General features: G+C 39.5%; 47 protein-coding genes and 2 pseudogenes (1 of these 49 running past the window's edge). 37 read left to right on the top strand and 12 right to left on the bottom strand.

Translation table 11 applies throughout. The annotated features are described in order from the left end of the window. The first annotated feature begins 195 nt into the window (after positions 1-195). Complete coding sequence (locus EC604_RS23180) at positions 196-1,032, top strand: class I SAM-dependent methyltransferase (protein ID WP_123066404.1); 837 nt, start codon at positions 196-198, stop codon at positions 1,030-1,032. 599 nt (positions 1,033-1,631) lie between these two features. After that, positions 1,632-2,258, top strand: coding sequence for a histidine phosphatase family protein (locus EC604_RS23185; protein ID WP_123066405.1), 627 nt, complete (start codon positions 1,632-1,634; stop codon positions 2,256-2,258). 575 nt (positions 2,259-2,833) lie between these two features. Here EC604_RS23185 and EC604_RS30625 read toward each other — a convergent pair. Beyond that, positions 2,834-3,145: a hypothetical protein gene (locus EC604_RS30625; RefSeq protein WP_240037135.1), complete on the bottom strand. Its 312-nt coding sequence runs from the start codon at positions 3,143-3,145 to the stop codon at positions 2,834-2,836. Positions 3,146-3,568: 423 nt separating this feature from the next. On the opposite strand from EC604_RS30625, the gene EC604_RS23195 reads away from it, so the two are divergent. From EC604_RS23195 to EC604_RS23210, 4 genes are all read left to right on the top strand, one after another. Beyond that, entirely contained in the window at positions 3,569-4,906 is a 1,338-nt protein-coding gene (locus EC604_RS23195) for an ABC transporter substrate-binding protein (RefSeq protein WP_123066406.1), read from the top strand. Between the two features lie 84 nt (positions 4,907-4,990). Then, positions 4,991-5,887, top strand: coding sequence for a carbohydrate ABC transporter permease (locus tag EC604_RS23200; protein WP_123066407.1), 897 nt, complete (start codon positions 4,991-4,993; stop codon positions 5,885-5,887). Positions 5,888-5,918: 31 nt separating this feature from the next. Next, on the top strand, positions 5,919-6,737 hold the full coding sequence (locus EC604_RS23205; protein WP_430538878.1) for a carbohydrate ABC transporter permease: 819 nt from the start codon (positions 5,919-5,921) through the stop codon (positions 6,735-6,737). A gap of 28 nt (positions 6,738-6,765) precedes the next feature. After that, positions 6,766-7,749 (top strand): glycoside hydrolase family 43 protein, encoded by a 984-nt coding sequence (locus EC604_RS23210; protein WP_123066409.1) that lies wholly within the window; start codon positions 6,766-6,768, stop codon positions 7,747-7,749. 760 nt (positions 7,750-8,509) lie between these two features. Here the strand turns inward: EC604_RS23210 and EC604_RS23215 are convergent. Then, positions 8,510-9,003, bottom strand: a pseudogene (locus EC604_RS23215) (arsinothricin resistance N-acetyltransferase ArsN1 family A). Positions 9,004-9,158: 155 nt separating this feature from the next. On the opposite strand from EC604_RS23215, the gene EC604_RS23220 reads away from it, so the two are divergent. The 10 genes and pseudogenes from EC604_RS23220 to EC604_RS31080 form a co-directional block, all read left to right on the top strand. Then, positions 9,159-9,587 carry a MarR family winged helix-turn-helix transcriptional regulator gene (locus tag EC604_RS23220; protein ID WP_029881702.1) on the top strand — a complete coding sequence of 143 codons (429 nt, stop codon included), beginning with the start codon at positions 9,159-9,161 and terminating at the stop codon, positions 9,585-9,587. A 64-nt stretch (positions 9,588-9,651) separates the two neighbouring features. Beyond that, positions 9,652-11,064: an NAD(P)-binding domain-containing protein gene (locus EC604_RS23225; protein ID WP_240037137.1), complete on the top strand. Its 1,413-nt coding sequence runs from the start codon at positions 9,652-9,654 to the stop codon at positions 11,062-11,064. Between the two features lie 75 nt (positions 11,065-11,139). After that, a complete protein-coding gene (locus tag EC604_RS23230; RefSeq protein WP_240037148.1) occupies positions 11,140-12,168 on the top strand; it encodes a flavin-containing monooxygenase in 1,029 nt (342 codons plus the stop codon). A gap of 50 nt (positions 12,169-12,218) precedes the next feature. Next, positions 12,219-12,410 carry a hypothetical protein gene (locus EC604_RS23235; protein WP_161557019.1) on the top strand — a complete coding sequence of 64 codons (192 nt, stop codon included), beginning with the start codon at positions 12,219-12,221 and terminating at the stop codon, positions 12,408-12,410. Positions 12,411-12,544: 134 nt separating this feature from the next. Next, positions 12,545-12,874: an ArsR/SmtB family transcription factor gene (locus EC604_RS23240; protein ID WP_123066413.1), complete on the top strand. Its 330-nt coding sequence runs from the start codon at positions 12,545-12,547 to the stop codon at positions 12,872-12,874. After that, complete coding sequence (locus EC604_RS23245) at positions 12,871-14,307, top strand: arsenic transporter (protein ID WP_123066414.1); 1,437 nt, start codon at positions 12,871-12,873, stop codon at positions 14,305-14,307. The genes EC604_RS23240 and EC604_RS23245 overlap by 4 nt, the downstream gene beginning before the upstream one ends. Positions 14,308-14,309: 2 nt before the next feature. Then, entirely contained in the window at positions 14,310-14,735 is a 426-nt protein-coding gene (gene arsC, locus EC604_RS23250) for an arsenate reductase (thioredoxin) (protein ID WP_192895148.1), read from the top strand. 1 nt (position 14,736) lies between these two features. Continuing rightward, positions 14,737-15,213, top strand: a complete 477-nt coding sequence (locus EC604_RS23255; protein WP_123066416.1) for a protein-tyrosine phosphatase family protein — start codon at positions 14,737-14,739, stop codon at positions 15,211-15,213. 528 nt (positions 15,214-15,741) lie between these two features. Next, positions 15,742-16,266, top strand: a complete 525-nt coding sequence (locus EC604_RS23265; protein WP_205127947.1) for a hypothetical protein — start codon at positions 15,742-15,744, stop codon at positions 16,264-16,266. 999 nt (positions 16,267-17,265) lie between these two features. After that, positions 17,266-17,388 (top strand): annotated as a pseudogene (locus EC604_RS31080) (IS3 family transposase); the annotation flags it as partial. Positions 17,389-17,512: 124 nt separating this feature from the next. Here EC604_RS31080 and EC604_RS23275 read toward each other — a convergent pair. From EC604_RS23275 to EC604_RS23290, 4 genes are all read right to left on the bottom strand, one after another. Then, the gene (locus tag EC604_RS23275) at positions 17,513-19,003 is read right to left on the bottom strand and encodes a PIN-like domain-containing protein (RefSeq protein ID WP_123066418.1); all 1,491 of its coding nucleotides are present in this window, start codon (positions 19,001-19,003) and stop codon (positions 17,513-17,515) included. Positions 19,004-20,266: 1,263 nt separating this feature from the next. Next, positions 20,267-24,094, bottom strand: coding sequence for a hypothetical protein (locus tag EC604_RS23280; RefSeq protein ID WP_123066419.1), 3,828 nt, complete (start codon positions 24,092-24,094; stop codon positions 20,267-20,269). A 16-nt stretch (positions 24,095-24,110) separates the two neighbouring features. Next, complete coding sequence (locus EC604_RS23285; RefSeq protein ID WP_123066420.1) at positions 24,111-28,283, bottom strand: hypothetical protein; 4,173 nt, start codon at positions 28,281-28,283, stop codon at positions 24,111-24,113. A 279-nt stretch (positions 28,284-28,562) separates the two neighbouring features. Continuing rightward, positions 28,563-29,132 carry a peptidoglycan-binding protein gene (locus EC604_RS23290; RefSeq protein ID WP_161557020.1) on the bottom strand — a complete coding sequence of 190 codons (570 nt, stop codon included), beginning with the start codon at positions 29,130-29,132 and terminating at the stop codon, positions 28,563-28,565. A gap of 623 nt (positions 29,133-29,755) precedes the next feature. Between EC604_RS23290 and EC604_RS23295 the strand changes: the two genes are divergently transcribed. The 7 genes from EC604_RS23295 (at position 29,756) to EC604_RS23325 (ending at position 33,917) form a co-directional block, all read left to right on the top strand. Further along, the gene (locus EC604_RS23295) at positions 29,756-29,995 is read left to right on the top strand and encodes a hypothetical protein (protein ID WP_123066422.1); all 240 of its coding nucleotides are present in this window, start codon (positions 29,756-29,758) and stop codon (positions 29,993-29,995) included. 465 nt (positions 29,996-30,460) lie between these two features. Continuing rightward, positions 30,461-31,135, top strand: coding sequence for a hypothetical protein (locus EC604_RS23300; protein WP_123066423.1), 675 nt, complete (start codon positions 30,461-30,463; stop codon positions 31,133-31,135). Between the two features lie 523 nt (positions 31,136-31,658). Then, on the top strand, positions 31,659-31,982 hold the full coding sequence (locus tag EC604_RS31085) for an abortive infection system antitoxin AbiGi family protein (RefSeq protein WP_123066424.1): 324 nt from the start codon (positions 31,659-31,661) through the stop codon (positions 31,980-31,982). Between the two features lie 17 nt (positions 31,983-31,999). After that, on the top strand, positions 32,000-32,236 hold the full coding sequence (locus tag EC604_RS23310) for an abortive infection system antitoxin AbiGi family protein (RefSeq protein WP_123066425.1): 237 nt from the start codon (positions 32,000-32,002) through the stop codon (positions 32,234-32,236). Between the two features lie 151 nt (positions 32,237-32,387). Further along, positions 32,388-32,606, top strand: coding sequence for an abortive infection system toxin AbiGii family protein (locus EC604_RS31090; protein WP_151458113.1), 219 nt, complete (start codon positions 32,388-32,390; stop codon positions 32,604-32,606). After that, positions 32,600-32,743: a hypothetical protein gene (locus EC604_RS31095; protein WP_123066427.1), complete on the top strand. Its 144-nt coding sequence runs from the start codon at positions 32,600-32,602 to the stop codon at positions 32,741-32,743. Before EC604_RS31090 ends, EC604_RS31095 begins: the two co-directional genes overlap by 7 nt. Positions 32,744-33,443: 700 nt before the next feature. Then, on the top strand, positions 33,444-33,917 hold the full coding sequence (locus tag EC604_RS23325) for a hypothetical protein (protein ID WP_151458114.1): 474 nt from the start codon (positions 33,444-33,446) through the stop codon (positions 33,915-33,917). Between the two features lie 352 nt (positions 33,918-34,269). On the opposite strand, the gene EC604_RS23330 is transcribed toward EC604_RS23325, so the two are convergent. Beyond that, positions 34,270-35,874 carry a protein-arginine deiminase family protein gene (locus tag EC604_RS23330; protein WP_275670051.1) on the bottom strand — a complete coding sequence of 535 codons (1,605 nt, stop codon included), beginning with the start codon at positions 35,872-35,874 and terminating at the stop codon, positions 34,270-34,272. Between the two features lie 101 nt (positions 35,875-35,975). On the opposite strand from EC604_RS23330, the gene EC604_RS23340 reads away from it, so the two are divergent. From EC604_RS23340 to EC604_RS23350, 4 genes are all read left to right on the top strand, one after another. After that, positions 35,976-36,581 (top strand): hypothetical protein, encoded by a 606-nt coding sequence (locus tag EC604_RS23340; RefSeq protein WP_123066431.1) that lies wholly within the window; start codon positions 35,976-35,978, stop codon positions 36,579-36,581. 50 nt (positions 36,582-36,631) lie between these two features. Beyond that, positions 36,632-36,826, top strand: a complete 195-nt coding sequence (locus tag EC604_RS31100; RefSeq protein ID WP_430538862.1) for a hypothetical protein — start codon at positions 36,632-36,634, stop codon at positions 36,824-36,826. Beyond that, a complete protein-coding gene (locus tag EC604_RS31105) occupies positions 36,771-36,977 on the top strand; it encodes a hypothetical protein (RefSeq protein ID WP_430538863.1) in 207 nt (68 codons plus the stop codon). Before EC604_RS31100 ends, EC604_RS31105 begins: the two co-directional genes overlap by 56 nt. A gap of 207 nt (positions 36,978-37,184) precedes the next feature. Continuing rightward, a complete protein-coding gene (locus EC604_RS23350) occupies positions 37,185-39,023 on the top strand; it encodes a DUF4209 domain-containing protein (RefSeq protein ID WP_161557023.1) in 1,839 nt (612 codons plus the stop codon). 678 nt (positions 39,024-39,701) lie between these two features. On the opposite strand, the gene EC604_RS23355 is transcribed toward EC604_RS23350, so the two are convergent. Further along, positions 39,702-44,678, bottom strand: coding sequence for a hypothetical protein (locus EC604_RS23355; RefSeq protein WP_123066433.1), 4,977 nt, complete (start codon positions 44,676-44,678; stop codon positions 39,702-39,704). A 404-nt stretch (positions 44,679-45,082) separates the two neighbouring features. On the opposite strand from EC604_RS23355, the gene EC604_RS23360 reads away from it, so the two are divergent. The 6 genes from EC604_RS23360 to EC604_RS29760 all read left to right on the top strand — a co-directional run bounded on the left by EC604_RS23360 (position 45,083) and on the right by EC604_RS29760 (position 51,754). Further along, on the top strand, positions 45,083-46,162 hold the full coding sequence (locus EC604_RS23360; RefSeq protein WP_123066434.1) for a PIN domain-containing protein: 1,080 nt from the start codon (positions 45,083-45,085) through the stop codon (positions 46,160-46,162). A gap of 701 nt (positions 46,163-46,863) precedes the next feature. Further along, positions 46,864-48,132: a hypothetical protein gene (locus tag EC604_RS23365; protein ID WP_123066435.1), complete on the top strand. Its 1,269-nt coding sequence runs from the start codon at positions 46,864-46,866 to the stop codon at positions 48,130-48,132. A gap of 714 nt (positions 48,133-48,846) precedes the next feature. Beyond that, positions 48,847-49,569 (top strand): hypothetical protein, encoded by a 723-nt coding sequence (locus EC604_RS23370; protein ID WP_123066436.1) that lies wholly within the window; start codon positions 48,847-48,849, stop codon positions 49,567-49,569. A 482-nt stretch (positions 49,570-50,051) separates the two neighbouring features. Then, positions 50,052-50,588 carry a hypothetical protein gene (locus tag EC604_RS23375; protein WP_123066437.1) on the top strand — a complete coding sequence of 179 codons (537 nt, stop codon included), beginning with the start codon at positions 50,052-50,054 and terminating at the stop codon, positions 50,586-50,588. 73 nt (positions 50,589-50,661) lie between these two features. Then, complete coding sequence (locus EC604_RS23380; protein ID WP_151458115.1) at positions 50,662-51,024, top strand: hypothetical protein; 363 nt, start codon at positions 50,662-50,664, stop codon at positions 51,022-51,024. 451 nt (positions 51,025-51,475) lie between these two features. Beyond that, complete coding sequence (locus EC604_RS29760) at positions 51,476-51,754, top strand: hypothetical protein (RefSeq protein ID WP_151458116.1); 279 nt, start codon at positions 51,476-51,478, stop codon at positions 51,752-51,754. A 138-nt stretch (positions 51,755-51,892) separates the two neighbouring features. Here the strand turns inward: EC604_RS29760 and EC604_RS23385 are convergent, their stop codons facing one another. After that, positions 51,893-53,014 carry an IS4 family transposase gene (locus EC604_RS23385; protein WP_123066439.1) on the bottom strand — a complete coding sequence of 374 codons (1,122 nt, stop codon included), beginning with the start codon at positions 53,012-53,014 and terminating at the stop codon, positions 51,893-51,895. A 352-nt stretch (positions 53,015-53,366) separates the two neighbouring features. Here EC604_RS23385 and EC604_RS23390 point away from each other — a divergent pair, with 352 nt between their 5' ends. After that, the gene (locus EC604_RS23390) at positions 53,367-54,206 is read left to right on the top strand and encodes a hypothetical protein (protein ID WP_123066440.1); all 840 of its coding nucleotides are present in this window, start codon (positions 53,367-53,369) and stop codon (positions 54,204-54,206) included. Positions 54,207-54,253: 47 nt separating this feature from the next. Here EC604_RS23390 and EC604_RS23395 read toward each other — a convergent pair whose 3' ends face one another. After that, positions 54,254-54,595 carry a helix-turn-helix domain-containing protein gene (locus tag EC604_RS23395; protein WP_123066441.1) on the bottom strand — a complete coding sequence of 114 codons (342 nt, stop codon included), beginning with the start codon at positions 54,593-54,595 and terminating at the stop codon, positions 54,254-54,256. A gap of 128 nt (positions 54,596-54,723) precedes the next feature. Here EC604_RS23395 and EC604_RS23400 point away from each other — a divergent pair, with 128 nt between their 5' ends. Next, positions 54,724-55,050 carry a hypothetical protein gene (locus EC604_RS23400; protein WP_123066442.1) on the top strand — a complete coding sequence of 109 codons (327 nt, stop codon included), beginning with the start codon at positions 54,724-54,726 and terminating at the stop codon, positions 55,048-55,050. Between the two features lie 49 nt (positions 55,051-55,099). Here the strand turns inward: EC604_RS23400 and EC604_RS23405 are convergent, their stop codons facing one another. Both EC604_RS23405 and EC604_RS23410 read right to left on the bottom strand, forming a co-directional pair. Continuing rightward, complete coding sequence (locus EC604_RS23405; protein ID WP_123066443.1) at positions 55,100-56,137, bottom strand: tyrosine-type recombinase/integrase; 1,038 nt, start codon at positions 56,135-56,137, stop codon at positions 55,100-55,102. A 63-nt stretch (positions 56,138-56,200) separates the two neighbouring features. Then, positions 56,201-56,458 (bottom strand): helix-turn-helix domain-containing protein, encoded by a 258-nt coding sequence (locus EC604_RS23410; RefSeq protein ID WP_123066444.1) that lies wholly within the window; start codon positions 56,456-56,458, stop codon positions 56,201-56,203. A gap of 128 nt (positions 56,459-56,586) precedes the next feature. Between EC604_RS23410 and EC604_RS23415 the strand changes: the two genes are divergently transcribed. Beyond that, the gene (locus EC604_RS23415; RefSeq protein WP_123066445.1) at positions 56,587-57,264 is read left to right on the top strand and encodes a TnsA endonuclease N-terminal domain-containing protein; all 678 of its coding nucleotides are present in this window, start codon (positions 56,587-56,589) and stop codon (positions 57,262-57,264) included. After that, positions 57,261-57,671, top strand: partial view of a hypothetical protein gene (locus EC604_RS23420; RefSeq protein ID WP_123066446.1) — the beginning only. 1,566 nt of this gene lie beyond the right edge of the window; only the first 411 of its 1,977 coding nucleotides appear in the window; it begins with the start codon at positions 57,261-57,263; its stop codon lies beyond the right edge, outside the window. Before EC604_RS23415 ends, EC604_RS23420 begins: the two co-directional genes overlap by 4 nt.

Consider the following 57,671-nt stretch of genomic DNA (forward strand, 5'->3'; position numbering starts at 1 on the left):
CAAAAAATCTTCTCTAAATACGATTGAATTGTGCATGATCAGATTCCCTCCGCTTCGTAAGTCATTTGGTAGGAAGCATTGCTTACGGACAGTATGTCTGTATTTTTTGGCGCATTCAACCATATATTGGATTCGTTTGTTATGATAGAACAGGTTCTACACCATTTATAGCCTTGTGAGAGGGGAGTGATCATTTTGAATACTTCTAAACAAATGATGCCTCAACATTCCAATGATGGCTTTAGTAAACTTGGAATTTATGGCGTCCAAGGAGTCTTTATTATTCTGTTCTTGTTATTAACCCCTATCTACTATTTGAACAAATGGGACTTTAAACGTCACAAAAAGCGGAAGCCTTTCTACACCAGTAAATTGGTTCGATTGCAAGAGCGTTATCCGATTCTCTACGAATTAGCCATGTATGTTCAAAACTTCCCTATTCCTCGTAATGTCTACAAAGTTTTACCCCCTTTAAAGGGCGATGTTCTTCAGGTGGGCTGTGGTACAGGTTTACTGAACAAGTATCTTCGCAAGCAGAAGGATATTCGTTTTCTCAATATGGATCCGAATTTAAATGCTCTGAAACTTGGAAAGAAGTGGGGAAGGTTTAATTCCTATATCCATGCCTTCATTGATAAGCCGACTTCTTTACCTGAACATTGCTGCGATATAATTTTGTTTGCACGAAGCTTTCATCACATTCGTTATCACAAAAAAGCCTTCATTGAGAGCTGCAGATTGTTACGTGACGGTGGATCTATCATTATTGCGGACCCGGTTATTCTCAAGTCTCTTTCAGGTTCTGTAACGGACGGTGGTTATATGGCGAACTCTTCGATTGATGGTGTAATTTGGAGATTTACCAAAGAAACATTAATTACTCACATAGAGCGCTGTCTTCCTCCTGAATTAAAGATTGAATCCGTAACGGAAACGAGACAAGTGCATGTAACGAATTATAATTTATTTGTACCTCAGACAGATATCGTAGTAGTACTGAGAAAAAGGGAGGCTGTATGCAATGACAACTAAATTTATTTATGGTGTTTGAAATCTGCAGCATTATTCAATGTTTATCCGTTGCTCAGCCAGAAACATGTCTTGCGGATAATATAACTAAAGGTACCTCTCCACAGAGGTGCCTTTTTTTGTTTATGATAACGTTCAGCCACTAAAAGTTTTCTACTCACAGATAAATTGATAATGAAGAGGGGAACGTAGAAGGGATCGGTACAAGTTTCCATAGTTTGCTTCAGTGGGGCCATTTTAAATGTTTTATGCCATGTATTAGAACGATGATAGAAGCATTGAGTTCAACCGAGCCAGGAAGTAATGAGGTCGATGGAAACCATTCCGTTTAGAATACATCGTGTACATAAGACTGCCTTTTATCTAATCTTTTCTCGTAATGTCTAAAAGTTAAAATACCAATTAGAGCTTTAACTAAAATGCTACACTACCAACCAAGACATAATTATTCTCGATGTAGTTGATTATGGGGTGCTAACATTGATGAATCATCTCGTCATTCTCATTAGAAGTAACTAAGTATCCCTTCCTAAAAAGGATAATGAAAATTGTATAGAAAATCGTCATGAGGGGACAGTAGAGAGAAAAAAGGTGGTAAAGAAATGAACCGTTTATTCATTATCGTACCCTATCTATTTCTTTTGCTTGGAACAATTTGTAATGCCAGCCAATCAGAAGTTCCCAGTTCTTCTCTCATAAATGAACTTCAAAAAGGTGGGTATACACTTTATATCCGACATGGGGATGCATCGGTAGGTGAGGATCAACAAAATATTAATCTGAGTGATTGCACTACACAAAGGAATTTAAGCACTATGGGAAAGGAGCAGGCTGAGAAATATGGCAATGCTATTCGAAAGCTAAATATTCCTGTCTATTTACCCGTTGAAGCTAGTCCCTTATGTAGAACCGTCCAAACGGCTCAAACTGCTTTTGGTATACAAAATGTAAAAGTTAATGATTTCTGGATAAATATATATAAACTCAGTCAAAATCCGAGCACTGAAACCATAAGCACTACACTACAAGTTTTTACCAAAGAAGTTGAACAAAAAACTCCAAGTAATTTCAACAGGGTAATTGTAGCTCATTCCTTTCCTCCAGGTTTAGGATTGGGAGAGCTCTCAAGTATGGAAACTGTTATTATACAACCTCTGGGAGATCAGAGAGGGTATAAGGTTCTTGGGAAACTGAAATTAGAAGACGTTTTGCGGCTAGCAGGAATGTAACTATAGTAGCAGTGAGGTCGAGGGACAAAAACCTGGTCAATTCTCATTAAACTAAGGCAGGATAATTCGTTTTAGTCATGGAGAATCATTTCCATAAACAGCGTGGGAAATTTTACATGAATAATGGGGCAAGAATGTCGCGAGACAAGAACCTTGTTCCATTCAAAGTCGCTATTATAGCGGCTTTTTTGTTTTAAGGAACCAAGTTCTTGTCCCAAGCTGAGGACAAGAACATTGTGTCATTTCGGATTAGGTAATTATCTAAATAGCATTATGATGGAATCCTGTGGTGAGATAAAAGTTAAATGAGTTGAATATTTTGCTTGAGTAAGTTTTTTTGTATCATGAACTAACTTTTCTGGGCAGACAATCATCAACAACATCGCCGGTAAAACCAATCAATATGCCCAGTTCATCTATCGCCTGGCTGCAACGTTTGTCGTGTCAAGGGAAGATGAGTTGCACGGGAATGACGGCGTTCTTAGGAGAATGAATACTTCCATTTGTTCACGTAACAGCTTTGTGCCATTTCCTGTTCATCCTGCTGCACATAAGCTACGCCTGAAAGATGTGGATTATCGAAAGATAGCAAATCGATATTTGAATGATCGTTCAGACGACTGATAGGCTGATGTAAGGCGTGCAGTTTCTTCAGTCAGGGAAAAGGCTGCCGAAATTCCACTGTGGTCCTGCATGAAGTCAATTACATAGTCTAATGCTTGCTCGCTGCGTAGAATGTCGAGAGGGATGTGACACCACAAACTCTTGTCAATCGAAATGCCTTGATCTGTGTACGCCTGCTCGAAGCCGATCGTGCAATCCTCGACGGCTGTATTGGCATTTTCAGGTGAGATGAGCGCAATCTGCTGATGACTCTTGGATAGCAAATGGGAGACCGCCTTGTACGCACCTCCGTAATTGTCGGATGTAATGGTGTACGTCTCAATGTTGCGCAGATAGAGGTCGGTCCATTGGCAGAAGCCGCCCTGATTTAATTTTCTGTATAATATCTTCTCGAATTTGTTTGCATAGCGCTAGCTTTTTCAAAGAGTAGCATCTCCCCATAAACTTTATGATTTTATAATCAATTGGTTATATAAAGCTTATTTCATATATATATTAATACGGCATGTGGAGCGCTTACAATATGGAATCTAAGAAATTGTTGCGAAGGGGTCTTTTCTTTGAAAGGTTAGAATTAAAGCTAAGGATGGTGTTGTCAAGTTGGAATGTAACCGCTTAAATTAACAAAACTAACTAGTCAGCCGACTTTTCAAATGCATAACAAAAAAAGAGAGGATGACGAACAAATGAAAAAACGCAGTGCTTTAATCTCCATCGTTACACTCCTTATTATGTCACTTGTTTTTACTGCATGTGGTAATCCTTCTGGTTCGAAAACGGAAACACAGCAATTAGGCGCTAATGCCGGTGAGAATGCAACAGAATTATCATTTTGGACATTCGTAGATTTGCACGGCAAGCATTTGGATAAAATGCTGGGGTTATGGAACCAACAGAACCCAGACAAACAGATTAAGTTGAATGTAACGGTTATGCCTTACGATGATATGCACAACAAGCTCTTATTGGCAGTTACAAGCGGAAAAGGTGCTCCTGATATCGCGGATATCGAGCTTGGTAAATTCCCTAAATTCTTGGAAGGTGACAACGTTCCCCTGGAATCTTTGAATGATGTATATGCGCCATACAAAGACGCTGTTGTTCCTTCACGTGTCGAGATTTACTCCAAAGCCGGTCAGGTTTATGGCTTTGATTATCACGTAGGTGCTACGCTTGCTTTCTACAACACTGAAATTCTCGAACACGCAGGTGTTGACTACAAGAAAATCATTACGTGGGAAGATTACAAACAAGCAGGTATCCAGGTTTACGAAAAGACTGGCAAGTACTTAGGTACTGCTGATACGTCAGCTTCGTTCCAAGCATCGCTGCTACTAGCTCAGCAAAATGCTGATTTTACAGATGAAAATGGTAATCCAAAAGTGAATTCGCCTGAAATGATTAAAGCGTTTGAAATGTTAGTCGATCTGCAGAAGAACAATGTTATTCATACGATCCCTGGCGGACAACCCGACACAGAAGAAGCAAAAGGCGAATATAACAAAGGCAACTACGCAAGTGCATTGATGCCTGAGTGGTACATGTCCCGCTTTGTAAACGAAATGAAAGACCTTAAAGGGAAGTATGCAATAGCTCCATTGCCTGTATTCGAAGAAGGTAACCCTCGTTCCGTTGGCTTAGGCGGTACTGGCACAGTGGTTACTAAAAATGGTAAAGACGTTCAGTTGGCAAAAGAATTTGTAGCCTTTGCTAAGCTTTCGAAAGAAGCTACTACTGAAATTTGGAATACACTTGGTTTTGACCCAATCAACATGGAAGTATGGAAAGATGATGCCGTAACGAAAAACCCTGAAAATGAATACGTCCAATACTTTAAAACAAATGCATTTGACACTTTGAATGAAATCAAGGACGAAATTCAAGCGATCAAGTCCGTTAAAGCTTCACCAACCATAGGCAATATATTCAATACGGTTACTTTGAATGCGATCTTTGAAGATGGCCAAGACGTGAAGGAAGCGTTGGATGAAGCACAAGCAGCAATCGAGCAAGAATTGAAATAAATATAATAAGCAAATGATTTGATTAAACCTGTCGGCAGGTTTAGTGGTCGGCAGGTTTAACCATAGTCAAGGGAGATTGAGAATATGATAAAGAAATTTGTATACTCTCAAAAAGTTGCGCCTTATGTTTTTGTATTGCCATTTATACTCATATTTTTGATTTTCTGGTTTTTCCCCCTTGTAAATTCATTCATAATGAGTTTTCAAGATAGGATGTTGGGGCAGGATCCTAAATGGATTGGTGAAGCAAATTATTCAAAATTGCTTACAGATAAAGTGTTTTTGACATCTATTAAAAATAGCGTTGTGTACATGTTAGGAACCTTAGTGCTGTTAATTCCCTTTCCCATGTTATTCGCCGTTATGATCAACAGTAAGTTAATGATGGGAAGAGAGTTTTTTAAATCTTCGTTCTTTCTCCCTGCCTTAACATCTGTCGCAGTTGCGGGTACCATTTTCCGCCTGACATTCGGTGAAATGGAAGGTTCATTAATGAACAGTTTCCTGGGTCTATTTGGTGTAGAACCTATTAAATTTTTGAAAGACGGAAATTGGAGTATGGCAGCACTGTTAATCCTCGCATGTTGGAGATGGACAGGCGTTAATATGCTTTACTATCTATCGGGTTTGAAAAGCATTGACAATGAATATTATGAGGCTGCCTCAATTGACGGTGCATCTGCTTGGCAGAAGTTTAGAATGATCACAATGCCATTATTGAAGCCGACCACGATATATGTTACCACAATTAGTGTTTATGCAGGTTTAGCCATGTTTACCGAGAGTCTGATGATGTTCAACGGTAACAAATCACCCCAAAATATTGGCTTAACCATAGTTGGATACCTATATAGACAAGGGATTGAGCAGAATAAGCTGGGTTACGCAGCTGCGGTTGGTATCGTTCTATTAGTCATTGCTATGGTTATCAATTTAACGCAGTTGAAATTTAGTGGAATGTTCAAAAAGGAGGAGGATTAAAGTGGGCAGAAGTCAGACGCGGAGTGATTTCATCTCTAGAATAGTAATTATTAGTTTATTCATTATACTATTCGTTATAATTATGATCCCATTCTACGCAGTGGCCCTATCTTCCTTTAAACCAGGTGAATCATTAGTTAGATATGGTCTTAACCTAAGTTTGGATTTTGAAATCATGAGTTTTGATAATTTCCTCTTTCTGTTTACTGGAGAACATGATTATTTTGTGTGGTTTTGGAACAGTATGATTTTAACAATCGTTCAAGTGGTTTTAACACTTTTTGTAAGCGCATTGGTTGGATATGGTTTTGCAGCATATGATTTTAAAGGTAAGAACTTCCTCTTTATATGTGTTTTGCTCATTATGATGGTGCCTTTCGAAATACTGCTGGTTCCTTTGTACAGCCTAATTAATGATTTGGGAATGGTGAATAGCTATTCGGCAATCATTCTGCCGGGTATAGCTAATGCCGCGACCATATTTTTCTTCAGGCAATATCTACGAAGCATACCCAAAGAGATTATTCAATCTGGGCGGGTTGATGGCGCAAACGAATATGCGATTTATTTCAGACTAATTATGCCGATTATGAAGCCATCCTTTGCGGCAATGGCTATTTTGAATGGGATGAATAGCTGGAATAATCTGTTGTGGCCATTCATGGTGCTCGGAGATCAGAGTAAATATACACTTCCAATCGGTTTGAAAACGTTGTTAACTCCTTATGGCAATAACTATGACCTATTGATCGTGGGTTCCTTCTTCTCCATCGTTCCAATTTTCATACTGTTTATTGCCTTCCAGAAATATTTCATAGACGGTATGACTGCAGGTGCTGTTAAAGGGTAGTAAAAATTAAGACGAAACGGGTGATAAGATGGAAATCCAACAACGAGCGTTACACGACATTCAACCATTAATTGAACAGAGGGCTGATCCTTTTATTTACCGACATTCGGATGGTTATTATTACTTCGTAGCATCCGTTCCGGAGTATGATCGGATTGAAATCCGTAGAGCTCAGAACCTTGAAGAGCTTGTTACGTCTACTCCTGTAGTGATCTGGAGAAAGCGCGAGACTGGTATCCTTAGTGCCAATATTTGGGCACCCGAACTGCATTTTATTGATAACAAATGGTACGTGTATTTCGCTGCAGCACATACGACAGAAACAAATGAAGGCTTGTTCGACCATCGGATGTACGTGCTAGAGAATGAAAATGTCAATCCGCTCCAAGGCAGTTGGATGGAAAGAGGGCAGGTTCGTACCGAATGGGAAAGCTTCGCCCTCGATGCCACTACCTTTGAGCATAACGGCAGCCGTTATTACGTATGGGCACAAAAGGATCCGAATATTGAAGGTAACTCTAATCTGTATATATCTAAAATGAGCAATCCATGGACGCTAACTGGGCCGCAAACGATGATTTCGCTGCCGGAATATGACTGGGAGATCATTGGTTATAAAGTGAACGAAGGCGCGGCATTTCTTCGCAAGGGTAATCGGGTATTCCTCTCTTACTCGGCTAGCGCCACCGATTACAATTATTGCATGGGTCTACTTGAAGCCGACGCGGATGCTGATTTGCTCGATGCCACCTCATGGCGCAAGTCGCAAACAGCGGTTCTCTCGACAGATGAGAGCATATCAATGTATGGTCCCGGTCATAATTCCTTTACTGTCTCAGAGGACGAAGAAGAGACGCTATTTGTGTTTCACGCAAGAACGTACAAGAACATTATAGGAGATCCGCTGTACGATCCGAATCGCCATACATTTGTGACAGAGCTTTTGTGGACGGCTGACGGCAGACCCGATTTCCGCAGCTCTGTTGAAGCACTTGCACGTTCTTTACAATGAACGAGTGTCCCAACAAGGTTGGTTGATGGATTTGAGTTCGTTTAACCAACTTGCCAAGAGAGACAATAAGAACATCGAAGGCACCCTCTGTGTGCCTTCAATTTCGCTCTAAAGATAATACGCCGAACCGTATCATAAGGGCAGGATAGTTTAACAAATAAGTCGAAGAGTTGAGTGGGACTAACCTTGCTTAAAGAGGAAAGAGATAACGTTAAATTATAAAAATGTTGTTACGAAATGCTTAGGCTATTGCTGTTATTAAATACTTTATACATAAAAGAGCTATATGGAAAGAAGAGGGCGAGGTTCCGCCACACGTTGCATTTGGCAATATACTGAATCCGTATTTAATCAACCTACTTAAATTAACCATGAATTAACCAAAAGTGAGGAAAAAATACTTGTGATAATTTTGAGATTTATCAAACATGGAAGAAGTCGCAATCTTAGGACGATAGCTCTATTGTGCAACTATGTTAGTTACCTACAAATTTGTCGAGGGACAAGAACATGGTCCCATTGAAGTTGCTATTTTAGCGGCTTTTTTATATTATCGGTACAAGTTCTTGTCCCAAGCTAAGGACAAGAACTTGTACCGATTACCGTATTGGACAAGAACATGTTCCTATTGCCGATTAGACGTATATCTAAGCGGCGTCTGGCCCTTCAATACATTAAACTAACGGGCAGGATAGTTTAATGTATTGTGTTCAAGTAATTCGAAAACCTAGTATTGTAAGATCAATACGGCTCGCGATGCTTATAAAATTTTCTCCATTGCCATCACATCTACAAATTTCCCTTCTAAAACGCCTTGGTTTTGAAATACACCTACTTCTCGGTATCCGGCTTTGTGATATAGGCTCTGACCAAGCATAATAATGGAAAGGTGAAAAGAACAAACTTATAGAAGTTATTCTGCTTACCGATTTCCTCTAATCTCTGAAGCAACTGTTTTCCGACCCCTTTGCCACGATGATCACGATGAATATAAATGGAGAGGTCACCGACACCGTCATACGCGCTTCTTGAGCTATACGAATTGATAGAAGCCCATCCGACCACTTGATCATTCTGTTCGGCTATGAGTACCGAGTAACGACCCTGGTACTTGTTAAACCAATCAGATATGTAAGCTTCATCTTTAATATCTGTTTCTAACGTGGCAATGCGGTCTTCAATACCTTGGTTATAGATAGTTAGAATGTTTCCCAGATCCAATTCAGCAGCTTGACGCAGAATTACCATGTTGATCACTCCTACGATTTGTTTTTGTATAAGTTTATATATCACAATGTTATTTGAAATGGGAACGGGGATAGAAAAATAAAATAAACATTTGCATTTTGCAAGTAATAAAGGTATAACTATAACAAGAGGTGAGGTAATTGGAAAACAACGTAAGAGAGATGTTTCAGATCATGACACGACGTTTTGGATTATTGGATAAAAACTGTTGCACCGCAGGAGGGCTGGATATTTCGCTTGTTCAAAGTCATATCATTTATGAAATTGATCGTAAGCATAATCCATCCATTCAACAAGTGGCAGATGCACTATCCATTGACATCACGACGTTTAGCCGCCAGGTTCAAAGTCTCGTTAAGCTGGGTTTGGTTCAAAAAACGCCCTTACCTGAAGATCGACGGATTTACATATTGTCCTTGACTACACAAGGTAAGTTTGTTGCTACGGTCATTGATGAGCAGATGAATGATTATTTAAAAGAAGTCTTTTCGCATATGTCTGAGTTTGAACGGGATATGGTCATCAACGCCGTCAAACTACTAAACGAAAGTATGGCGAAATCCAGCGTATGCTGTACACCACTGGGATAATACTTATCCCATTTATTTAATATAATACTTGCAAAGTGCAACTAATTATATGGAGGAAACTAAGATGATTAAACATATCCCTGTGCACCAAGTGAGCTGCTGCGAAGCACTAGTACAAGAGAAGGGCAAAATACCTGTTGCAATCATTGGAGCTGGACCGGTTGGTCTTGCGGCAGCAGCACAACTCATTTTAAAAGGTGAGCCTTTTATGTTGTTTGAAGCTGGAGATGAAGTAGGGGCAAACATTCGAAAATGGGAACATGTACGACTGTTCTCGCCATGGCAGTATAACATCGATAAAGCTGCTAAAGAGTTGCTACTAAAGTCGAATTGGGTTGCTCCACAAAACGAAACGATCCCAACGGGTAAGGATATTATTGAGCATTATCTAAAACCTTTGGCTGCTCTACCTGAATTAAGTCAAAATGTGCATTTGAATACGAAAGTTACTGCGATCAGTCGAAAAGGGTTAAGTAAAGTGAAAACAAATGGGCGTGAGAAACTACCGTTTGTACTTCATGTTGAACAAAATGGATCTTCGTTTATTTATGAGGCGCGGGCTGTTATCGATGCTTCTGGGACATGGTCCAATCCTAACCCGCTTCGTTCAGACGGTATATTTTCAGAAGAGGAAAAAGCGCTTAAAAGTCACATTTCATACGGTATCCCTGCTGTATTAGGAAAAGAGAAAAATCGATTTAGCGGCAAGAATGTACTTGTTGTAGGAAGCGGACATTCTGCAATCAACACGTTACTCGAACTTGCCGAGCTACAAAAAGAAGAGTCGAGAACTGAAATCGTTTGGGCTATTCGCAAGGCAAATATTGAGGATGTTTATGGCGGACGCGAATTAGATGGGCTTCAGGCAAGGGGAGAACTGGGTACTCGTATTCAAAAAGTGGTTGAATCCGGTACCGTAAAGGTCCTGACAGCATTTCATATTGAGAAGCTTCAAAAACAAGGTGAACAAATCCAGGTTTCCGGAACTATTAAAGATGAACAAGTGGTTATTAATCACATCGATGAAATTGTAGGTAACACAGGTTCTCGCCCTGACTTATCGATGGTGCGAGAAATACGGGTATTAACGGACCCAAGCTTAGAATGTGTTTATGAACTTGCACCATTAATTGACCCCAATGTACACAGCTGCGGTACAGTTCGACCACATGGCGAAAAAGAACTACGCCAACCTGAAAAGGACTTTTATATCGTAGGTGCCAAAAGCTATGGAAGAGCGCCAACCTTCCTTATGGCAACGGGATATGAGCAAGTCAGATCCATTGTAGCAGCACTAGTGGGAGATATGGATTCAGCGCAAAAAGTAGAATTAGAACTATCGGAGACGGGGGTTTGTAGTCTTGGAGCTAGTGGTACGGACAACTGCTGTGAACCGGTTCAAGTGAAAGAAACATCTTCGGATTGTTGCTCACCTTCAAAAACGGAAAAGGCAGGATCAAATTCTTGCTGCGGTTAAATCAAGAATCAGAGCTACTGCATCCGAATCGTGATGCAGTAGCTTTTTATAGAAGGAGGGAGAAAATTGAAAAACATGATTTATGATTGCATCGTTATTGGTGGTGGTCAATCTGGTTTGGCAGCAGCCTATTACTTACAGGAAGCTAATCGGAACTTTATCATCCTTGAAAAAAGTGAAGAGCATCTAGGATCATGGGCAAATTACTATGATAGCTTAACGTTGTTCTCGCCTGCACCGTATTCCTCATTGCCAGGACTCCGATTTCCAGGCGATACAAATGTTTATCCACACAGAAATGAGGTTGTTCAATACTTAAAGTCTTATGCAGCTACATACAATTTTCCAATACACTCAGGGCAAGATGTAATCAGAGTGGATAAGGAAAGTAATATCTATACAGTCCACACCTCAAGCGGAGAACAGTTTCGTACACGGTCCATCATTTGTGCAAGCGGGGCATTCGTAAATCCTCATATTCCAGACATTCCTGGCATGCATCAATTTAAGGGGGAAATGCTTCATGCTAAGGACTACCGAAATGAGAAAGAGTTTAAAAACAAACGGATCATTGTTGTGGGAGGTGGCAATTCGGCGGTACAAATAGCGGTTGAACTTGCTCGGACGGCGCATGTAACGATTGCATCCAGAAGCCCGATCAAATTCAAGCCGCAGGTCATTGCAGGGAAAGATATTCACTTTTGGCTAACTATACTTAGGCTTGATCAATCCAATTGGGGCAAACGATTATTGCAAAAAAGCAGTGACGGTGTCCTTGATACCGGTATATATAAAAATGCTATTGATCGAGGTAAGCCGGATGCCAAACTGATGTTTAAAGCTTTTACGGAAAATGGGGTAGTGTGGGTAGATGAGACTCGTGAGAATGTGGATACCGTTATTTTTGCCACAGGGTATATTCCGAATTTCGAATATCTTAGTGGATTGAACATTCTTGACTCATCAGGTGTACCTTTAAAACAAAGCGATGAAAGAATTCATTTTGTAGGTATACCGTGGCAGACCTCATTTGCTTCGGCGACGATTCGAGGCTCAGGGAAAGATGCGAAAAAAGTTGTACAATCGCTTGTGAAAAGAATGTGAGCTGTCGATTCTTAGAAGGATGTTATAATTAGTTTATAACTATTCTTGAGGTGACTATAATGAAGGGCACACTTTTGTATACCGCAGATGCAATCTTAGAGCAATGGCATGTAAAGGTGTATCAGCATAATGAATTATTAGATCAAGGTGGAGTCATTGCGTATCAAACGAAAGATATAGTTAAGATGAAAGCTGGTCATTATTTTATGAAGTCAAAATGTGAATTTTTAGTTCGAGAGTAAAGTCGGTAATCTTTATTGCCGACTTTTTTGGTGCACTAAATCTCCTTATATTCGTTATTTCTTATATAAGTGATTTATTATATACTTATATCATTAAATGAAGCTGACAAGAATAATCACAGGGGGGTGTACGTATGGAGCAAAGCATTCAGGAAATGGCTGAGGCGTATAAGTTATTAGCTGATAAAACTCGTTTGACCATCATTGCGCTACTTCAGGAACAGGAACTTTGTGTATGTGATATCACAGACATTATTGGCATGTCACAACCAAACGCCAGTCAGCATCTTCGAAAACTAAAGGCAGCCGGTCTCCTTAATGAGAAGAAAAAAGGACAGTGGGTGTACTACTCTCTGAATCCAGATGCAGAGGCATATGTTCAGTGTGTGTATCCGTATCTGCCATCCATGAAAGATAAAATAGCAGGATTGAAAAACTGCTGCGGTCCTCAGGAGGAAGCATGACCATTATCGCGATTTTAATCTTTTTGCTGACACTGACTTTTGTGATCTGGCAACCCAAGGGACTTAATATTGGATGGTCAGCGTCAGCTGGAGCTGTCCTTGCTCTTCTTTTTGGAGTTGTGAGTCTATCCGATGTAGGTACGGTCACAGGAATTGTATGGAACGCCACGCTTGCTTTCGTAGCTATTATCTTAATTTCGCTAATCTTAGATGAAATCGGATTTTTTGAATGGGCTGCACTGCACATGGCAAGGCTGGCAAGAGGTAATGGCAAGCTGATGTTCGTTTATGTGGTGCTGCTTGGAGCAGCAGTGGCAGCGTTCTTTGCAAATGACGGTGCCGCACTGATATTAACACCCATTGTGCTTGCCATGGTCCGAGCGCTCAAATTTGATCAAAAGATGATTTTACCTTTTATCATCGCAAGTGGTTTTATTGCAGATACAACTTCACTTCCGCTCGTCGTTAGTAACCTCGTCAATATCGTTTCTGCGGATTACTTCGGTATTGGTTTTGTGGAGTATGCAAGTCGTATGATTGTTCCGAATTTCTTTTCAATATTAGCGAGTCTTCTGGTCTTATTCTTGTTCTTTAGAAAGAGTATTCCAGGCAACTACGAAGTCAGTCAGCTCAAAAAACCAGCTGAAGCGATCAAGGACAAGAAACTGTTCAACGTATCTTGGGTGATTTTAGCCGTGCTACTGGTGGCGTACTTGATGAGCGAGTTCATTCAAGTTCCGGTGTCTGTTATCGCTGGGGTTATAGCCATCTTGTTTATTTTAGCTGCAAGGCGGAGTCACGCTATTCAAACCTGGAAGCTCATTAAAGGGGCTCCATGGGCAGTCGTGATTTTCTCTATTGGTATGTACGTCGTCGTTTATGGACTGCGAAATGTGGGATTGACGGATGAACTTGGTAAGGTAATTCAAGCTATTGCCGACCAGGGACTCTACATCTCCACACTTGGCATGGGCTTTCTAGCTGCCGTATTGTCATCGGTTATGAACAATATGCCGACGGTGATGATTGATGCGCTTGCTATTGACGGAACCAGCACGGAAGGTGTCATTCGGGAATCGCTGATTTACGCCAATATTATCGGCAGTGACTTGGGTCCCAAAATTACACCGATCGGATCGCTCGCCACACTTTTGTGGCTACATGTACTGTCCCGTAAGGATGTAAAAATCACATGGGGAAGTTATTTCAAAATTGGAATTGTGCTCACTATCCCAACGCTCTTTATCACGTTAACAGGACTGTATCTGTGGATATACCTGATCCATTCAACAAATATAAACGTTTGGTTAATAATTGCCGTAATGACAGTAGCATTGGTTGTTATTGCTATGGTCATAAAAACGTTGGCTAATTCAAAAATGAGGGAAGCCAAAATACAAGTAAACCATATCAAGGATAAAGGAGATCAATAATCATGAACAACAAACCACTTGTTTACTTTTTGTGTACAGGAAACTCTTGCAGAAGCCAAATCGCCGATGGATTTTTAAAGGCACTTGGTAGTGACAAATATGAGGTGAGAAGTGCTGGATTAGAGGCGCATGGCTTAAATCCTCGTGCTGTTCAAACGATGAAAGAAGCTGGAATCGATATTTCGAATCATACATCGGATGTGATTGATCCTGAGATTTTAAAACAAGCAGACTACATCATCACGCTTTGTGGTCATGCTAACGATAATTGTCCCGTTGTACGTAATGACAAAGCTGAAAGATGGCACTGGGGCTTCGATGATCCAGCCAAGGCGACAGGTACAGAGGAAGAAATCACAGCTACATTCGCTGAGGTTCGTGATTCAATTAAAGCTCGTATCGAGCAATTCTTGAAAGAAGATAAGTAAAATGGATTACGCCGAAAAGAAATACCATGCACTTATCGCTGAACGAGTTTTTATGGGCGGAGCTGCTGACGTAAAGGCAATGGTTCTTAACGAAGGTATAGAAGTCGTGGTGGATCTTCGAGAAGAAGCAACAGAGTGCGCGTATCCAACAGATCATGTGAAGTGGGTAAAGGTTCCGCTTGATGACGATACGAAAGAACATGAAGCCGAGCTTTTCAAACAAGCCATTCATGAGGTTGTTGGAGCATATAATGCTGGCAAGAAGGTCGCCTTTCATTGTGGTGGAGGCAAGGGTAGAACGGGAACTGTTGCAGCTGGCACTCTGTTAGAGCTAGGGTTAGCCAATACAATAGAGGATGCTGAACTGAAGGCAAAAGGCATTAGAAGTATCATTAATATTAAGCCAATTCAAAAGGAATTATTAAATGAAATATTCTTAAATAAGGCTTTTAATCGTTACGCTAACGGGAAGCAATAGCATAATAAAACTAAGAAAGCAGCTGATCAATGTGATCGGCTGCTTTTCTTCAACTAACGCCAGCGATTGTCAGGATTGAGTAGGCTGGCAACTGCAGGACCAATGTCGTCAGGTACAACCACACGATGACCAATGGTGTAAAGGTGAATAAACAAATATTACTAGTAAGATAGCGTTGTGCAACTGATTATATTATGATCATAGGAGGAAATAAATTACAACTTGGTATGTAGAACAAACACTGGCAATTAAACTAGTCCGTTCTTCAGAAAGGATTGAATATGAAACCATTTATTTACTGGATTACCAAAGAAAACCTTACATTGAGAGAATACGTAGTTATGTGAAAATATATAAAGAACGCTTGGCTACACATAGTTCAATAATATAGAAGAAGAGTCGGAGCAAGAAACTAAAAAATATTGTTCGGAAATAGGTTCCTATTTCAATCCAGATCGAGATGATCCTGCTGATTTTGCGGAGAGGGCTCGCGACTTCGGTTTTGATTACTGGCAAACCTTAAATCTGATGAAGTACAACACCTATATGATGACTTTAGCCACACTATATCAGGTATGGGAGCAGCAAGTTCGAGAATTATCTTTTGAGGAAATTACTCGACATCATCATTTTGTAGATAAAAAAGGTATGAAGCTGGAATTCAAAAATTTTTGTACCACATTTGGAGAAATAAAAAACCTTTTTTTGAACAGCGATTGGCAACCGACTTCTGTAACATCCTGGGATACAATTAACGAGCTCCAATTAGTTCAAAATGTGATTAAACATGGGGATGGGGCCGCGGCTGATCAGTTAAAAAGTATTCAACCTGGTTATTTTAAAGAAGTTAATGGGACGTTGATTATGGATCTATATAATAGCACGCTCAATGAAATTGCCTTATCCATCCCTAATACGGCAATTGTCGAGGGACAAGAACATGGTCCCATTGAAGTCGCTAATTTAGCGGCTTTTTTATTTTATCGGTACAAGTTCTTGTCCTTGGCTAGGGACAAGAACTTGTACCGATTGCCGAAAAGGACAACAACATGAGCCGATTACCGATTAGATGCATATCTAAATAATGAGAACATGCACTTAAAACCTCAATCGGAACTTTCAAAATGCAGTTGGACAAGGCGATTCTGGTTGGGGGATCTATCCAAAACGTTAATGTACCCTTGGATCATGCCCGTGAATATCCCTTGATCCTAAGTTGAGGCGCAAATGAATTTGCGGCTTTTCATATCTCAACAATACTAAATGACTTGTTTAGTAATCATTCAATCTAGTTACGTAACGCTAACTTTAATGCTCGCACCGACGCTTGTCGTCCGGTATATATTGAAGCATAAGTGTTGTAATATGAAAAAGCCAAGACTTATCTTGTTGTATACTCCCCTCATAGTAGACAGTAGAAGAAACAAAACTTTCTACTTCTACTATGGAGAGAAGTATTTCTAATGTCAAACCGAAGTCAGGTGTCTAATTAAGCGAAGCTACGCGCGGTGAAGCAGTGCCTTGCGTTGGAGTCTGGCCAAACCAGGAAGCCAAGCAATTAAGATGTAGTGCGTATACGATCAGACAATGGATATGGAAATATAAAGAAGAGGGCTTGCACGGATAAGTGAAATCGAGAACTTGGCATAATACAAGAACTACATGGTGAAAAGGGATATGCTGTTGCGGCATTGTGCGCATTACTCCAATGGTCTACCGAAGTGACAGAACTGAAGTATGGAAAGGGGCGTAAAGCGTATTTAAGTGACTTGATTGATGTATAAGATAACTCGATTGTTTCATGGGTACTGGGTCATTTCCAACAACAATAAACTCGTGATGGATACGCTGACAAAAGCATACATCAAGAATCCAGATGTGTCCCTATGATCCAGAGCGACAGAGGGTTTCGGTACACGTCTCATGAGTATAAAAGCTCCAAGTGAAAGTATGGATTTACAAAGATCATGTCTCGTGTAAGTCGCTGTTTGGACAACCAGCCAATCGAACGAATTTGGGGTACGTACAAGTCAGAAAAATTATTACCTTACGAAATATGACACCTATGAAGGTCTGTATAGCGCAGTTCGTCGTTACATGTGTTACTACAACAACTGCCGTTACACAGAAAGTTTGGACGGCCTGTCTCCGGGTGAATACCGCAGAGCAGCATAACAAAATACCTTAGCACGTCATCCGAGCTAAGGTATCTAACGGACCATTTTTTAGTTTTTTTACTGTCTACTTGACAGGGAGCGTTCATTGAGCATGTCGTGATTTTTTCAATTAATTTTATAAATCAATCACAGTCATTGCACAGTGCGCCATTCAGTGTACCTTTATCGTATAAGGTATTACATCCAAAACAATAGTCATACAAGTTCTTATGATCTTCACATACTCCATCTCCGGATTTTGTTTGATAGACCACATCTGAATTACAGTGGGAGCAGCTATCGTAATAGCCGTCCAGGTGGCTACTTGTTTCCTTGTAACGGCTAATACCGAATCCACCAACGGTAAACTTCGAAGTTCCAGCCTTGATTGAAATCTCATCATCATTATTTTCTAAAGAGAATTCCACTGAATAGTTACCATTAATATAACATTCACCTCCAGTTAATGTGATTTCCTCACCATAGAAATACGAACTAACTGCAATATCAACTTTAGTCGCAAAATTTCCGTGAATAAATGCTTGATCATGATGATAATCGATTGATTCTACAGTGAGATTTACATTAGTAACATCTGCCGGGTACCCGGTAATTTGTACATCTGTAATAGCGTCATCGATGAAAGGTTGAAGATCTCCACTATGGATCATATAGGTTTCTAAATCATAGTTGCCATTCAGAATTTCACTCCAATCTTCTCCATAAAACAGTTCTTCAATTAAGCTTGCTGAGTATTGTTCGAGAAACATCAAATGGTTATCAATTTCGATTTGGTGTAAGTTAGAAACATATCTCAAAAGGTTCTGACCGGTTAACAGTATGAATTTTTCCCCAACAGTTTCACTGAATTCTTGCGAAAGTTCATAACGTGCACACACTAATTGTTTATCTTCTTTCACCCACCAGTCTTCTTTTGTCTCATCAGTGACCAATATTACACTTTTGTTCTCTGACTTAGCCTTATTAAGAGTTTGTTTCCATATAATCAGATCTCCAAATTTATCTTCTTTAGTTGAATCTTTCGCATCTTTTTCTGTATCAATGTACCCTGGTGGAATTGAATATTTAAAACGGATCTCTCCTTCTTGATACAATGAAATAGTTTCTGCAATGGATAAATTTTTCCCTATTGAACCAGAGTTTGCTAATTCATGTACGAATTTCTTTACAGCATCTTCTTTCAAAACCTCTTTATTATCATCAATCTGATGCTTAATACTGTCTTCATAATCGATTGTAGCCCTATGCATTTGATCAATAAGGCCAGTGATTTGACCTTTGAGCTCATCAATAAGTGGATATCTTAACTCCAAATATTTAATGAATTCACCTTCGATTATATTCTTGTTTTTCTCAATTGAACTTTGAATTTGTTGCAGAAACAACCGATACTTGTTAAAATTACGACCATGTGCTTTTTTGTGGTTTTTTTCAAACTCTTTAAACACTTGTGCGGGTAACCAGAGTTTATCTTTAACTGAATTCAGTACCTCAATATACTGAATAATTACTTCCGGAGGATGCTTATACAAACGTAGGAGAACGTTTGTATCAAGTACGATCAACGGATCCGATTCCCAAACCTCACTGAAATCATTGAAGTTATCATTCAACTATTATCTCCCCCATATGGATGATACAATTAGACAAGTTCATTGTAGCAGTTATATGTAAATATATCTAATTTGTGTCACTCTTCTATCCGAGGTCAGGAAGAGGTTCGATTGAAGAGTTTGCTACTTTAGATGAAAATCATAACTGCTCACCACATTAAGTTCTCTATGGAGGATTAAAATGAGTAAAACGAATGAAGAGTTTATTAAACAACAGAGAGTTGGCGACCTCCGAAAATGAAACTCATGGCTCCTTCGTCAGAGGGTGGTCCTGATCGCGAAGTTACCGTTGTTTACCAGCGAAAGGCAAACTATGGTACGCCGTCATTCCTCAAAGATAAATAAACGATTTTTATTGAAAAGCCAGTGTTTAAATGCTGGCTTTTTCTTTATATGTGATAATGAATTTATCAAGAAATGTTGATGTTTGCCTCAATCAATTTATTTTGAAATAGAAAGCTTTTCAACAAAATAATTCTTAGTTGCGTAATAATAGTTTAATACATGGTAAATTAGTATAGAACGTAACAAATTAGAAGTTTTGAATGAGATTTTACCGTTCAAGCAAGTGTGGATCACTTATTTTCAGAACTCATTTAGCTTGATGAATTTAGGTTGAAGGAATTTCTAGTAGAATTGAATTCTATACAAGTTAAAATGAATAATTTAGTATTCTTAAAAATCTTGGATTGGATGTTCTGCTTGATAATGGGGGGGGGTATCAGCCAGTACTCCATAGCAGAAATATCTTCACACAGTTTGTATATTAAACCATATTATGAGATGATAATAGACACATTTATCCATATAACGCGACCAACTTCTTATACGCTCTACTCTTTACTTTGAATAAAACATAAATTTTGTACAGCTGGCAACCAAAACTTCAGATTTTCTCAGATCAGAGCTAATAGTGGCCACAGAAGAGAGGAAAAGGCCAGAGCAAAGTATGAGTGTGAGTCTCTTTTGAGCGACTAATGGCTAAAGGATGGATTATTATCAATAGACCAGCATCAGCGCTTGAAAGTATTTCCACTGGAACTATAATCCCATCTAAAATCACCCAAAATATACATTTAATTATTTCAATGAGATAGAATACGTCTTAAACTTCTGTTCAATAAAAATACCACCCCCTAGGATTTCATCGTTTAAACACGTAGGCTTTTCCAATGTCCATTCTAAGGGGGTTCAATCCACAACCGAATTCATCGTTATATCCCATTTTATGAAGAAAACCGTGATCGTATCTTGCCTTTGCCTTTAGATCTCATATTCAACCGAACAGACAAGACGCATTTCAATGTTATTAGGAGCATCCCCATCGACTTCGTGGCGCTCATACTCACATACGATCAAGTTGTACGGTTTATCCCCGCGAGGACTAGGCAATGTAATTTGGCCAGTCCATGTTTCTGGATTCTCAATTGGTGCTAGATAATAAGTGAAGTTGGGAACCGGCAGCCATCCCTGCTCAGGTTTATGCGGATCCATGGTTTGGAGCTTTACCACAACTGCCCCGATTAATGGGCCACCAGGAGTAGTACCAGACAAACTAATATTAAACTTGCGCGAGTCGTTTGGATCCTCCTGGAAAGTGACTAGTCGGTGGGAGGGTGTCTGTATAAAATCCAACAACACCACAGGTGAAAGGTGAGCTCCATTTAAAGACATTGGTTGATAGCGTGTCAGAGCCAAACGAACAAAAAGATCATACTCATCGTAAGTGTTAATATCCACATCGCAGTACCAGCGTTTGTAATCTTGGTCATATTGTACAGTATGGCCCGCCACATGGATGTCCTTACCTGGTAATTCTTGTAGATCATTCACAGCATCCCGTAGAGTTGCTCGCTTGAAATCTTTAAGTTGGGGCAGGGGAGGGAGTGCTCGTGCTCCGCCGCTTCGGATACAATCTTTACCCCACTGCGTAATATAAGGTTTTGCTTGCGGTGGAATTTCGTTGCCTGGAAGGTCGGGCCAGAGAATGACTCCAAGTAATTCTCCTTCACCAGATGAGAACCATGGCCGGTCCAGATATATTCGCAGCCTGCCACCCTTTCGATGAATTTTTGTTTCACTCATGTCTTGTTCACGCTGCCATTCAAACCCGGGAACAGCATATAGAACGCTAGGAGCAGCAGGAGGGGCAGAATTAAAAATATCCAAAGTCACACTTTCTGACGATCGAGTGATTTCACCGGGGAGATACGAATACAGAACATGAACCGACTCCCCTTTTCGTATAGCACCAGTAGTTGTTCGGGTAATAGTTCCACTGCTGTAATCAATTGTATAATCTATTTTTCTCTCGTATTTGATTTTCTTGTCTTTGCTAAGCACGATCTCCGTGTTCTCAACGATATGCGTGTGTCTCAGCTTTACATCTTGAGAATGACTTAGCGTACACCAATCTTCATAAGGAGTGTGAAAGTACTCACTAAACCGGCTGGTGGCATCGGCAGTATAGGTCACCTGGCGGTATTTGGTGTCGCCAAATTCATGTCGGTAGACCAAGGGAACTTCGTTTTCAGAAGCATCTACTTTAATTTCACAGACATGAGCTTGGTGAGAAATCGTTATACATTGGGGCTCGGATAAAGCATCTACAGGCTCCTGCCAGCAAGCGTTAATATCGAGTTTTACGGTTGATTTACCATCCATCCCAATGGAGCCCTTTAAATTTACATAGGTCTGACTTTTTTCTCGATTTGCTACAGTTTCTTGAAAGACTGGCTCAATAAGTGGCTGCCTAACAGCATGCACGAGGGTTAGTTCTCGGCTAGGTGTTAACATCCAAAGTCGGCCTTCGAGTGCTAACCTTCTTAAATAATCACGAGTAGCCGCTGAGGGAAGCGAGGGACCTTTTTCTTCTATTATTTGACGAATCCCCATCAAGCCCCAGTCCTCTTCTGACAAGTAGGAGCTTAGTTGAATGGTCGCCGTTTCGGCCTTAGGCAAATAAACCTTTAATAATCGACGATGCGGATCCCAGTTAGGCTTTCCGGTACCCTCCTCAAGCCTCAGGCGGAAAGGCAGTGCCTCGAACCAATCACCTTCAGTGGTAAATGGCACCATCATTGTCTTGTCAACTCTCGACCCAGGTAGTCCTAGAAACGCGGCCCCACGTGAAATTGGATCAGGCAAATAGGGTAAACGGAGCTGCGACTCTTCGTGTGGTTCTGTTGAAAAATTGCCGTCTTTATTGATCATAATCTGGTATGCATTTGGATCCAAGCCTGAAGAAATATCAAAACATCCATGTTGTTCCGCCATCATTTGTGATACTTTAGGTGGTGCAATGTGGCGCTCATTATAGTCTTCAGCAGACGAGTTAAAATTACTTCTTATGATCAGATGGTGTACCGACTCACCTGGCCCAGTGTTCTTTCTTAAAACGACAACGGGAGATTCCACAGGTTCAAAGCGGTTATAGAACAATTCTCGGGTCTGAGAGGTGTCCTCAACTGACTTCGGTAGCGATTCATTCCAGTTTCGACTGTTACCGGCAAGATCTACAGCCCTCATCCGAAATCGATATGCGCGGCCGAATCGCAGTCTAGGGAGAGAGCCAGCAACAGGTTTGAAGTGGGTTTCCAATTGAAAATTGGTGCTTGCGTTATTGCTCGCCGATGCGACAGAATCCTGTGGGTCGATGACATTGCCAGGTCGCGGCGCTACCAAACTCCATCCTCCCCAAGTAAAGAGTGACTGGTGGAGATGAAGATCAGGAAGATCTTGGGGAGTTTTGTCTGCTGCCGTTGTTAGGCCCATGGAAATAAATCCCTCATCGGTGAGCCTAATTCTATGATTACCGAAGTCGTATTTGCCCTCCCTGCGGCACAAAGAATGCCAAGTTTTAGACTCAGAATCCCATACGTCGACGCGATACCCGCGAACCAATTGCTCCGCAAACAGTAAACCTCCTCCACTTTCGATGTCGGCGTTTAGTTCAACGCTATCATTAAGGGATAGGAATAGCTCTCTTGCTCGATCTCCGTGCACAATTGAGATACCATTTGAACGGAATGAAGGGAGGGCACTTCCTGTCGAGTGATCCCACTGTTGATTCTTCGCAACGTTCCGGATAAATTCCAGAAACTTAAGTGAAGTGCTGTCCGCATCTACCTGAATGACCGAATAGGGATCAACGTCTTCTACATTGTTAATTTGTGTATCAACCAATTGAACATATCCTTCTGATATCCCCGAACTGGCCGGAGTTGCTGTAAAGCTGTTATGGGTAGGGTCTATCGAATATTGGGTCTCAGGGCACCGATCTATGCTATCGTCAAATGTCGATGACCAACTGGGAAGGATAGCTACACTTCCGTTCAGAGGTATACCTGCTTCGAGATCCACTACTAGATCGAATACCAATCCCAATTCACGAAGCAATAGTGGATAATCTCCGAGACTCGAGATGACTTGGTGAAAATCGAGTGTCGGGATTCGAGGCTCTACTCTGGTAAAAGGATCACGTTGCGGATAGAATTGCTGCAACTGAACTAGATCTTTACGCCATTGACCAGTATCATCCCGGTCCTTTATTGATTCTCGTGGAAGGGCAAATCGTTCCCTAAGCATGTTGTTTATATCAACTTTGTCCTGATCGGTGGGAATGAGATCATTTAGATAACCCCATCGTTCTTCATCAAAGCGTGGGTGCTCAGTTGGATGTTTCTGAGCCACATCTTGGTAAAAACGTTTGATCAACCAAAGGATATTGCCAACAGGATAAGATCGGATCTGCCTCTTGTGAAAATTGTCAGGGTTAAATTCATAGGGCAGCACAGATGTTTCTGCTGGAAACAAATCTCTCCATAAATCCAATCGAGGTGTATTTACACTCGCAACAGTTGCCTTCAATGTAGGGCCTTTAGTAAAACGAATTGAGAATTCTCGATTTTTTTTCGGCCAAGTAAGGAAGTCTGGAAATTGCTGAAGCTCCAAAGTTCCATCTGGGCGAGTTGGTTCTGCAGCATCACCCATCAACCTCGGTGAGACCACGGCTGAAAGTCGTAGTTTCGGCTGATGGCCAGCTATTATCCCGTTCGGATGAGCTGTCCACAGCACAGTCTGTTTAAGCATATGAAATCCTCCTTTATTAAGTAAAGGCACTACAATATGAGTACCAGTCATCTTCATTAATCATCTCTTCGATGAGTGGGTCTCCATCAGTGCCCGAGAACTGCTTTTCCACTGTCAGGTCCAAACTCCTGGTTGTTAAAAGCAAATGTATCTTCACCGTCAATGTCGCTTGTCCCCATGCTTTACCAGGGTTACGATAATTTAGACTAAGATAGAATTCAGCAGAAACTGTGACTAACCCGAGTACTTGAAGCACTCCGCCGCAGCGCACATAGCCCGTGAGTTGGCAAATTTGCTTATCTGGGGCGACATTCTCCATCCTGTAGTATATTCCCGCCATTAGGTAAATTCCGCCACTAGCCACTCCTAGATCAAGCGCTTGATTACCGCCGAATTCCAGGGAGGCTTCAAGCAATTTGACAGGGTTTTCTTTGTCGAGCGACAACATTATGCCGAAGAAGCCGCCGCCTCCGAATGTTCCAACCGTAAGCACAAAAGGATTCTCCCTTGAAGCGAAAGCAAAGTAAAAAGTGGCGGGAGAACCATCAAAGGGAAGATCAAACCTGGTGAAAAATGTAAGGTTCTGAAGAGCCAGAATACCCAGAGTCACATTAGGAAGTGCCATACTGGAACTTACAGAAACCCCTGATGGTGTAACATCAATCCCTGAATCCTCCCCAACAGACTTCAGGAAATTCTGAAGGCTTGATACAAATTGCAGTGCGCCACCAAATTCAACATTTTCGATCTTAGGGGTAACTACAGGCTTTTGGCCGTTTCTTGCTTTAAAGGTCAATTCGCTGAAATGCAGAGTCAGGAATTGAGTTGTCTGGTCAGTCCCTATCAGATTAACCTTGAAATTACGCAACTCCCCGGTGACCTCATATGTAGATTCCGGAGGGGAGTGTTTCGTGTAAATCAAAGCAGAAAGTTTCATTGAGGTATCTTTGGTTACCTCAAAGATATGTTTCGAATCGGACTTCATTTGTGGCTCCAACTTATAGAGGGTCTCAATGGCTTCAGGCGCTCTATTTTTGTCTTCGTGTCCATTAACCTTTGGATAAATCACTCGGTTGGTCAATTGTGGTATACTGCCCGGAGATTCAGAAAGATTTACGTTTGATACAATATCTGTTAGTAGTATTCCTCCCAGTAATTTGGCTTCTCCAAGAATACTCCCAATAAGTTTCTCATCTAAACATTCCTTAATAGCATTTTCCGCTACTGGGCCATATGTGCGTGACAGACCTTTGATGGATAGAAAAGGCTTAATAATACCGCCTGCCTTATCTCCTGAAAAAGGAAAAGTCTTTGGATCAGTTAAGAGCGGCAGACATAAAAACACTTCTCCCGGGTTTTCTAACTTATTTTCGAGCCCCCATTGAAGGTAATTTCTATCATATTGAAAAAGTAAACCTTCATTACTGTCAAGATTGTTACTATCCGCACCTACGATCTGCTCAACTGCGGGAATTTTGACATCTGCAAGTTCCATAATGGGGTAAAATCCTGGTAAAACTTTTGTTTTCTCTGCTCCAAATGTTATGGAATTCACTACAAACTCAGTGTCCCCAGGTTTGCTCGTAGGTGCAAAGGATACTTTTTGCCCATCCAGTGACCGTTTTTTTCGTTTCGGACTGTATTCTGTAATAAGTTGGTCAACCATTCTTTCATCTTCTGTAGGATCGTTAGGATCGTTCTTTTTTTCTACAAAAGCAAGTGCTTGTGTAAATGATTTCCATTTTCCATCGTAGTCTTTTCCCTCCATTTGGAATAAAAAGTCTTCGTTACCCAACTCATTGTTATAAACCTGTATCCATGGTGTTACTTCAATAGGAGGTGTTTGGAGAGTCTTTACCCTAACTTGCGAAAATGGGAAATTACGGCCTTCATCAGGCATGCCAGGTGCTGGATAGAACCGTTCAGGTTCACGAACGACCACAATATCCCAAGAAATGAGATATGCTACCATTTCTTGTGAAGGGGAGAGCTGGCATCTGCGCTCGGTCAAAGTGATCTTGGACGCGCGATGGCCGGTAGGGAATAAATACCCCTCACGAACAATTTTGACATAGCAGTCGCGACCCATAGTAGCTCTGTGGGTCCAATTGCTTAAATTAGGAAGTGGAGATGTTGGATCATATGGCCAATTCCCCTCGATGTCTAACCAAGCTCCCAGTGAAGAAAGCATCATGTTGTTAACCTTGATAGCCTCAAGATAGTTCGATGAGTTAATAACAATATCTCTGCGATCTTCTTTTTTCAGCGACATCTGGAAAGGATTTTCTTCGTCCTTGTCCTTGCACCAGATTGCACGCACGGTACGCAAAGAAGTCTCCTGTTCATCGATACCATCCTTTGTTCGCACCCCTAGGCGAGTATGCCAGAGTTCGGTCATCCCTCCATGGGTTACTGGTTTAGCTGCATGTCCCCATCCTGCAAACCAGTTGGGAGAGAGGATGAGCCGGTAAGGAGCCTCAATTGCCGTATGCTCCACGCCCGGAGTCTCTGTTTCTTGCGCTGGTAGTTCAGGCACAAACAGAGGGTTAGACTCGTCTACGTTATATCCTGTTAGGTGACTAAGTAAGAGGTTAGGGGCGACTGGTGACGGCATGGCCGATGGGACGACGCTCTGTTCAAAGCTGCTCCAATTGAGAAGCGTCTCCAATGCATACGGAAGTTCGCTCACCGTTCTCGGAACACGGAAGGCTAGCCGGCTAGGTCCGGACATACGTACAGCTGCTGGTGGGTTTGGATATGTCGTGCCTTCCTGGACTGCTTGCTCCGCGATGTGTTGTGGGGGAAAATAGACAACCAGAAAGGCAGGATTGTCGAGCGACACCTGTTCCCAATGGGCGTGCTTGCCTCCGCCGGTTTGAAAGACCATATTCACAAAAGCGATTCGGAGGGACAGCAAATCTTTTGGACGAAGCAATGAAATCGTGAGATCCGACATAGCCAGAATCGGCGATGGGAGGTCCGGGTCGATCTGCAAAGCAGGCAGCCCTAATGCTTCTGTATTTGCAAAACCTGGATGCCGCTCGAATCCTGCCGGATATATGCCTAATACGTTGAAAGGCTTGGTTGGAATTGCCTCTACAATCATCCCCTTAAGGGGCGCGGCAAAAGATAACAGGGCCGGTGCAACAACGGCAGACTCAATACGCTTGTCCCTGGCGACTAACTCAAAACTGGCATCCTGTCCGTCACCTAAGAGCAGGCTGCACCCGCTCAGGTGGTACCAGATGGGCTCTGAGCTGAAGCGTCCAAATTGTGCAGCTTGCATCGTGCTCTCGTCAAAACCCATGGCATAGCGTACCTTGTAGAGAAGGAATGGATTTGGCATACCGTGAAGTCTAAGTTTCCAGATTCTCTTATCTTCTTGAGCTGGCTGGGCAACAAATGCTTGTTCCTTACTCCCATTTCCATTGACCGTTGTTTCTAAATGTAATTCATCATATAGATAATCCGGAAATTCAGGCGGTTCCACTTGCCAACCTTCTGGTAGCGTGATTGCAGGGGATAACGATGAGGTTCCCCATAATCGGTGAAAAGAGAATATGGTGCGCTGAGCTGGTGTCACTGCAAATAGGCTATCGTGATGTTGATCTGCCATCCCAAAAACAATTTCATCTGAATGGACAGATGCACCCAAATAGTGTAACCAAGCTATAGTCTGACCTTTCAGGCGGAAGATCCAACCAGGGAAAAACTCCATCATATCTGTGTACCCATCAAGGAACACTTCACCGTGCTTTCCAAGCTTACAGATCAAATCTTTATCAAAATCAACCCATTCACTAATAATTGGATGTTCTCCTGTTAACCATTTAGCCAACGAGACATGACTGTGGATTTCCCCAAAATCAAGCTTAAGGTCCATTAAATGAATATCGTTCTCAGAGTTAACCTCACAAATTAGATTTGCCGAAAGACCGGTTCCAGGGAAAAATGCGTTCTTAAGTTCCACACGGATCCTGTTTGGGGTAGAATCATCCACCTCAAGATTAGGAGTTCCGTCAAAATGTGATTCGTCAATCACCCATCGCTCTTGACCTCCGAGTAGAAATACAACCCGTTTTGGCGATTCAACTCTAACTTCCGGAATCTCCTCTGACAACGGAGAGGGGACTAACATGTTTGGATATCGCTGTTGTTTCAGGAATGTCGTATTCAGTTCTATGCTCATTTACTTAGCCTCCTTTGTCATTACTCTTTATCAATTTATTGCGTTATCTTATTTGAGTGCAGCCATTAGGGTCTTTAACAATCTCACGGAGATTAAAAGTTAATCCCAAGAAATAATTCAGTCAATAAACCTGTGGGCCGAACTGTACTTTAGACAAAACTGAAGATTGGAGAGAAAAGGGGGATTGGTCAACTGAATTGTCTCCCAATTTCAAAGATTTTTAATTGTTGGTTCCAATATGAAAGTGATCTTTATGATTTACATCTTCAACGAACTTACTTAACGACAAGCCATGTTGAGTATGGTAACGAATTTCTTTGACATTTGTATGATCTTGACAAATTTGCATGAAAAATTTCTGGATTTCAATCGACATAGTAGTATTTTGGTTGTCGCGATTGCGGAGTCGATCGTTTTACGATCATCATGCTTACTATGTTCTGGTGTATGATGACCATCAATAAGTGAACAATCGTTGATTTGCAATCTATAATTTGTTTGCTGAAAGAATTTATTTGCAATTTCTTTAAGGGTCTGACTTGTAGTCGTTGTAACCCAAGAGTGATCCAACTGGCAACTTTTTTCTACACCATCTGCACGTGCTCCATCAGGGGTATAATTATAATTGATAAGGGATTCAGTCTGACTAAGGACTCGTACCCACCCCATGGGAGATATACCAATCGCAGCTGCCATGTAGTTTCGGGACCTTGCACCGAAAATTCCATCAGCATCAAGACCGACCAGGGCCTGAAACTGCTTTACATTTGCTTCTGTATTGGCGTCAAACGTTGTTGCTTGTATTATCGATTTTGGGGATGTCTCCCCAAGCTGCTTCTTCTGATGCACCGAAAGTAGCACGGTACTCCTGCAGATTTTCCTTTAGGACTGAAACCATCTCATGTACATCGTTCAATCTATATGAAGTCTGCCATGTGGTAGTAAAGGCTGCGTTAGCGTTTGCATTACCTATAGCACAAATGTTGTTATGCGCAATAATTCCAGTTGTCATTGAGTTGTCCTTCTTTCATTTAGGAGTCAAAGCCATAGTTATTGGCACGATTATGAGCATGAAGCATAATCACTCCATTTACTAGCCACTTTGTCTTAACAAAAATTAGGTTATCCATGTGTCTCTTTATTAATACAAAATTAAAAAATTCATATTAGAGATAAGAACTTGAATCAATGATTACCGAATTGTAAGAACTTTTTCTAATGGCCTATCAGGTGTAAATCTAATCCGTTTTGTTTAAATAAAGGCTTCAAAAATACTACAAAATTTATTTATAATGTACCGAGAATATCGACCTAGTACATCCGCAATGAGCTTATCTGTAAAAATTTCCACAAAATAAGGGTGTTTTATGTATAAAAGATGCAAAAGATATCTCAAAGATTTTATAAATAGTTTTAACTTCAAGATTAATAAAACAAATTACAAAAACTTAAAACGATTAGGAGGATGAACAATGGAATTGAAGGGATCAAAAGAATCACATAAGGCTCATGATCATATTTTAGAAACTGGATGGCAGGTATTCTGTAATGATCCAAGTCACTTTGGGACATCATGGGGGAAGTGTTATAAGACCAGTGTGGAGGCATATGCGGCAAGGACAGCTCATGATAACGCCAAACATGGTACGGTAGAAACTGCAGGAAGCGTACAAGGAAGTTGCAGGAAACCAACAGGTGATTTTGGAGATTGATATATGATAGTACTACTAATGGAAATAAAATATGAAAACTAAAAGAGAGAATTGTTTTGTGAATTTGGATCACACAAATTGTCGAGTTAGTTAATTGTAAATCAAATTAATAAATGATCAAGAAGGGGCATTTCGCAGAACGAGAAAACCCACCGTAAGGTTGACGACCTTACGGTCGAGGGACAAGAACATGATCGCATTGAAGAGTCGCTATTTTAGCGGCTTTTTTATGTTATCGGTACAAGTGTGTCGTGGGACAAGAACCTCACCGATTTCCGTATTGGACAAGAACATGTTCCTAATGTAGATTAGGCGTATATCTAATTGTTATTTTGCTGTAAAAGGGAAGGTATGTCAGATAATTTGTCGAATTATTACAGCTAAAGATGTAAAGAACTGACATCATGGAATAACCGTAAAAGAAGATTATTCAAGAGATTGTGGTATTAGGAGTGTTGTTCAATAATGTTGTTTACACCAGATTATATTGAAAACTTACTAAGCACTTTAAGCGAAACATGGATTCCAAATGAACTAGCTACTCTTTACAGCAATTCCCGAACGGAAATGAACATCCGTGATAAATTCAACATCCAATTTGCTAAAGCTCTCAAAGACAATGACACATACTTTATTCAGCGTGAGTGGAAAAGAAGAGACTTGGCAATAATTCGGTATCAATATAAGCAGACAGAGCCGGTCGCTTTGTTTGAATTCAAGGCACGACATGCTTGGTTTATTGCTAGTACTGAACGAGGGAAAAGTAATGGGGAAAGTGGATATGATAAGGTATTTTACGGCGATTATGGTGTAAAAAATGGTGTAATACAGGATATCAATAAACAGGCTACATATTCAGAGAAAATCCCTTGTTACAATATTTTGATTGGTGTAAATCCTATGAGCAGAATTCCTGATAAATATACTGTTTTCAGTAAGGATTGCAAGGAAATCAAGCGTATTAACAAATCTTTTGATAAGTTCGGAAGCGCCGTGGAGATTAAGGAGTTATGTAATTCTAACGTTAAGAGATTTTGCGATGAACGAGATCACGATTTCTTTACTTTGGAGTACAACATTGGTAAGGCGCTCGACATAGAATGGGAAATGCTCTTATGGGGTATCTATAGGACTCCTTGATTCATTCTTATAAGAAATAAAGTATAGAAAAATATTCCACACGAGTTGGCTTAATGCTTTATATTAAGATTCCGATTTACATGGCTGATACACATATTCGTGAGGTGTTCATTATTGAAAGAGGTTGTGCCATTTGCTCCCACAGTATAGCTTCATTTTAAAACAGGAATACTAGTTTCTAAGGATTGACAATGAAGGGCGAGACCTGCTGGAAATAAAAAGAGGGCCATGGTAGGATTCGTGTAAAAATGAAAGGTCCGCAGAGATGCACTACAGAGAAGTTTACAATTATCTAGAAACCTCAGCAGGTATTTCTTGATAAAAATTTATCGGATTGGAATGTAGAGGAGATTTAGTGGTGAAATTCAGCGTGTAGAGTACATTCAAATTTGAAATCGAGTGAGTTTTGGACATTAAAATTTCGAATGGAAATGACGAAATCAGACCTCATGGATCCCGTGTGGTCGTTGATAAGGACCCTCAACAGAAGTCTTAACAAAGTGCTAATGTACTTTTTAATTTTATGACTGAATTACAATATCTAAAAAAAACTTTACAGAAGAAAGCTTTAATTCCTCGATATTATGAAGAAGATATATCGTATCTTAGTATAACTGGCTATGATAGAATAGCTTTTCCCATGAAGTGCTTTTGTGATATTCATCTAAACAAACTTGCTCCCCATATGGAGTTTTACGGCTATTATGGGATAGGTATCACTAAGATTTGGGGGATGTTTCAAGGTATACAACCTATACAGTACATAAATAGAGACTCGTATTTGGCTAAGGATTTTTTTACAATATTTTTTGAGGCAATTCACAGTGATGAGGAAAATGAACTATAAATAGGTATAACAATTATTTGTTAACCAATCTGTTGTTTATGAAGCCTTTGATCGGACCGATGCATAGAAATGATAAGTATGTTAACAAGAATTTTCATGATGAAAAAGAATGGCGATTTATTCCTAAATTCAATCAAACTGAAACAGATCTTTCATTGTTAATTCCTGAAGAGCAGTTAATTCCTCAAACAATCAACTTGTACTCTGACGGCATTTCGCAAAATAATGCTCTCTGTTTGCATTTAGATTATTAAGAAATAAAGTATTTAATAGTTAAGGATCCTTTTGATAAGGAGGAAATGATTAAATATATATTAGATGATTTGGATTTAGACATGACTGGGAAACTAAATTTAATTGCCAATATTTTAGTTTACAAAGATATATGGGAGGATTGGTAGTTTGATGTTTGCAAACTTTAGAAGTTCATTTAGAAAGGATAGACAACAAGTTACTATCCCTAAAGAAATTATCGCTTTTCTTAGTGGCCAACTACCTGAGAATTTCGAGTATACTAGAACTAATCATGAAGGCGCATTAGTCTTACAACCTAAAGATGTAGATAATACACCTATAAGCATTTCGTTTTACTACCTGATGAGTTCTAACAAGCTGAAATGCTAACTGAATATTTGTACCGAACACAAGAGAAGATTCCGATCACAGATGGTAAAGTAACGATAAATGGTGAGTCTTTTGAATTATCCGACTTAGTAAATTCCCATTCAATACAGAAGGATCTAGCGATATTCAGTTTGTAATTTCAGCTCCATCCTCAGAGACCGAATTCCCTATTACTATAGAAGGTGGGGGGGGTTACAAAAAAATTATGATACAGAAAAAACTTCATCCTAATATAAATGAATCCTTTATCTTTGAAAGTATTGGGTATCTACCGTTTGTCATCTCATATACATTAAATGAAGCGAACTCAGTATCAATGCTAAGTTTAAAATAGATATTGTTAAATCAGAAAGTGTTTCTGAGATCGTTGATAGTCTGCTTTTGTTTGATGCATGTTTAAATGGTAAATATTTTATTTTTAGTTAAATATTACATTTTTTTGATTCAGAAGTCCATGATAATGGAATTAAGAGAACAATAGCTTTTTGGAATAAAGTTATTGTATTAGAAAAATTTCTTGATGTTGAATTCATTCCCGAGTTACCTATATCTTAAGAAGATTCTATATGGTTCGGAAGGTTACACAGGTCTTTAATCGAGGGAAAACCCTACAAAGAATATATACAGTTGAATTCATTCACTCTTCATGGAACTCAACTAGAACGCTTGCTTGTATTCGCATATAACGCGCAACGAAGAGTTAATCGATGATCGTCCGCTCGTCAGACAACTGACGATGTGCGTCTGATCGATTTTCAAGCGATTTCACTTGGCATCGGGAATGTCGATCCAGCACCGCCGTTGTATGAAGAAGACTGCAACAGCCGGTAAAAATGTATGAATTGCAGGATTGTTGCGTATCCTAAGTCCGAAGCTAGCATGACAACGAATATGGAGGTTGACATCATGAAGGAACAGAACGGCCAGTCGTCTGCGGTCACGGACCCCAGACGACTGTTGAACGGAACAATCTTTAACGAAACACAGGAAGTTTTGATGGTTTTCGGAGGAGAGGGGCAAGGTGGCTTCGATAATTCCATTATTTCGCTTCAGCCGGGACAACATACTGTTGACGGTTTTGATTGCGATGGATTTTACCTGCCAAGTGATCGGACAGTCGGCCAAATTGTTGATACGGCGAAACAAGGTCCAGCAGCAGTGAAAATTAAAGACTACCAGACTATGAAAGTGACTCAGGACGGTAATTTCTATGTACTGGACACGCACAACTGGGGGGTATACCGCCAAGGGGAGCTAAACTGGGATATCCGGGATTACACTTACCAGCAAGTGAAAGAGTGGTCGGAGTAAGTATAGACGAAACAACTGTCGAGGGACAAAAACATGTTCCCATTAAAGTCGCTATTTTAGCGGTTTTTTTATTTTATCGGTACAAGTTCTTGTCCTAAGCTAAGGACAAGAACATAGTCCGATTACCGATTAGATGTATATCTAATTATTGGTATGCAGTTAAAGCTTATTAACTAATCCACTTGTAGCAGGAATTGAAATCATACAGAATGCAGGTATTGAGGTTGTTACCGGTTGAGGAGAAGATGTGAAAACGGAGCACGCTAACCTGCGGTGCTCCGTTTTTGTTGTTGTATATTTGATTAGAATTCAACGATTCTCGAAATCATTACAGTAAATTGTCGATTTTCTTTTATAAGTTGTACCCACCTTCAGGAGTAAATTCCCACCACTTAAGGTTGGCAAATGGTTTGCGAAGTGCATTTGTTCCGCAGTGTATCTCACCCAGCATCTCATGGTAACTGTACCAGTCATCAATGAATCGGACGTCCCGTTCTGGGAGCGCATTACGGAAGGCAAGCTCAAATTCGTCTTCCCCGTTTATAACAGGTCCATAGGGTTTGGGAACTAAACTCGTATTGTTGATCACCAAATGATTAACCATATCGAGGAAAAAAGCTGCCGTACGTTTGTCAATCGGCGAGCGTGGATGAAATAACACTGGAATCTCGATAATGTCCACATCGCTTAGGTCTAAATTCTCAATCAAGATTCGCCGGTTAATATCCATGCATTTTTGGAAGTACTTATTTTCGCTCCAAAAGTGAACATCAGACAACAGCTCTCGAACCGTTGTTTCCGCTGAAACACTCTGCCCGTCGCTACTATGGAATAGACCTTTGAACATTATTGTTTCGCCGTGACCTTCTTGAACCAAACGGTCAAGCACTGCTTTAGCTCGCATTGGAGAGGCAACTAACATTTTAAACCCTTTGTCGTTCGCCGCCGGAACGAAGCAGAGAATTTCATCTACATGGCCTACTGAAAGCCAATCTGTAAATATTTCAATCGGGCTTTGAACTTTTTGAGCGTGAAGAAGGTGACGCAAGTGCGGCATAATTTGACGGGCACCTTCCTGATAGTTTCCGTAAGCACGACCTCCGAAGATGATTCGCCCAAATGGGTAATGACGTCCCTTTACGGTAACGGGTGGACTTACTTCCAAGTTTCCGAACGAATCGAGTGAATTAGGGGTGCTTCCTCCTACCTGGAAGTGACCAAAATCAGGTCCTAAGATTCGTTTTTCCGGAAAATCGTCGAGACCTCTGTCTCGTGGGCTGTCAAAGACAACTGGCAAGCTGTGGGTGGGACCTTCGCAATATCCAATTTCGATCTCATCTTGTATCCAGCGATCGCCATTGTTTTCATCAAAGGGTATTTGGTGCAATGAGACGCCAAGACTGTTGCATGCGCTAGCAAGACCTTCGATAAATTTTGAGTTTTCACCTTCTTCAGTACCAGGAATGATACATGTAAACACCTCCTTGACAGGAAGTGTGTTCGGTGTCATGATCCAAGGTGCTACGCGGAAAACCACTGTGTCTATAGCGGCCGGTATACCTCCCGTCCGACGCAAATGTAATTCTAACGTGATCATTCCCTCAAAAAAGGGACCTGGTAGATCATAAGCTTCAATTAATAAGTTCTCTCCACGGGGATCCAGTGGTGTAGAATACGAAAGTGATTCTTGATTAGATTTGCGCCCCAGAATTGTCTCCATAGTTCCGTTGGCTTGCTTACGGAATACTGCGAAACGACCAGCTGTTTCGGGCGGGGTGTAGAGAATCAGTTCAATCCCCTCTGGCAAACTTTCCAAACCTGTAGGTCGAACAATTAGAGGAGAAAGTTCTGAGTGTTCATTTTGATTAGGAGAAAGGTCGGAACTGTCGCGGTCGTTGTTAACCAGTACAATTGCTCCAGGTTGACCTTTACCCCAAACCCAGTTTTCTCGGTTGATTTAGATACAGATCATTATCGGAAACATATTGTAGAGCGTTTGAAAACTGGTAAAGTGTTGAGTCAAATGCTCATAGATTTCAGATCCAGATGGGGGTAATTATGAGCGATCCTTATAACCGCGAGTCCGAACTGAAGGAGCGGTTTAACCGATTCGTCGCGGACAAAATAACAGGCAATCCCGAAGACTATTATTCTAAATTGTCAGTTGACGACTTTGAAGACCTTAAGACCACACTCAGGGACATCCACAATATCATAACTTACAGAACGACGATCCGCTTCATTGAATGGGTTAGTGAGCATTTCCCTTACGTCAGAGAAAATTATAAAGTTTATTTAGATCAAGTATTAAACACCAAGCCAAGCGAGAATGGATATGACCTTGTGGTCACAGGAGATATCAATGTTATAGCTGAGATAAAATGTAACAAGCCGATTATGAACGGCTTTAAGTTTGGTGCTCAACAGAAAACGGGTCTGATAAAGGACATCTATGGTTTACTTGTAGGTAAGACCAAAGTGAAGTCGATCAAGCCGGCTGAAGCATTCAAATTCTTGGTGATCTATGATTTTGGTGACCATACACTACTCGCCGCGCAGCATCTAATCAAGAACCTTTCGGCTGATCTGAAGGACAAAGTTTTACTATATAAAGAAGAAAGCGTATTGGATCTAGACAAGGTATATATTGTGTTTATTAAGTAACACGGATCGTAGAGTTAATAATGAACAAGAAATGAGTTGCAGAGATTACAATGGACTATTTAGATCAATACAATCTCCGCCAGCATAAGGTAGCTGTAGATGCCGCTGTCCGTGCAGGTGTAGGCTTCATCGTCTATACCAGCGTAGTCGATGCTGAGAACAGCTCCCTGTTCCTTGCGCCAGTATACCGTGCCACAGATATCCGTGAATACGGCATTCCGTATGCTTTCATGCGCAACAACTGATCTGGAGGAGAACGAAGTCGGCTCCATTCAGGCCGTGAAGGCCGGCGCTCCTTGGCTGACCTCAGCAGAAGACGGCAAGGTAGGCTGGGCTACGCGCAGTGATTATGCTAAAGCAGTAGCGGCTGAATGGATTTTGTTTTCTTTAAATTAGATGGTAATGAGTTTTGATGAGTGAATTAAGTCGAATTTACCTCAGTACAGGCTCAAAATACAGCAGACTAGTTACTTGTTAAACTAAAGGGCTGATTAGTCTGAAACCATTAGACCATTTAAGGTTACCATATCGAGAGTTTAGATCTAATGATTATGTTTCTTTTTACGTTCTACATTCAACAAATACTTAATAATGAGGTGTCTGATGATTGAACCAAATCTCCCTTTAACAAAAGAGCTGCTGTTTAAACAGGTAGAAAAAAAACAACACCAAGTTGAAAATACATCTCATATTGAATTATTGCCATATTTTGCATTGAATTTTTTGTCTTCATCTTTAGAGACTGAGAACAGCCTGGATAGGGCTTCTTTGAAACTTTTAGGCATGATTTCCTCGCTGCGTCTTGAGATTGAAGATCCTATCAGCCCGTATAAAGGTGGATTTCTGGTATGCTATTTAGAAAAATTTAGGATTGAAGATATTCCAGATTCTTATCTCTCTGTATTGGCAGAATTAATCTTTGAGCCAATTCATCTTGAATTAAAAGCAAGAATCGCCGATTTCTTAAGGGTAAAAAGATACAATCCTAAAGAAAGTTTCAAGTTTGCTGAAATTTCAGTTCGAGCTTATGTGGATTTATTTGAACATTTTAAAGATACAAATAACAATTGGTTGTTAAGTATAAGACAGATAAGCAGAGCAACACAAATAGCAATTGAATTGGGAAGAAACTCCAAGATAACTGTATTCTTAGTTCATAGAATTGAAGATGAAATATATAAAATAAAAATAGAGGATCAGGAGAGATACACTGAAAGATTGATGCGTTTATTACTTCAGTTAAGAAGTAATGAGAAGGCAGAAGAATTTGCTATTATCGCTGAAAAAATAGCAAGTACAGCGGAATTAAATTCAAATTGGTCAGCAGCAAAAGTATACTGGAAATTAGGTGCAGATTGGTATCAAACTATAAATAACGCTGAAAAGGCTTTGGAATTCAAATTATTTGTTGCAGAGACATATTATAAGCATGCAAAAGAAGCAATTGCACAGAAAGATAGGATTCCTCGGTATATGATGGCTGCAGGCTATATTCAAAGTGCTATAGAAGTATTAAAGAACATTCCAGGGGCAAAACAAAGACTGATTGAATTGCAGATTAAATTAATGGAATATCAAAAATTATCTGTTGCGGAGCTTGTACCTATTTCAGTACCTTTTGATCCTAGTAGGTATCAAACAGAAGTAAAAGAGACGTTCGAAAACAAATCGCTTGATGAGGCAATTCAATACCTAATCTCTTTCCCTATTCCAAGAAAAAAGGAGTTAATTAGTGTAGTTAAAGAAGAGATGAATCACTTTCTTAAGACTCTGTCTTCAAATTCTTATATTAATTCTGACGGAAAGATTATTGCAAATGACAAGAACAAAAAAAATATTTTAGGGCAAACTGATGGAGAAGATGTAACTCAAGCATATTATTACGCAAAAGCTAATAGACAGCTGCTAATTACAGGGACTATAGAGCCGGCAAGGCGGCAAATACTATGCAATCATCCTATACTAATGAGTGACTTACTTTTCATAGTCGAAGATAACCCTTTTATTGAACAGGCTAGAGTTTTCGCGTATTTAAAGGGACTGCATGCGGGATTTCATGGTGATTTCATTACGAGTATCCATCTATTAATTCCCCAGTTTGAGCACTCTTTACGATTATTATTAGAACACAATGATATCTTAGCAACAAGCTTTAAACCAGGAGGGATACAAGAAGAAAAAAACCTAAACAGTATCCTTTCTATAGGAGAACTTAATAATATTCTTGGAGAAGATATAGTGTTTGATCTACAAGGTTTATTTATTGAACGTACTGGTTCTAACCTTAGGAATAGAATTGCTCATGGGTTGATGAAGGATAATGAGTTCTTTCAATCTGATGTAATCTATGCTTGGTGGATTATTTTAAAAGTATGCTTCTTGATTAAATTGAATTTTATTCAAAGCTATAATGAAAATAATTTAAATAGTGAAGAACATTAGCATATAATTAATTAATTTTTATATTTGAAAGTCTTCAACTAACGAAAGTACTTTAGCACAAGAACTACTATTCGAGGTTGTTGATTTATAATCACTGCAACTTTTGTATGAATTACTAAAAGTATCAAGCTATCCCAAGCCAAGGGCACGCAAAGAATTGATTACCGTTTTGAATAAAAACAAGCTCTTAATACCGCTTATACCTACTTCTAAATAAGAGTTTTCCCCGTTATTTATTAAACTAACGGGCAGATTAGTTTAAATAAAGACACCAAACTCTTGGCCTTGTTTAGGCTAAGAGTTTGGTGTCTTTATTTACTGATTAGAGTTTGCGTTTAATTTTTCAGATTCTAAAAATTAATTCGGATGCAATAAGCTCCAAAATCAATCGTCCCTCTTCATGTAAGCTTCCACACCGCCGCCGGGAAGACTATAGGTATATTAGCGTAGAAGAATCTTAGAATTACGCATAATAATGCAACGTGCAGCTTTTGTTCGTAAATTCGTCCATTTAAGGCAAGTGTGTTTTGGATGGGGTTAACTCTTGGATCATTCTCTTTAGCAGACTTCCTTTACTGAGTGATTGCAGATATCCCTGTACTCAATATTCATCATATATTTCACAATCGTTTTAATCGCGAGTTGTGTAGAACTGTGAGGGCTCTTCGAGCCGAAAACTTAACGAAAGATCTCATCCATACGGTAGGTTAATCTACGTGCGCTAGGCCAACCCACTTTGACAAAGATATCAAGTAGTTCTAGGAGGATATTACGACAATCTTTGTTGTCCCTGAATATCCATCTGTATTCTGCTAAGTAACGCTCCACGAGTTCAACAACCAAATCAGCAGCCATTGACTCGAACTGATATCCACCGTCTTGGCCAGCGATTACAGTGCGCCCAATTCGAATGAACACTCCAATCGGATCAACAGGCACTAGATTGCTCATTGTCTCCAGTAGATGGTGGGTGACTGTGGCAATAGGAAAATCCGCCAAGACGTCAAGTACTTTTTCAGCTTCTGTATAAAAAGTTCTCTGGCTATCGGCACTAAGCAGTATCTTGTCTGAAACATCCTCAATCCGTTTGGTACTATGAGCTCCTGAGGAAAAGTAGATTTCCATGCATACTGTATCAACAATTTGTGCTATTCCACTGGCTTGTTGCTCTTGCTCACTCAGCCACTTACCTTGTTCTTTAGCTAGTCTCTCAAGAGAGCGCCATTGTTCCTTGGCCACTTCGACTACCTGCAGCAAAGCAGCCCATGCTCTCATCCGAACAGAAACATCGTCACCCTGCTTGGTGGTCTCCACTAATCCAATATTCAAAATATCTCGTAACCCTACTACAAAGTGTTGACATTCGTTCGAATGTGTTAAAGGATTCCTGACGATGAATTGAATCATCTCCATTGCAATCGTATGAGATTTATATAAGAACAGACCTTTGAAGATATCCAGGCATGCCTCACGGAGACGTGTTCCTGGTGTTGTCCTTTCATAAATATGCCGAGTCAGCTTAATAATCCTATCGGGATATCTACTTGCCAAACGAGAGAGTACATTTACAAGTCCGTGTAGCACCCCACGACTCGTTTCCTCCTCGGTTATACGGTCAATAAAATTCCACATTACTGGGTTAGCTGTCTTATAGAGTCTATGCAATCGAACCACTACTTGAAAGCGTACAGAAGGTACAGGATCATTAACCAGTCTCTCCAGAACGGTAAGAAAAATGGGATTTATAGCTGAAGGAAAACGAGCTAGTTCGATTAGCCCTATCGCAGCATCAATGCGAGCAGCTGGCTTGCCCCAGCTTGGAGTTTCATCAAATTGCTTATCATACTCAGGGTTACTCTCCGGCTCTTGATGTTGTGATGCCTCTAGCAAAACAGATAGGAGGAACGCTCCAGGATCGTTATCGCAAGTAATTTCCGCACATAAAGTAGCGCATGCGCATGCCTCCGCTAAATATCCCCAGGCATAATCGATCTGCTTCGGGTGGGCACCACCAGCTTCAGCAGTCAAGAGGGCATAATGAAGCATACTTAAATCGGGCAATAGATCTTTGATAGCTACAAGGGACGGTTGAGTTTTTTGATACTTCTTGATGAACAATGCAACGGGTTGCTCAAGCTTCTGTAAGCTACTGTTTGCTAAGTTATCAACGGGAACGCCTTCGTCGGCTAAATATTCTCTTTCGCTATATTCTGTTATTTCAAAAGCACCTAATGAAAAGGGGGGGACGTTGTCAGGTGGACCCCCAGATGCATTCAATTCACAAATACGCTGTTGTGCTTCTGGTGTACATACCTTATGTGACGGCAGGCACCCCAATAAGCGGTCTCGCACCTCCTGAGCTCGCTCTTCAAGCTTAGTTCCAACTATCGTCGGAATCGATAGAATCGCATGTTCAACTTTTTCTTTTTCTTTAAATGAAAGGTAACTGTATATTTCCCGTATGAAATCGCCAGCTAAATGACTTGTATCAATGCAATTCAAAATCGGTAGAGACCAACATAAGGATCGAATCTCTTGTCCAAGATATGTAGGAGCATCTGTTCCGCAAATGAGCAAACGTCGCCACAATGCAGCCATACGATTATGTGTAGCAATTATGTTCAAAAGTTGATGACGCAATTGGGTCTGACCCTGATCCATACCAAGATTAGTGAAATAAGTTTGGAAAACATCTAGCATTTCCAGAGGACCATCATGGCGAAGGTGGTTATCAGCATTCCAAATTGAACTGTAATCCGTACAAATAACTGATTCCATGTCATTAACAAAAAAAGTTTTTTCGTTGAAGTTTTCTGGTTGACTCGTATGTTTGTTTATGACGTAGTGCTCTATGACAGAAATTAGAGCTTCTATTGCTTCAAATGGGGCCTGATTAATGAAATCCTCAAACAGCTCTCCTAGTTGATATAAACCATGGTTGTAATCTTGCCGACGATTAGATATCAACGAGAGAATTTTACTGCCGCCAATTGGGGTCGGATCTTCACTTTTTTCTTCATAGCCAAATGCAGCAATGTATAGGTCTCGAATAAAAGATGGATCGTAAATCATAACATTCCTAGCTTCGCTAGCCAGGCATTGTAATTCTCGATAACCGTGCTTAACTAAATGATCTTTCTGAAGAGCACGCCTCAACAAAACGTGCGACGCATCACAGTTACTTCCATAAGTCTGACTTACGCATCGAATTGCATCTGTGATTATCCATTCATTCCTTTGATTCTGTGACCACGCAAACTCCAAGAGATTCCTCGAGGCAACTCCGATACTTAAATTCTGTTCTACGGTTAAACCGTTTTTATGATCACATAACTGAGTCAGAAGCATCCGGACGATATAGGCTAATGTACTAGATAAATGTTGGCTCAAAACCTCAACCAGTTCAGCCCAGGGTCCCGCAGTGTGACCAACCAACCTATGGAACCTACATGAAGGTTCCATTGCAATCAATGCACCAATTACGTGTTGAATAACCTTTTCTGCATTGGTCGTCTGCCTTGTTTCCTCGATGCCATGGAGAATCGGTATAAAATCGGAAAATTCTGTACTAATTTCAGCAACAATAGCAGGTCCGATCAATTTGCCGACTTCTGGGATACTATTATTCTCCATAACTTGTAGCACTATATTCCAAAAAAATGAACGGGAATCATCTAAATACCAGATATGCTGAAAATGCATGTCCAGGCTCGGGCGAATAACCATTACCAGTTCAGGATCATCAGCTAACAGTTGTGTCAATTGAACTTCGTTTCGGAGTATTAACCGCTCTATTGCATAGTCTAACAACACGTGGTGTGCAAACATAAGATTCGTGACATCGGGTCGTTTTGTAGGTGAAGGTTGCCATTCAACTAGCACATTCTCGCTGAGAATCTGATCAAGAGCTCGGCCGGTTCCCGGTTTAGCAACTTTAATACGTGGGGCTCGAAAAGTCCTACTTTCCACCATTTGAGAAACAGCCCTCCGAAGCACATCTTCTCGCGCATCTCGCAGACCATCATTGGGTTGAACTATTCGTTCCTCCCAGTATCGATCGAGCAATTCAAGTTGAGTTCTTATCGGCGTAAGTTCCAAAACAGAGACACCCTCGCCGAGAAGTTCAGTTATGAGACGCAGGTTAAACGGGTTTCGAAGTAATTGTTGTAGTTTGGTATTGTCGGAATCGACAATGGCTCTTAGTTCATAAGACCTTGCAGCAACTTCTAACAGTTCTTCCTTTGAAAATTCAGGGATTTTTACGTGGCAGACTCCTGTAAATTCAGGATCCCTATATTTCTCAAGAGGAGGCTTTCCATAAAATATATTGCGAAGTTCCCGATTGTGCCGGAGATCGAACTTTCTTATCGATGCAACTACCCTCCAACGTCCCTTAGCTCTTACAATCCGGGCTAACAAAGAAGATAACATTTGTGCAGTACGATCGGATCTAGCCGCATCTAGAGCATCAATAATCAGAAAGGCTGGTGAGTTACCTTTCCATTTTTCGAGGCTCTCATTAAGATCGTGTTGGAGCCCTAGCTGCTCTCTAAGTTGGGATAGTGTTTCGGCATCTATCCGATCTACGGCTATGTATACTGTGTCTCTTCCTTCTTCTAGAAGGGTAGAAACAAGATGGTGTAGCACTCCTGATTTTCCAGAACCCGGTTCTCCAACTAGAACAAAAGAGCGATCCTCAACTTGATGTCTTAACTCTTGAGCGCATTGTCGTATAATCTTTATCTCAGACTGTCCCACACGAAGTTTGGACAATTCGTTTAGATCCGATTTCATTACTCTAGTCAGTTTAGTAAGACTTTCGATGTCAGTATTGTTATTCCCGACAATTGCTGTGTTCAATACATGATTTCGAAGCATTGTCATTGTAGCAATATACACTTGTGCGTTTCGATCTCTCGGTTTTGAAATGGAAATATGATCTTCATCCAGTGGAACAGGCCTTAAACCCACCCCAGGATGTGCCGAAGTTGGATCAACTGTAAGGACACCCTTGATGCGGCGTGACTCAAAGTATGTATGTGTTTGAATACCTACTGATGCATGATCACGATACCATTCAAATAAATCTCGTAGGTGGGCTCCATGTGCTCGCAAATCTTCGATTGCCAGTGTAGGAAAGGCAACTCGTAAGCCAGCTAAGAGAGTAGCGACGTCCGCTCCGTTATGAGGAGTTGCAAGGAATAAAATAGCTCTGGTATTAAAGAAAACTGATCTCTCCATAGAACCTTCGGAAGCGTCCTTGGACATTCTAAGAATCTGTTTAACAAGGAGCCCCCCTAAACTATGACAGATGAACATGATGGGGCGCTGCCCAATGCTATGTTGTACAAATAGATCCAGGACTTGTCGTGCCCGGTCCGGAAGGGACATAGCATATCCCAAATCACGATTACTTTTAGAAATCCAATTAATAATTCTTAACCATTTTGAAGGGGATGCCGCATAACCGAGAGACCAGACACCAACATCTGTAATCTCCTCACCGATCCAGTCGGGCCAAAAGGTTTCAGGAGTATTATCTTGCTGCCATGTTCCGTATGCATCTCCCCCCAGGCCATGGATAAAGATTACGTCTGCCTTACGGGTAAGGTTTTCACAATTATGTATTGGGTGTAAGCGGGTCAGACTAAACACCTCCCAGTAGAGTATCCTTCACAAACCAATAGCTGTTATATTCCCAAAATTCGACGTTAGAATCTATTTTCCTCTACAGTAGGACTAATCTCAAATTAAATTAAATTAATTTGCTTAAATTACACACTTACACATACTTGAAAGCATAATCGTTTAAAAAGTCGATCAAGTATCGTATCTAACAAAACAAGTAGAGGTAGAAGTAAATGCCTGCGGCAATGCTGTTCAGAAGAAGCAAGAAAGATGATAAAAAGAAAGTACTATACATCCTCTTTGTTTTGTTAGTAGTAGAAATGGTAAAGAAACTCTAAACCATTACGCTAAATACACTCTTATGTTATAATATCGAAAATTATAACCATCGCAGGGTGTTTATTTGGGTCACAATGGGGGAGTTGAGAAGTATGAAAACCTATTTTTATGCACTAATGAAGGAGACTCAAGGAAAGGATGAGTATCTACAAAAAAATGGATTTTTTTCAGGGGAGGAAAAGGATTTTGAGGAATTCAGTACTCCTGATAAGCCACAAGGTTATGAGAATCTAGAATATAAAATGGTTTATTTAGAAATTGAAAGAATAACTGAAATTAACTATCTGCTTTTAGATACAAATGTTTGGCTATACTTACTCAACAATTACTATAATGATAATGGAAAACTACTCAATGCTTTACTCAAACTATGTGTAAATAAGAAAGTACAGCTTGTACATTCTGATCAAGTAGAAGAAGAGTTTAAAAGGAATTATGATAATGTCTTTAACAAAGTAATGCAATCCTATGATACAAAAATTGACCAATTTATAGATGTAGTTTCTAAATTAGATATGTCGGCATATCACGCAGAACAGTGGTTTAAGAAGGTCAAATCTGCAAAGGATACATATATTTCCGATTCATATGGTGTACGCCTAGAGTTAATTTTAAGGGTATTTGAGGAATTTCAATCTTTTCCAATTGAAACCACAGATAAAGTGAAAATTCGAGCAGCTGAACTGGCTTTAAACAAAGAGTCACCTTTCTTCGGATCAATTGATGCTCCAGAAAAAAAAGAAAAAAAAGCTGATTCTTCTGTAAAGAACAGTATGGGAGATGCAATTATTTTCTTGAGTTATTTAGAGTTCATCAAAGGTAAAAGATATCAATCTGCGTTTTTTATAAGTGCAAACTCAACAGATTTTTGTGGTGCTGGAACTAATACACTTCATTCCAATCTTAAAGAACTCATTATTAATGAAAATATTAATTTAAATTTCGATATTAGTCTTGCAAAATACATTAATCAGATTGATGCGGAGATACTCAAAGTTCAGCCACTTCCAATGCTAGCTTTCAAATGCACCTTATGTAACACGACATACAATATTAATGGAAACCAGTTTGTTGCTCGTAGTACATATTCAAATTGGCAGCAAGTCTGGTGGCATCAATGCCCTCATTGTTTTACAACTTATGAGACTAATGAAGAATTTAATATTGACTAGGTAACAGGTATACGGCCGCCTTTCATGAGGCGGTTTTTTTGTATCCAAGGCTGATGAACAAACGAAATCACTTCAACAATCACTGCTAAAACTTTCGTAAGAAAAAGAGAAACACTTTCTCTCGCTGGAAAAGCTCTCGAACAATTTGAGTCAAGAAACCAAACACTTAGTGTATAATGTTCGTATTGTTATGTGACAACTGACAAAAGGAGAGGTTAAACACAGTTGTTAGGTATTAAAAAGGCAAAATATCGGACTAAAAATAACTGCTGAGGCCAAGAAATTTTACCGATTGCCGGAATGGACAAAAATTTAGTCCGATTACCGATTAGATGTATATCTAAAAATTAATCATTTTCCTTTTGCAATAGATGAGTAGGGTAACCTGTTTTGCTTTAATTACGCAACGTGCCTCATCCTAGTATTATTTATGTAGAAACGATATGTTCTGTCGATCCTCATGGTATTTATATCGTATCAGACTTTATAGAATTCATCTAACAATTTAATTAGCTGATGCCACTTCAGTATGGCAAAATCTATACTTTATCTCTGCGCGTGTGGAGTAGGTCAGCTAAACGTAAATGGTGATTCTCTCTCAGAAGCATGCAATAATATACTAGGTGATATTTACTAAGTACAAAACTTCCTTTAAACTCTATGATGTATCGTTGTTAATGCAGAAAGGATGAGAGAATAACGTGGGAAAAATAGTATTTGAATATGTAGGACATAAACAAAAAATTAAAGAGATATACGAGTTCTGTTCTAAATATGGAATAAAAGTAGTGGTAGATGAATCGGAGTTTTATAAAGCATTAGACTATGACAACTTTGATATAGATGAGTTTCTTGAAGGGAATTTTTTCGTTGAAGATGTGCATATCACAGAAGATACATTAATTAGAATTTTACTGCCAGCTGTAGAAGAATATGAGTTTGTAACAATCGATTTTTGTCATACTCAGATCATTGAAGCTCAGAAAGGGGAATTAATAGATTGTGCAAAGTTCATAGGCCCACGTTCAGCGCTATTTTATGTTAAATATGATTATAATTTAGCTGAGAATTTCAATAATACTCTTCTTTGGGTTCAACAAAGATGGGGAGATAAAGAGGTAAGTATTAGTTTAACCAGAGGTATTACCAGCTTTGGAATAAGATTGTCTATGGATAACTTATATGATGGATTCTGTCCTCCAGTTGAAAGTCAAGATATCTTCATTTACATTTCATCGAACGCTGATACAGAGCCTAAAACATTTGAAGAAATTGTTGAAGCTTATATTTTTGAGATTCAAAGTTCACTTTCCTTAAGCATTCATCGTTCCGAAAGACAAACTAGCCTCTATTATTATGAAGAGGAATCAAGTCCTGAAAAGTCTGTTGGATTAAGACCGTTAATGTATGGAAAAGGGATATCAAATCTTATCAAGATATATAATTCATGTAATGAAGTACAGGATAATGAATATCGTATTTTAAATTATACGAAAGTGATTGAGTATGTTTCTCAAACCGTAATACGTAAAGAAATGTTAGGTTCGATATTACAGAAGTTGTATAGTCCAAGAGCTTTGCAACCTGATGCTACATACATTTTAGAATTAGAAGAGTTATATAATGGACACCGTAATAATCAGAAGGATAATCAGGCTATAAAACTTACGGTTGAAACATGCTGCGATTTGTCTGATTTAATTGGTATGGCACCAACATATTTAAAGAAATTTAAAGATATAAACCGAAGAACAGCAAGTAAGGAATTGAAAGCTGCTTGCTTAGAAGAGCTTGCCAGTTCTATATCAGATACTCGAAATATGATAGCCCATGCCAAAACAAATTATAAACTGAAGGGCAATGAATGCCCTATCGATCAACTTGGCGATTTCGCCGAATGCTTAAAAGTCGTTGCGGTTCAAGTTATTCGTTGGTTTGCAAGGCAGCCTGAAGATAGCAGAATTATATAAATGGAATGAGGGATCACCATGAAAACTTCTAATGAAATTTAAGAGATGAAGCCCTTTCAGAGCAAATTGATAGAAAAACAGAATTAAAAAACTCTTACCTAGGAAGAACAAGATGGTTTGGATCGAACCATTCACCAAGCCAAGGGGTGCGAGTTTGAAAATGTCTTGGTAGTTGTTAAACCTGGAGCTAATCAAAATTATAATGAGAATATAGAGTATTTTATGTCGCTGCTAGTAGAGCTCAAAATAATCTATATTTTTGTGTCCCAATAGGACAGTATTCACATTTCTCTTAATGCTGCAGAGTGTTTTCTCTACAACCCAAGGCTTAATTCATCCAGCACATCAGGTTCCTTCAAAATCTTCCGTAGCTAGCATAAGTATCCCTTGAAACATAAATCTTCAGAGTCATTGGAATTTGGAAATTTCATGATACTATGATTAGCTATTATCAAAGTAAACACTATAGGCCGCTGATTTTGCGCATAATCTTAGTATTGAACCTTTTATGTTAATTTACTATTAATCAATTTCTAACCCTGTTAAAAGGATCTCATTCAAGAAGTAACGAGTAGGTATAGAAAAATTGAAGATTCAAAAAGTGTTTTCCAGAATTTTAAAATAAGAATAACTAAGTAAATATGTTGATTGCTTTTGATGAAAATTGGGGTAGAAAACCTTTAAACTTTTCATTTTGGTAAGGAGTACTTATATATGAAAACATTTTTCGAAACTGGGATTCCAGCTCTTATTACAGCAGTGACTGCGGCCTTTTTATTCATTAAATTGTTTATAAAGACATCAAAAAAAACGTTAGTTGATAACGCAATAGAAGTTCGGAGCATAAACTTATGGGAACAATTTTTAGAGCATATTTTAATCTCTTTCGTTATCGTCATCTTACTATTGACCCCTGTTGTAACAGCAGATATATCCATTTTTAAATTAGAGTTGATTTTCATTGGAACATTTCTTATTTTTCTTATTAGCGCTTTAATAATAATTATTTACTTTATACGTTTTTTGTATAAAGGATTTAAAAGTAAAATTCTAAATGCTTCCCTACTAATTAATTTTATTACAATTATTTTTTTGCCCTTTCAAGGACTTAAAACGATAGTTAACATGGATTCACTAAATAAATTAACAAGTGACTATATTATCACTTTTCTTGTTATTGTTTTGCTTGTTTTATATATAGCACTTGTTTTAGCGGCTTACCCAAAGTTGTTCAGATTTTTCAACAAAAAAGAGCACAAGCCACTTAAGATTGAAATAATATCTAATCAAATCGAAAAATTACAAACACTAAATTTTCATTATATGATTGACAGTGAGAGGCATGTATTATCTGAACATAATAATATAGACAAGATAAATGATTCTTTTTATATTTACTATCCTAAAGAAAATGTTCTAATAAAATATTTTAAATAAAGTTACATTGACGAGTCAAACAAACGTATTCCCTAAAACCTAATCTTGATAAAATGAGGATAAATTAGTGAGCATAGAAAAGGTTCTTTATTTTGTTCAATCATCAAACTATGAACAAGTGGCACTCCTCAGGTGAAAAGTACAATTGCTGAGAAAAGTCATTGATTAATATCAGTTATTCTTGGAACATCAAAGACTTAAATGGACTGACACAATGTTGTTGGCAAATTTATTGCAAGCAAACAGGCATTGATCTCCACTATTATAGCTGGTTAATATCGGTGATGATTGTATGATAGAACCTAAACTCCTCAGTAACTTATAGTACGGGGAGTTTTTTTGTATTCTATGAACTTCCATTCTGAGGGTATAGCCACCTTTCCCCCACAAGGCTATACTTATCTTCGCATAGAGTTGAGTTATTAATCACATTAAAAGAAGCTTGGGAGGGATATATCCCCCAAATCTGTTAGGAGGACTCCATGAGAAAGCTGGATTATTTACTACATACAAGCATAGGCAACTACAAAAGATACTTGAACCGTTATTACAATCGGTTTGATTTCCAAATCGTCCAGGAAACATATAGTAAAACGAGCATGCCTCTCGAAGAAAAACGTAGATTTCAGCAAAAACTAGATGAATACATGCGCAGCAACAATCGAAAGGCCTTTCACGGACCAATCGTATTGCAATTAGATTTCTTTCCGAAGCGAAGGAAACCACCCAGTATATACAAGCTTGCTAAGAACTATATTGACCTAATGTATCCAAGGGAAACACGGAAAATTCGTCTACCAATGAAAGACGATCGACAGATTTCCATACTTATAGTCAATTATCACGTTCAGGAAGAAAATGAAGAACACTTAACTCGTCTTACCATAGCTCCTATGCGAGACTTTATGAAAGACTTGAAACTATACGAAATTATTAGATCGGGTTCTGGCTTCTCAGAAGATGATGGGTATATGTTTTACGATGTAGATAATTTAATTAGTAGTGTAAGAAAAGGATGATCTCGATGAGCTAGAGCACGCACTGGAGTTCCTGGAAGATCACAGAAAATTGGAAAGGAATCTTAATCTTCCCGTGGACTTAAATATTAAAACTCACTATTTGCGAAGAGCACAATCTGCATTTTTGAAAGGGTTAGACATCAATCCCGGTCATCTGTCTCTTCTTTACAATACTATAGAAGAATCTGGTTATAAGTGGAATCTATTCAAAGATTTGCGAGACCAATATCGCCGAGAACTAATTATTTCTGTACCATTTACACCACTCGAATCTACAGCTCTACCTACTAAAGATGGAGAAACCAAACAATTTAAGAAATTAATACAATTGATGCTTAACAAATATAAAGAAAAGTATTTTATCCTTCGCCCGCTTCTCGTTAATTTGAAGGTAACCATTAATAATGGATTTTCTTGGGAATCCGGTTGGCTGTGAATGAGCGTCAAACCATAATTCGGTTGGTGGCTTTAAAATCTCATTAACCACTGGGATGATCTTGCGTGCTAGATTGTCTAAATCACTCTCCTGGTTCATCGCAGGCACATAAAGGAATATCAAGTTATTAAGCTGCCACGTGCCATTAACGATCCTGAAGAGGGTGTAGCAAGGGTTATCCTAGGGGAATATGAACCATTCCATAATCTTTGGGGAACAATAGACAAACTCATTGACGCATGGAGACATCGAATTGACTGATTTGTTTAAATTCATTTCTCATGAAAGTAACATAGAGAACGGCTAATATCATCCAACAAAGTTCGTATTGTTTTTTGTTGGTGTCACAGTCGCCGGGATGGCTCCATCTACCTACGTACCTGCACCGGCTTGTTGCGAGAGTAGTAATTAAGATGGCAGTGTGTCATTTTCACATGAACTATGTTATCCTTTGGATAAATTGAATCAGTCCTCATATCGGAGTAAGGAAGAGGTTTCAATTGAAGATTTTAAAGTAAATCAAGAACTGCTCACCACAATAAATAATCTTTTTTTGGGGGAGATTAGAATGAGTAAAACGAATGAAGAGTTTAAACAACAAGGAGTTGGCGACCTCCCGAAAGTGAAACTCATGGCACCTTCGTTAGATGGTGGTCCTGATCGGGAAGTGACTGTTGTTTACCAGCGAAAGGCAAACTATGGAACGCCGTCATTTCTCAAAGATAAATAAACAATTTCTCATAAAAAGTCAGCGCTTAAATGCTGGCTTTTTTCCTTATAATTGATAACGAATGTATCACGTCATCTAAATGTAGGTGAAAAATAAAATCAATTACATCACGCGTGTTGAATATCTATTTTATGTAAATCAATTTCGGTGAAAAACCGAATCTAAAAAATGATCCTGTAACATCACTATTCGCCATTCGACGGGTAGTTGTTCCGTAAGGAACAAACGAAAAAAACGAATAAATGAAAGCTCTACATGCTTAGGTACGTTCATTCTTGCCGACTCAAAGAGGCTTTTGAGGATAACATACGCAATTAAAGCACCGTACAACTGACCATAAACGGCATTTTCCGTTGTTCCAAATAAGGTGGGCACATTCAAATTTTGCTTGATCCAACGGAAAAAGACTTCAACTTCCCAGCGAGCTTTATACATTTGGGCAATTTGTTCCCCGCTGACTTCCATTAAGTCGGTAGCCACTCGAATTTCTCGACCCTCGTCATCTTTAAAAACCACCACCCGGTGACGTTCCTGGCTACGATTTTGGGGCGTACTTAGCTGGCATGAGATGTCCCGAATTACATTCGATTCCTCTGATGGATGTCTGCGGAGGGAGCGAGGCTGATGCAAATAAACGTTATCGCGGAGCCTAACCACATATGACTGCTTGCTCGTTTTGAAGCGATCCAGTCGCTCTAGTTTTCCATAGGCTCGATCCATGATCATAATGAAATCGGGAAGCACGAGTTGCTCTGAAATGGGTCCATCATGAAGTGATCCAATCGTTTCTACGACCTTTTCGGGTACTTGCTCCGTTTCTCGCAGGGCAACATGAAGCTTGATCCCTGCTCTTTTGCCATGGTACGGCGCCCAAGGCAGGCGAGTTTCGCCTATCGTAACTGTGGTCGAGTCGAGCAGAAGAAGCTCTTTAGTAAAAGCCAGCTGCCGACGAAAACGGCGATTCTTTTGAGAAACCAAAAGATGAAATAACCTCTTGAATACCGTATAAGGTACCTCAGCCGTTTTCGTCGAAATACGGGAATAATGTGCTGCTTTAAGCCCCGTCGATTCGGCCAAGTCAGCGCCGCTTCGGTAACTTTTCCACCGGTGTACGGCGGAAAGTGTCCAAAATCCAAGTAACCACTGAACGGAAAATTGGCGTGATGTATCCTGATATCCTGCATCATGAGCAGCCTGCGCTACTTGTTCGGGTGAGAGAAAGGATTGAAGAAACGAGAGAAATTGGGTAGAATTTTCCATGGAACCGCCACCTTTCGGAGTTTGTAGGGGTACAAACATTTTACCGAGGTTGCGGTTCTTTTTCTACCTTTTATTGGTTATTCAACACGTGTGCAATTACATAATTGAATTGAGTTCTAGAAGTTATCCGCTTAAAAAACTTGAATTGAATGAATTAATTAATGGGGGATAGGCAGTCCATAGCTGAACTAGTTTCATATGAGAAAAATCACGAGGGAGATAGGTACAAATAAACACATTTATCCATATATTAAAACCAATTCTGATACTCACTACTCTTTACTTTGAATAAAATTTATAAAAGTAGTCAATACCACTCACTAATATGCTGAAGCAAAGGAGAATAAGATTAGTGAGCATAGAAAAAATCCTTTATTTTGTTCAATCATCGAACTATGAGCAAATGCACAGTTCAAGCGCGAAAGTCCAATTGCTGAGACAAGCCATAAGTGAATATCAATCATCCCTTGGACTTCAGAGACTTGAGTGGACAGAACAAAATGTTGTTGGCAAATTTATTGCAACTAAAGAGTACGATCTGAAAAATCAGCAATTGTTCGACTTATTTGATAATCATGGAGTTCTATCTAAGGTGGTCCGAATTAAATTAAACAAATTAAATGAATCAGAAAAGTTATTGCTTCAAGAATTCTGTATAGCTAGCAACCCATATTTAAGATTTTCTCCGACCAGAGCTAATAGCGGTCAGAGAGAACAGGAACTCTTTGCATATAAAAAGAAAATCACAAACAACAACATACACTGGTGTTTAGGCCAATGGAAGCATTATAAAAGGATCAACTCCAGCTTTGTTGAACACTGGGAATCTATACGCAATCTGGCATGTAAAGAAATGTTGCGTACGAATCAGCACAAAGTAACCTTACCTGTAGGGAAGCTAAGTGTAGTAATTTCAGATTCAAACATTGATGCAGATGCTGCATATAAAATGGGAGGGGCGGAACTGCTACAACGAAGTGGGAAAATCAATATGGAACAAGTAAGATTATATGCAGCTAGAGGATACTTTTCATTGTCACAAGTGTATAAGCATCTACAGGTGGAGAACATCCAAACGAAATATTTGCTTTTAACATTAAAAAGCGAGCGCAATATGATGGAGGGACGTATACAGCAGAACAACAGATACTCTTGGATTAACATACAAAGTGAAGCAGAGTGGAAGCAATAAATTTTTGAACACAAAAAACCGATGTCAGAGGACATTGGTTTTTTGTGTTAACTATCGAAAAATTCAGATAAGAGCAGGTTAACCTTTTTTAAATCGGAATATTTCATAGGCCAAAGCTTCTCATTGATCTCGTTTAGCAATTTCTCTTTATCATTGGTTCCACTTTTAACAAACTTGCTGTAAACAAAGAGTTCATGGACATTAACTTGGAGAGCATCCGCGATTTTTTGAAGATTTAACAAGGTGATATTTTTCTCGGCACGTTCAACGCCACCAATGTAGGAGAAGTGAAAGCCAGCCATTTCGCCTAACTCTTCCTGTGAATATCCTTGTTTTTTCCGTAATTCGCGAACACGTTGCCCTACTAATCTTAAAACAGGTTCGTTCATTGCCACACCTCTAATTCAGTCTAAACAATGCAAAACCTTCCATACATTAATGTATATAGATTATTTAATTAAAATGATAAGTTTATATATCAATTTGTTGGGCATAAATGATAAAGGAGGTGGAGGAGATGAATGAAAGACTCCAAGCAGGTATTGAAATTGCTACTGTAACGGCAGAAGGAATTTTGTTTGACGGAAGAATGTATACCAATCGAGAAGTGGTCAAGAAGAAATGGTTTGATTTGGCTAGAGAAAAAGGAAAGTGGAAGATTCCTATCATTCATATCAAGGACTATCACGAAGCAATTCTGATCATTTCGTTAAAATATCAAGAAGTCAGTGTCGCTACAAGGGTGACCTTAGAAAAGAGAAACGTAAAGGATGTGGAAGATTATTACGATCAATTAAACCAACTAAAGCAGCTTAAGAAGAGCATTACAAAACAGATTAACTAAACAAAAAAAGCCTTGTTCAAAGAGAACAAGACCTAGTTCATAGGTTAACTCAATCAATAAGACTAGACAATATAAGGTACTTCTCTAATGATTCGATATTACGTTGAGCCAATTGTTGTTTCATATTGCGTACGTTATTTGTTCCAGCATATTGAACTCCAAATGAATGGGTAAGCTGCCTCACTGTAACCTCTGAGGCACCAAATTTCACAGCGTACTTTTTAACCATAGCTTGGATAGTACGCTTTGAGATTCGTTTTCCATGTGTTTCACCATTAGGTTTGGCCAAGAAAAGTGCCTGCTCACTCTCTTGAGGAGCATAGTTATTTGTCCTGATTTTTAAGTATTCATGTAAATAATGTTTAGCGTTCTCTCCGAACATAATTCTATGACTCATTTGTACTTTAGCCTGTTGTCTAGTTACGATAAGGTAACCATCTTTAAGATCAATATCTCCCAAATCCAGATTGACAATATCGCTGACTATTATTCCGGATTCCAAAAGTAATGTAATAATACTAACATCCCTATCTCGGTTTAGATTGTGAAACCACTGAGCCTGAACATTGTTTTGCTCGGTTACACCTTCCTGTATAAATTTAACAAAAGAAGGGATTTCGCTGACATGAAGGATTTTGTTCTGTATCTGACGTGCGATCTCTACGTGATTTTTTGGTCTTTCCATGATAAATGTAGCAAAAACATTACGTCTCAATACAGGGAATCCACTGTTGTCGAATTCCTGATGTAAAAAACCAAACAAAGAGCGTAACGAATTAAATTTTCGTAACATGGAGCTATATTGCAAATTTCTCGATGAAGTTAAGTGTTGTACAAAATGCTCTACATGTTCTTGGTTTATATCATTAAACTTTTCCAAGGTTAGATCACATGTGGACTCAACTTGCGGCCAAAGTTTGGGTGTAATCCAATTAAAGAAAATGCGAAAATCCCTAACGTATTCTAAACCGGAAGAAGGTGAAAGCATGTCGTCTAATTTGTGTTCAATGAAAACTTTAACGGGCAACGGCATCTCTTTTAGCAAGACTAATAATACTTCTAAATCTCTACGCTCTTGTACTTTCATATAGGAAACACACCCTTTCAATCTTTTCAGGCTTTATTCCCTATATATCTTAATTTTATACATTCAATAGAATATTTCTTTCCTAGAATTCGAGATTTCCTGATAATTATTCCTCAACAAAGATTCAAGAGGTACATCTAAAATTTGTAATAGAAGATACAAATTATAAGCACTAATAACATGTCTGCCCCGCTCAATATTGGCTAGGGATGAACGAGCAAGATGATAGCTTTTACAAATCTCTTCTTGTGTTTGTTTCTTCAACTTTCTAAGGTCCCGTAGATATTCCCCAAGCCACTTGTAAAACTCTTCTTCTGACATATAGTATTCTCTCCCTCTATCATTCTATTACTTCTTAGTATGTTCATAGAAATCCAAAATTTATACATGATGTGTATAAAAACTCTGTTTTTTGTTTATACAGGAAAACAAATCTAAAGGGGTAAATTATGAAGAATAGAAACGAATTCATGAAGTATAAGCCCATCAAGGTACTTCGAAGTAAAAAATATGGAAATAACTATTGGACTCCGCGTGGAAATAAAGTCGGTAAGCGGATCGTTGAACTATATAGTGATCTGGAATACGATCATTGGCTTCTGGTTGATACGGATCCTGAAGTCATCACATATTGTGAGCAACCAATGGAAATTTCCTACGTTCTAAATGGCCGACTTCGTACTTCTATCTTTGATATGTGGATCTTAAAAGAGGATGGAACGGAAATTTTTGTAGAAGTCAAATACAAGAAGGAACTGACATCTAAACATCCAAAACATGCGAGAACTCAACGGCAAATCGAAGCACAACGAGAATGGTGTCGAATGAATAATAAGCTTTACGTTGTTCGTACTGAAGAGGATGTAAGAAGGGGGCGTCACTCAATAGAAAACAGAACTTCCTTATGTATGGCAGTAGTTAATAGTAAGAAGCCAGTTTCTTTAAAGGAGGTGCTCGGAGTTATTCCAGGTGAAGGGATAAAGATTAAAGAAGTTGTGCGAGAACTATCTAATCTTTCTGTTGATGCTGTACTTTTGTGCCTAAAATGGCTCCTTTATGAGGGGGATATTAAATCGAACATGGAAGATCAACTTATCGGATTTGAAATGGAGGTATGGAGACAATGAGCAGATCTCGAATTTATGAGCAGGACGGATTAGAACCCGACCAAGCTAATCCTGAACTATGGCCCTCTGTAGACGAGAATGTACTTCATGAAAATGCCCATACTTTGTTTGTACAACGTAAAAATGCGGTCTTAATGTATTTTCAGAGGGAGAGTTTAGATAGTATTCAACATACGACCGGAGTCTCGCCACGAAACTTGAGAAGATTAGTTCAAAGATGTATTCAATATGATCTGGACGGCGTTGTTTTAGGATTCCGTGGATTGATTCCTCAGAAAAACGTAAAAAAATATGAGTTGGATTTATTAGGTCAAAAAAGAAACAAAGATCAAAAAACCGGGGAATTCAACCGTTTTTTGGAAATGCATCCGGACATTAAAGACATGGTAGAAGATTTATATTTAGGC

Origin of the sequence: Paenibacillus amylolyticus, assembly GCF_003719335.1 — a bacterium.
Lineage (GTDB): Bacteria > Bacillota > Bacilli > Paenibacillales > Paenibacillaceae > Paenibacillus > Paenibacillus amylolyticus_D.

What these genes read in the sequence shown, in the direction of transcription:
- EC604_RS23185 (WP_123066405.1), top strand. Translation starts at nt 1,632, where the DNA reads ATGAACCGTTTATTCATTATCGTACCCTATCTATTTCTTTTGCTTGGA.
- EC604_RS23195 (WP_123066406.1), top strand. Translation starts at nt 3,569, where the DNA reads ATGAAAAAACGCAGTGCTTTAATCTCCATCGTTACACTCCTTATTATG.
- EC604_RS23200 (WP_123066407.1), top strand. Translation starts at nt 4,991, where the DNA reads ATGATAAAGAAATTTGTATACTCTCAAAAAGTTGCGCCTTATGTTTTT.
- EC604_RS23210 (WP_123066409.1), top strand. Translation starts at nt 6,766, where the DNA reads ATGGAAATCCAACAACGAGCGTTACACGACATTCAACCATTAATTGAA.
- EC604_RS23220 (WP_029881702.1), top strand. Translation starts at nt 9,159, where the DNA reads ATGTTTCAGATCATGACACGACGTTTTGGATTATTGGATAAAAACTGT.
- EC604_RS23225 (WP_240037137.1), top strand. Translation starts at nt 9,652, where the DNA reads ATGATTAAACATATCCCTGTGCACCAAGTGAGCTGCTGCGAAGCACTA.
- EC604_RS23230 (WP_240037148.1), top strand. Translation starts at nt 11,140, where the DNA reads ATGATTTATGATTGCATCGTTATTGGTGGTGGTCAATCTGGTTTGGCA.
- EC604_RS23240 (WP_123066413.1), top strand. Translation starts at nt 12,545, where the DNA reads ATGGAGCAAAGCATTCAGGAAATGGCTGAGGCGTATAAGTTATTAGCT.
- EC604_RS23245 (WP_123066414.1), top strand. Translation starts at nt 12,871, where the DNA reads ATGACCATTATCGCGATTTTAATCTTTTTGCTGACACTGACTTTTGTG.
- arsC (WP_192895148.1), top strand. Translation starts at nt 14,310, where the DNA reads ATGAACAACAAACCACTTGTTTACTTTTTGTGTACAGGAAACTCTTGC.
- EC604_RS23255 (WP_123066416.1), top strand. Translation starts at nt 14,737, where the DNA reads ATGGATTACGCCGAAAAGAAATACCATGCACTTATCGCTGAACGAGTT.
- EC604_RS23265 (WP_205127947.1), top strand. Translation starts at nt 15,742, where the DNA reads ATGAAGTACAACACCTATATGATGACTTTAGCCACACTATATCAGGTA.
- EC604_RS23280 (WP_123066419.1), bottom strand. Translation starts at nt 24,094, where the DNA reads ATGCTTAAACAGACTGTGCTGTGGACAGCTCATCCGAACGGGATAATA.
- EC604_RS23285 (WP_123066420.1), bottom strand. Translation starts at nt 28,283, where the DNA reads ATGAGCATAGAACTGAATACGACATTCCTGAAACAACAGCGATATCCA.
- EC604_RS23295 (WP_123066422.1), top strand. Translation starts at nt 29,756, where the DNA reads ATGGAATTGAAGGGATCAAAAGAATCACATAAGGCTCATGATCATATT.
- EC604_RS23300 (WP_123066423.1), top strand. Translation starts at nt 30,461, where the DNA reads ATGTTGTTTACACCAGATTATATTGAAAACTTACTAAGCACTTTAAGC.
- EC604_RS31085 (WP_123066424.1), top strand. Translation starts at nt 31,659, where the DNA reads ATGACTGAATTACAATATCTAAAAAAAACTTTACAGAAGAAAGCTTTA.
- EC604_RS31090 (WP_151458113.1), top strand. Translation starts at nt 32,388, where the DNA reads ATGTTTGCAAACTTTAGAAGTTCATTTAGAAAGGATAGACAACAAGTT.
- EC604_RS31095 (WP_123066427.1), top strand. Translation starts at nt 32,600, where the DNA reads ATGCTAACTGAATATTTGTACCGAACACAAGAGAAGATTCCGATCACA.
- EC604_RS23325 (WP_151458114.1), top strand. Translation starts at nt 33,444, where the DNA reads ATGAATTGCAGGATTGTTGCGTATCCTAAGTCCGAAGCTAGCATGACA.
- EC604_RS23340 (WP_123066431.1), top strand. Translation starts at nt 35,976, where the DNA reads ATGAGCGATCCTTATAACCGCGAGTCCGAACTGAAGGAGCGGTTTAAC.
- EC604_RS31100 (WP_430538862.1), top strand. Translation starts at nt 36,632, where the DNA reads ATGGACTATTTAGATCAATACAATCTCCGCCAGCATAAGGTAGCTGTA.
- EC604_RS23350 (WP_161557023.1), top strand. Translation starts at nt 37,185, where the DNA reads ATGATTGAACCAAATCTCCCTTTAACAAAAGAGCTGCTGTTTAAACAG.
- EC604_RS23360 (WP_123066434.1), top strand. Translation starts at nt 45,083, where the DNA reads ATGAAAACCTATTTTTATGCACTAATGAAGGAGACTCAAGGAAAGGAT.
- EC604_RS23370 (WP_123066436.1), top strand. Translation starts at nt 48,847, where the DNA reads ATGAAAACATTTTTCGAAACTGGGATTCCAGCTCTTATTACAGCAGTG.
- EC604_RS23375 (WP_123066437.1), top strand. Translation starts at nt 50,052, where the DNA reads ATGAGAAAGCTGGATTATTTACTACATACAAGCATAGGCAACTACAAA.
- EC604_RS23385 (WP_123066439.1), bottom strand. Translation starts at nt 53,014, where the DNA reads ATGGAAAATTCTACCCAATTTCTCTCGTTTCTTCAATCCTTTCTCTCA.
- EC604_RS23395 (WP_123066441.1), bottom strand. Translation starts at nt 54,595, where the DNA reads ATGAACGAACCTGTTTTAAGATTAGTAGGGCAACGTGTTCGCGAATTA.
- EC604_RS23400 (WP_123066442.1), top strand. Translation starts at nt 54,724, where the DNA reads ATGAATGAAAGACTCCAAGCAGGTATTGAAATTGCTACTGTAACGGCA.
- EC604_RS23405 (WP_123066443.1), bottom strand. Translation starts at nt 56,137, where the DNA reads ATGAAAGTACAAGAGCGTAGAGATTTAGAAGTATTATTAGTCTTGCTA.
- EC604_RS23410 (WP_123066444.1), bottom strand. Translation starts at nt 56,458, where the DNA reads ATGTCAGAAGAAGAGTTTTACAAGTGGCTTGGGGAATATCTACGGGAC.
- EC604_RS23415 (WP_123066445.1), top strand. Translation starts at nt 56,587, where the DNA reads ATGAAGAATAGAAACGAATTCATGAAGTATAAGCCCATCAAGGTACTT.